This is a genomic window from Paenibacillus sp. BT-177 (genome assembly GCF_025846815.2).
GTDB lineage: Bacteria > Bacillota > Bacilli > Paenibacillales > Paenibacillaceae > Paenibacillus > Paenibacillus polymyxa_C.
Window position 1 is genome coordinate 1 of the sequence record NZ_JAOYTP010000010.1, and the last position, 57,671, is coordinate 57,671.

At 44.8% G+C, this 57,671-nt stretch carries 53 protein-coding genes, 1 rRNA gene and 1 pseudogene; 17 read left to right on the forward strand and 38 right to left on the reverse strand.

Translation table 11 applies throughout. The features are described 5' to 3' along the window. The 6 genes from OIU26_RS21700 to OIU26_RS21725 all read right to left on the reverse strand — a co-directional run. Positions 1-77: ribosomal RNA gene (locus OIU26_RS21700) — 16S ribosomal RNA — on the reverse strand; the annotation flags it as partial. Positions 78-631: 554 nt separating this feature from the next. Further along, entirely contained in the window at positions 632-1,915 is a 1,284-nt protein-coding gene (locus OIU26_RS21705; protein ID WP_264217984.1) for an MFS transporter, read from the reverse strand. Positions 1,916-1,991: 76 nt separating this feature from the next. Continuing rightward, entirely contained in the window at positions 1,992-2,657 is a 666-nt protein-coding gene (locus OIU26_RS21710; protein WP_264217985.1) for a metalloregulator ArsR/SmtB family transcription factor, read from the reverse strand. A 150-nt stretch (positions 2,658-2,807) separates the two neighbouring features. Then, positions 2,808-5,150: a glycoside hydrolase family 2 TIM barrel-domain containing protein gene (locus tag OIU26_RS21715; protein WP_264217986.1), complete on the reverse strand. Its 2,343-nt coding sequence runs from the start codon at positions 5,148-5,150 to the stop codon at positions 2,808-2,810. A gap of 78 nt (positions 5,151-5,228) precedes the next feature. After that, the gene (locus OIU26_RS21720; protein WP_264217987.1) at positions 5,229-6,023 is read right to left on the reverse strand and encodes a Nif3-like dinuclear metal center hexameric protein; all 795 of its coding nucleotides are present in this window, start codon (positions 6,021-6,023) and stop codon (positions 5,229-5,231) included. A 127-nt stretch (positions 6,024-6,150) separates the two neighbouring features. Beyond that, positions 6,151-6,714 carry a 5' nucleotidase, NT5C type gene (locus OIU26_RS21725; RefSeq protein ID WP_025675578.1) on the reverse strand — a complete coding sequence of 188 codons (564 nt, stop codon included), beginning with the start codon at positions 6,712-6,714 and terminating at the stop codon, positions 6,151-6,153. Positions 6,715-7,208: 494 nt separating this feature from the next. Here OIU26_RS21725 and OIU26_RS21730 point away from each other — a divergent pair, with 494 nt between their 5' ends. Next, positions 7,209-8,192 (forward strand): glycoside hydrolase family 5 protein, encoded by a 984-nt coding sequence (locus OIU26_RS21730; protein ID WP_264217988.1) that lies wholly within the window; start codon positions 7,209-7,211, stop codon positions 8,190-8,192. A 111-nt stretch (positions 8,193-8,303) separates the two neighbouring features. Here the strand turns inward: OIU26_RS21730 and OIU26_RS21735 are convergent, their stop codons facing one another. Together OIU26_RS21735 and OIU26_RS21740 are read right to left on the reverse strand one after the other, a co-directional pair. Beyond that, positions 8,304-10,661, reverse strand: a complete 2,358-nt coding sequence (locus OIU26_RS21735) for a beta-galactosidase (RefSeq protein WP_264217989.1) — start codon at positions 10,659-10,661, stop codon at positions 8,304-8,306. 78 nt (positions 10,662-10,739) lie between these two features. Continuing rightward, positions 10,740-12,026: a cellulase-like family protein gene (locus tag OIU26_RS21740; protein WP_264217990.1), complete on the reverse strand. Its 1,287-nt coding sequence runs from the start codon at positions 12,024-12,026 to the stop codon at positions 10,740-10,742. 250 nt (positions 12,027-12,276) lie between these two features. Here OIU26_RS21740 and OIU26_RS21745 point away from each other — a divergent pair, with 250 nt between their 5' ends. Both OIU26_RS21745 and OIU26_RS21750 read left to right on the forward strand, forming a co-directional pair. Continuing rightward, entirely contained in the window at positions 12,277-13,158 is an 882-nt protein-coding gene (locus OIU26_RS21745; protein ID WP_264217991.1) for an AraC family transcriptional regulator, read from the forward strand. An 85-nt stretch (positions 13,159-13,243) separates the two neighbouring features. Further along, the gene (locus OIU26_RS21750) at positions 13,244-14,218 is read left to right on the forward strand and encodes a bile acid:sodium symporter family protein (RefSeq protein ID WP_264217992.1); all 975 of its coding nucleotides are present in this window, start codon (positions 13,244-13,246) and stop codon (positions 14,216-14,218) included. A 68-nt stretch (positions 14,219-14,286) separates the two neighbouring features. Here OIU26_RS21750 and OIU26_RS21755 read toward each other — a convergent pair whose 3' ends face one another. The 11 genes from OIU26_RS21755 to OIU26_RS21805 form a co-directional block, all read right to left on the reverse strand. Next, positions 14,287-14,715, reverse strand: a complete 429-nt coding sequence (locus OIU26_RS21755) for a MarR family winged helix-turn-helix transcriptional regulator (RefSeq protein ID WP_165084278.1) — start codon at positions 14,713-14,715, stop codon at positions 14,287-14,289. A 131-nt stretch (positions 14,716-14,846) separates the two neighbouring features. Further along, positions 14,847-15,581 (reverse strand): SDR family oxidoreductase, encoded by a 735-nt coding sequence (locus tag OIU26_RS21760; RefSeq protein WP_264217993.1) that lies wholly within the window; start codon positions 15,579-15,581, stop codon positions 14,847-14,849. Positions 15,582-16,079: 498 nt separating this feature from the next. After that, positions 16,080-17,417, reverse strand: a complete 1,338-nt coding sequence (locus tag OIU26_RS21765; RefSeq protein ID WP_264217994.1) for a DUF418 domain-containing protein — start codon at positions 17,415-17,417, stop codon at positions 16,080-16,082. A 209-nt stretch (positions 17,418-17,626) separates the two neighbouring features. Beyond that, positions 17,627-20,437 carry a M14 family metallopeptidase gene (locus tag OIU26_RS21770; RefSeq protein WP_264217995.1) on the reverse strand — a complete coding sequence of 937 codons (2,811 nt, stop codon included), beginning with the start codon at positions 20,435-20,437 and terminating at the stop codon, positions 17,627-17,629. Positions 20,438-20,548: 111 nt separating this feature from the next. Continuing rightward, positions 20,549-21,559, reverse strand: coding sequence for an LCP family protein (locus OIU26_RS21775; protein ID WP_264217996.1), 1,011 nt, complete (start codon positions 21,557-21,559; stop codon positions 20,549-20,551). A gap of 46 nt (positions 21,560-21,605) precedes the next feature. Continuing rightward, positions 21,606-22,304 carry an SGNH/GDSL hydrolase family protein gene (locus OIU26_RS21780; protein ID WP_264217997.1) on the reverse strand — a complete coding sequence of 233 codons (699 nt, stop codon included), beginning with the start codon at positions 22,302-22,304 and terminating at the stop codon, positions 21,606-21,608. Positions 22,305-22,331: 27 nt separating this feature from the next. Beyond that, positions 22,332-24,140, reverse strand: a complete 1,809-nt coding sequence (locus tag OIU26_RS21785) for an acyltransferase family protein (protein WP_264217998.1) — start codon at positions 24,138-24,140, stop codon at positions 22,332-22,334. Positions 24,141-24,323: 183 nt separating this feature from the next. Continuing rightward, on the reverse strand, positions 24,324-25,475 hold the full coding sequence (locus OIU26_RS21790; protein ID WP_264217999.1) for a hypothetical protein: 1,152 nt from the start codon (positions 25,473-25,475) through the stop codon (positions 24,324-24,326). Continuing rightward, positions 25,468-26,931, reverse strand: coding sequence for a sensor histidine kinase (locus tag OIU26_RS21795; RefSeq protein WP_264218000.1), 1,464 nt, complete (start codon positions 26,929-26,931; stop codon positions 25,468-25,470). Before OIU26_RS21795 ends, OIU26_RS21790 begins: the two co-directional genes overlap by 8 nt. A gap of 2 nt (positions 26,932-26,933) precedes the next feature. Next, on the reverse strand, positions 26,934-27,632 hold the full coding sequence (locus tag OIU26_RS21800) for a response regulator transcription factor (protein WP_264218001.1): 699 nt from the start codon (positions 27,630-27,632) through the stop codon (positions 26,934-26,936). Between the two features lie 258 nt (positions 27,633-27,890). After that, positions 27,891-28,406 (reverse strand): ring-cleaving dioxygenase, encoded by a 516-nt coding sequence (locus OIU26_RS21805; RefSeq protein ID WP_264218002.1) that lies wholly within the window; start codon positions 28,404-28,406, stop codon positions 27,891-27,893. 386 nt (positions 28,407-28,792) lie between these two features. Between OIU26_RS21805 and OIU26_RS21810 the strand changes: the two genes are divergently transcribed. After that, positions 28,793-29,395, forward strand: a complete 603-nt coding sequence (locus OIU26_RS21810; RefSeq protein ID WP_064964318.1) for a lysozyme — start codon at positions 28,793-28,795, stop codon at positions 29,393-29,395. A 167-nt stretch (positions 29,396-29,562) separates the two neighbouring features. On the opposite strand, the gene OIU26_RS21815 is transcribed toward OIU26_RS21810, so the two are convergent. After that, a complete protein-coding gene (locus tag OIU26_RS21815; protein ID WP_264218003.1) occupies positions 29,563-30,162 on the reverse strand; it encodes a hypothetical protein in 600 nt (199 codons plus the stop codon). Between the two features lie 523 nt (positions 30,163-30,685). On the opposite strand from OIU26_RS21815, the gene OIU26_RS21820 reads away from it, so the two are divergent. Beyond that, entirely contained in the window at positions 30,686-30,853 is a 168-nt protein-coding gene (locus OIU26_RS21820; RefSeq protein ID WP_264218004.1) for a hypothetical protein, read from the forward strand. A gap of 388 nt (positions 30,854-31,241) precedes the next feature. On the opposite strand, the gene OIU26_RS21825 is transcribed toward OIU26_RS21820, so the two are convergent. The 4 genes and pseudogenes from OIU26_RS21825 to OIU26_RS21840 form a co-directional block, all read right to left on the reverse strand. Then, complete coding sequence (locus tag OIU26_RS21825; RefSeq protein WP_264218005.1) at positions 31,242-31,667, reverse strand: MaoC family dehydratase; 426 nt, start codon at positions 31,665-31,667, stop codon at positions 31,242-31,244. A gap of 74 nt (positions 31,668-31,741) precedes the next feature. After that, entirely contained in the window at positions 31,742-32,089 is a 348-nt protein-coding gene (locus OIU26_RS21830; RefSeq protein ID WP_129548661.1) for an MmcQ/YjbR family DNA-binding protein, read from the reverse strand. 47 nt (positions 32,090-32,136) lie between these two features. After that, positions 32,137-33,282, reverse strand: a pseudogene (locus OIU26_RS21835) (replication-associated recombination protein A); the annotation flags it as partial. Between the two features lie 174 nt (positions 33,283-33,456). Next, positions 33,457-34,479, reverse strand: coding sequence for an MBL fold metallo-hydrolase (locus OIU26_RS21840; RefSeq protein WP_264218007.1), 1,023 nt, complete (start codon positions 34,477-34,479; stop codon positions 33,457-33,459). A gap of 165 nt (positions 34,480-34,644) precedes the next feature. Between OIU26_RS21840 and OIU26_RS21845 the strand changes: the two genes are divergently transcribed. Together OIU26_RS21845 and OIU26_RS21850 are read left to right on the forward strand one after the other, a co-directional pair. Continuing rightward, positions 34,645-35,655, forward strand: coding sequence for a fumarylacetoacetate hydrolase family protein (locus tag OIU26_RS21845; protein WP_264218008.1), 1,011 nt, complete (start codon positions 34,645-34,647; stop codon positions 35,653-35,655). A gap of 93 nt (positions 35,656-35,748) precedes the next feature. Continuing rightward, positions 35,749-36,330: a TetR/AcrR family transcriptional regulator gene (locus OIU26_RS21850; RefSeq protein ID WP_264218009.1), complete on the forward strand. Its 582-nt coding sequence runs from the start codon at positions 35,749-35,751 to the stop codon at positions 36,328-36,330. A gap of 346 nt (positions 36,331-36,676) precedes the next feature. Here the strand turns inward: OIU26_RS21850 and OIU26_RS21855 are convergent, their stop codons facing one another. The 5 genes from OIU26_RS21855 to OIU26_RS21875 are packed head-to-tail and all read right to left on the reverse strand — an operon-like array spanning position 36,677 to position 41,022. Continuing rightward, positions 36,677-37,996, reverse strand: coding sequence for an ABC transporter permease (locus OIU26_RS21855; protein WP_264218010.1), 1,320 nt, complete (start codon positions 37,994-37,996; stop codon positions 36,677-36,679). Continuing rightward, positions 37,989-38,891 carry an ABC transporter ATP-binding protein gene (locus tag OIU26_RS21860; RefSeq protein WP_025675799.1) on the reverse strand — a complete coding sequence of 301 codons (903 nt, stop codon included), beginning with the start codon at positions 38,889-38,891 and terminating at the stop codon, positions 37,989-37,991. Before OIU26_RS21860 ends, OIU26_RS21855 begins: the two co-directional genes overlap by 8 nt. After that, positions 38,888-39,853, reverse strand: a complete 966-nt coding sequence (locus tag OIU26_RS21865; protein ID WP_013369245.1) for an ABC transporter ATP-binding protein — start codon at positions 39,851-39,853, stop codon at positions 38,888-38,890. Before OIU26_RS21865 ends, OIU26_RS21860 begins: the two co-directional genes overlap by 4 nt. Positions 39,854-39,858: 5 nt before the next feature. Then, complete coding sequence (locus OIU26_RS21870) at positions 39,859-40,260, reverse strand: GntR family transcriptional regulator (protein WP_264218011.1); 402 nt, start codon at positions 40,258-40,260, stop codon at positions 39,859-39,861. A 42-nt stretch (positions 40,261-40,302) separates the two neighbouring features. Then, positions 40,303-41,022 carry a hypothetical protein gene (locus tag OIU26_RS21875; RefSeq protein ID WP_025675800.1) on the reverse strand — a complete coding sequence of 240 codons (720 nt, stop codon included), beginning with the start codon at positions 41,020-41,022 and terminating at the stop codon, positions 40,303-40,305. A gap of 237 nt (positions 41,023-41,259) precedes the next feature. Between OIU26_RS21875 and OIU26_RS21880 the strand changes: the two genes are divergently transcribed. Together OIU26_RS21880 and OIU26_RS21885 are read left to right on the forward strand one after the other, a co-directional pair. Further along, positions 41,260-41,487, forward strand: a complete 228-nt coding sequence (locus OIU26_RS21880) for a DUF1858 domain-containing protein (RefSeq protein WP_025675801.1) — start codon at positions 41,260-41,262, stop codon at positions 41,485-41,487. 14 nt (positions 41,488-41,501) lie between these two features. Next, the gene (locus tag OIU26_RS21885) at positions 41,502-42,761 is read left to right on the forward strand and encodes a DUF438 domain-containing protein (RefSeq protein ID WP_264218012.1); all 1,260 of its coding nucleotides are present in this window, start codon (positions 41,502-41,504) and stop codon (positions 42,759-42,761) included. Here the strand turns inward: OIU26_RS21885 and OIU26_RS21890 are convergent. The 3 genes from OIU26_RS21890 to OIU26_RS21900 form a co-directional block, all read right to left on the reverse strand. Continuing rightward, positions 42,750-43,262, reverse strand: coding sequence for a GNAT family N-acetyltransferase (locus tag OIU26_RS21890; RefSeq protein WP_264218078.1), 513 nt, complete (start codon positions 43,260-43,262; stop codon positions 42,750-42,752). The two genes, OIU26_RS21885 and OIU26_RS21890, sit on opposite strands and share 12 nt — an antisense overlap. 183 nt (positions 43,263-43,445) lie before the next feature. Next, on the reverse strand, positions 43,446-44,228 hold the full coding sequence (map, locus tag OIU26_RS21895; RefSeq protein ID WP_013369239.1) for a type I methionyl aminopeptidase: 783 nt from the start codon (positions 44,226-44,228) through the stop codon (positions 43,446-43,448). Positions 44,229-44,330: 102 nt separating this feature from the next. Beyond that, positions 44,331-44,519: a hypothetical protein gene (locus tag OIU26_RS21900; protein WP_007428354.1), complete on the reverse strand. Its 189-nt coding sequence runs from the start codon at positions 44,517-44,519 to the stop codon at positions 44,331-44,333. A gap of 363 nt (positions 44,520-44,882) precedes the next feature. On the opposite strand from OIU26_RS21900, the gene OIU26_RS21905 reads away from it, so the two are divergent. The 5 genes from OIU26_RS21905 (at position 44,883) to OIU26_RS21925 (ending at position 49,053) form a co-directional block, all read left to right on the forward strand. Then, positions 44,883-45,920, forward strand: a complete 1,038-nt coding sequence (locus tag OIU26_RS21905; RefSeq protein WP_264218013.1) for a serine hydrolase domain-containing protein — start codon at positions 44,883-44,885, stop codon at positions 45,918-45,920. Between the two features lie 43 nt (positions 45,921-45,963). Next, a complete protein-coding gene (locus tag OIU26_RS21910; protein ID WP_264218014.1) occupies positions 45,964-47,115 on the forward strand; it encodes an MGDG synthase family glycosyltransferase in 1,152 nt (383 codons plus the stop codon). Positions 47,116-47,145: 30 nt separating this feature from the next. Further along, positions 47,146-47,427, forward strand: coding sequence for a hypothetical protein (locus tag OIU26_RS21915; protein ID WP_019686045.1), 282 nt, complete (start codon positions 47,146-47,148; stop codon positions 47,425-47,427). Positions 47,428-47,886: 459 nt separating this feature from the next. Next, positions 47,887-48,570 carry an MOSC domain-containing protein gene (locus OIU26_RS21920; RefSeq protein ID WP_264218015.1) on the forward strand — a complete coding sequence of 228 codons (684 nt, stop codon included), beginning with the start codon at positions 47,887-47,889 and terminating at the stop codon, positions 48,568-48,570. A gap of 144 nt (positions 48,571-48,714) precedes the next feature. Beyond that, positions 48,715-49,053 (forward strand): DUF4870 domain-containing protein, encoded by a 339-nt coding sequence (locus OIU26_RS21925; protein ID WP_040102217.1) that lies wholly within the window; start codon positions 48,715-48,717, stop codon positions 49,051-49,053. Between the two features lie 84 nt (positions 49,054-49,137). Here the strand turns inward: OIU26_RS21925 and OIU26_RS21930 are convergent, their stop codons facing one another. Both OIU26_RS21930 and OIU26_RS21935 read right to left on the reverse strand, forming a co-directional pair. Further along, complete coding sequence (locus tag OIU26_RS21930) at positions 49,138-50,067, reverse strand: sigma-70 family RNA polymerase sigma factor (protein WP_264218016.1); 930 nt, start codon at positions 50,065-50,067, stop codon at positions 49,138-49,140. A gap of 18 nt (positions 50,068-50,085) precedes the next feature. Beyond that, positions 50,086-50,529: a carboxymuconolactone decarboxylase family protein gene (locus tag OIU26_RS21935; protein WP_016819535.1), complete on the reverse strand. Its 444-nt coding sequence runs from the start codon at positions 50,527-50,529 to the stop codon at positions 50,086-50,088. A 151-nt stretch (positions 50,530-50,680) separates the two neighbouring features. Between OIU26_RS21935 and mscL the strand changes: the two genes are divergently transcribed. Beyond that, positions 50,681-51,175 carry a large conductance mechanosensitive channel protein MscL gene (gene mscL, locus OIU26_RS21940; protein ID WP_013369231.1) on the forward strand — a complete coding sequence of 165 codons (495 nt, stop codon included), beginning with the start codon at positions 50,681-50,683 and terminating at the stop codon, positions 51,173-51,175. A gap of 84 nt (positions 51,176-51,259) precedes the next feature. Here the strand turns inward: mscL and OIU26_RS21945 are convergent, their stop codons facing one another. Both OIU26_RS21945 and OIU26_RS21950 read right to left on the reverse strand, forming a co-directional pair. Continuing rightward, positions 51,260-51,961 carry a histidine phosphatase family protein gene (locus OIU26_RS21945; protein WP_264218017.1) on the reverse strand — a complete coding sequence of 234 codons (702 nt, stop codon included), beginning with the start codon at positions 51,959-51,961 and terminating at the stop codon, positions 51,260-51,262. Between the two features lie 72 nt (positions 51,962-52,033). Beyond that, the gene (locus OIU26_RS21950; protein WP_013308601.1) at positions 52,034-52,327 is read right to left on the reverse strand and encodes a hypothetical protein; all 294 of its coding nucleotides are present in this window, start codon (positions 52,325-52,327) and stop codon (positions 52,034-52,036) included. Between the two features lie 172 nt (positions 52,328-52,499). On the opposite strand from OIU26_RS21950, the gene OIU26_RS21955 reads away from it, so the two are divergent. Next, positions 52,500-53,132 (forward strand): NUDIX hydrolase, encoded by a 633-nt coding sequence (locus OIU26_RS21955; RefSeq protein ID WP_025677106.1) that lies wholly within the window; start codon positions 52,500-52,502, stop codon positions 53,130-53,132. Between the two features lie 8 nt (positions 53,133-53,140). Here OIU26_RS21955 and OIU26_RS21960 read toward each other — a convergent pair whose 3' ends face one another. Continuing rightward, positions 53,141-53,929, reverse strand: a complete 789-nt coding sequence (locus OIU26_RS21960) for a TrmB family transcriptional regulator (RefSeq protein WP_264218079.1) — start codon at positions 53,927-53,929, stop codon at positions 53,141-53,143. 65 nt (positions 53,930-53,994) lie between these two features. Beyond that, positions 53,995-54,840 carry a zinc ribbon domain-containing protein gene (locus OIU26_RS21965; protein WP_264218018.1) on the reverse strand — a complete coding sequence of 282 codons (846 nt, stop codon included), beginning with the start codon at positions 54,838-54,840 and terminating at the stop codon, positions 53,995-53,997. A 312-nt stretch (positions 54,841-55,152) separates the two neighbouring features. On the opposite strand from OIU26_RS21965, the gene OIU26_RS21970 reads away from it, so the two are divergent. Continuing rightward, positions 55,153-57,585 (forward strand): UvrD-helicase domain-containing protein, encoded by a 2,433-nt coding sequence (locus OIU26_RS21970; protein ID WP_264218019.1) that lies wholly within the window; start codon positions 55,153-55,155, stop codon positions 57,583-57,585. The last annotated feature ends 86 nt before the right edge of the window (positions 57,586-57,671 follow it).

Sequence of the window (57,671 nt, forward strand, 5' to 3'; positions counted from 1 at the left end):
AAATAACCCCGCTCGACTTGCATGTATTAGGCACGCCGCCAGCGTTCGTCCTGAGCCAGGATCAAACTCTCCATTAAAGACCAATCGAAGTTGGTTTATAGAAAGAGCGATTAGCTCATTTTGAAACTGACGAGATAAACTATCTCATTGTTGATTTTGCGAACAAAATCAATTTACTCACTCGTTGTTCAGTTTTCAAAGATCAAATTCTTTTTCACTGCGTTTTTCAGCAGCTATAAGATCATATCATGTTCATTTCAAAAATGCAAGGGTTATTTTTTTCTGAAGATCATTTCACCTTGTGGTTTCTCTTTCGAAACGGCTGTTTTGTTGTCAGCTCAAATAATATACCATTTAGCTTTGCTAATTACCACAGGTAAATTATACAATTAATTATATATAAAGATAGCATTTCGGTTTATACATATTGTGTTTTTGGGCATCAAGATAGATCGCCAGACCCGACCTAGTTTTGGTTGATGCTAAGAGCGATGAAATCGTTTAGTTTCAGGATAAGGACCGGTGCAAATTATGAAATTAGGACTCCTCTATTCGGTTTCATGCAAGCTCCTTCCCCCTGACAGTTAGATAAACACACAAAAAAACGACCATATGGTCGTTTTTTTCTAGTCTATGCTCTCTTTGGACGCATCCATAACATAATAGGAAGTAACGCCAGCGCCAGAATTCCTCCCGCATAAGAAAGTATGGAATAGCTTGAATTTGCTACAATCATCCCGGACAGTGCTCCTCCCGAGGCTCCTGCCAAAGCAATAAGTACGTCCACGGATCCCTGTACCTTAGCTTGATTAGATGTTGTCGTCGAATCTACGATTAAAGCGGTTCCGCTAATCAGTCCAAAATTCCACCCTATCCCTAAAAGAGAAAGCGCCACAATAAGCATAACCATGGAATCAGTGGGAGCCAACGCAGCTACTACCCCAGCGAGAAGTAACGTTACAGCCGAAGCCAGCGCCATCGCTATACGACCAATCTTATCGACAAGAATACCTGTAATCAGAGACGGAAGATACATAGCGCCAATATGAAAACCGATGACTAATCCTACTTCGCCAAGTCCATGTCCATGGTGCTTCATATGTACGGGAGTCATCGTCATAATGGCAACCATGACAATTTGAGTTATTATCATAATTAAAGCTCCAAGAGTAATTCCTTTTTTGCCATCACGAGTAGCTTCAAGATCAGAAGACGACTGGCTTCCTTGTGCCGCCTGATTCGCAACCGCTTTGGCTACCAATAAAGGATCTGGATGAAGAAGTAGCAATAATATTATGCCTGCTAGTATATAGGCTACAGCCGCTAAAAGAAAAGGTCCAGCTAAACTGGGAACTCCAATGGATAATGCAAACTCTCCCGTAACGTTAACTAAGTTGGGACCGGCTACCGCTCCGATCGTTGTAAAGACCATAGCCATACTCGCAGCTGTTGCTCTCTGCTTTGAATTCGCGAGATCTGTACCGGCATAACGAGCCTGCAGGTTTGTAGCCGTTCCCGATCCATAAATAAGAAGGGAGACCAAAAGCAGGGTAATACTATTCATAAGAGCTGCAACAACGACACCGATCGCCCCAACTCCCCCTGCAATAAAACCGAGTCCCAATCCCATCCGTCGGCCAAATCTTTGGGAAAACCGACCAACGAGGAGCGCTGCAACAGCTGATCCAAGTGTAAATAGTGCTGTAGGAATCCCCGTGAACTTATCCGTACCCAGCATATCTTGCGCCAATAACGCACCCACGGTTACTCCGGCAGCCAGTCCGGCGCCTCCAAAAATTTGAGAGAAAATAACGGTGATAAGCGTACGACGATACAGTTTTCTTTGCTTATCTGAAGATTCCACATAGGAATTGATAAGCGCTTGCTTCTTCTGCGAAGCATTCGTCAAATTCATTAAGGCTAACATCCTCCCCTGATTCCCTTCAAAACAGTTATCTGTTTTTCATCAAAAAGTGACAAGCATTCAATCTTCATGAGCCTGTCACTTCGTTAAGAATAAAGTCGTTCCAATCGTGAACACTCTTATCCAAGTGTCTAGCTTCGAAACCATGAGCTTGCAACAATTCAATAGCTCTAACCGCCATTAAGCAATACGGGCCTCTGCAATAAGCCACAATCTTCGAGTCGGCTGGCAACAAGGATAACTGCTCCGCTAATTCTTCAATTGGAACGGAAACAGCTCCCGGTATATGGGCAGTTTCATATTCATCTCGCGGCCGTACATCAAGAAGTGTGACTTCCCCTTTTTCCATCCGCATTGCCAATTCTTCCATTGTGACTCCTTCAACATCTGAGAATTGGCCCAAAAATTGCTCCTTAATGTGCTGAACTTCAATTAACTGCTTTTCAGACAGGTCATACAGTGAATTTAAAAAGTGCAAAACAGATGAATCAGAAAGTTCATAATACACAAAGTTTCCCTGTTTTTTGGATTGAACCAACTTAGCCTGATATAGGGTTTGTAGATGCTGAGAAACATTGGCAACGGACATCGAAGTCATTTTAGATACAACTTCAACTGATTTGGGCCCTTGTATGAGAATATCAAGAATTTCCAACCTTTTCGGGCTGGACAAGCATTTTCCGATCCGTGCGTATTCGGTGAAAAGCCCATCTTTGAACTCTCGTTCGTTCACTATCAAACACCCCATTCATTAAACTATTCAATTAACTCCTTTAATAATGAAATTATAATTCTTCCTTTTTTTCATGTCAATTCTGAAATACATTCAGTTTTCACGCAAAAAAAGCCAGCTGCATGAGCTGGCAAATATCCATTTTCACCTTTAAACCACTTTCAGACTGACTTCTCCCTGTAATTCCCCATCTGCTGAGGCTTGAAGCAACAGCTCACCAGCCACATCCCCGGATTGTACAATCACAAGACACCTTCCTCTGTGTGTTCGTCTCTCTTTCCCCTTGTAGGGTTCATCACTGGTGAGATCTCCATTGTCTATTCCAAGGATACGACCATCACCATGCAGTTCAAAGATCAAATCAACATCCTGGTTGGGTACAACAATCCCATGTTGATCTATAACGGTTACTTCCACATGAGATATTTCATGCCCATCAGCAGGGAGAATCGCCCGATCAGCCTCCAATTTTAGTGCATAAGGAAGCCCAGCGGTGGTCAGTTCATGCTCACAAACTTGCTGATTCCCATTACGGCCTATAGCTCGGATTTCGCCTAGTGTATAGGGAAGCTCCCATAGGATTAAATGATTAGGGTAATGAGTCAACTTTCTCTCACCGTATGATTCCTCGTTCACGATCAATTCTACGCTCTCACAATTGGTAAAGGTAACTAACCGTATCAGTTTTCCTGCGTATTCAGGAAATGTCCAGTGATCTTCCATAGTCGGCGATTTCCAGTGCATTGTCCATGTGGGATTATATTCCAATTTCATACGATCGTTAAATACGGCTATGTGCACAACTGGCTGATCAGACCATAGACTTTGTTGGAGATAAGATACAGGTTTGCGGAACCCACATGTGTCGATCAGTCCGGAGGACCATCCTTTAGAGGGGTGGCTTGTTTCTCCCAAATAGTCTATTCCACTCCAAACAAATTGACCGATCACATAATCATGATTAGCGACATCAAACCAGGGATTCAGGGGCAAATAACCTTTTACCCGGTTATCTTTACCCCGATAATACGGGAATGTCTCTGTTCCAAGGATAAGTGTATCCGGCATGGCTGCTCTATAGTGCTCATACCACTGCTCCTGATAGTTCAGCCCTAGCACATCCACTCGTTGTGCCAGCAGCTTGGTATGCTCCACCTTGGCCTCAATCGGACCATCACGCAAGCTGATTGGTGTATTATGCGGCTCAAGCGCACAGGTAACAGGCCGGGTTGGGTCTTTTTTATGGCAAAAGGCAACGAGTTGCTCCAGCATGTTTAGCATGGACGGTTGACCTTGGTTCTCCACTTCATTACCAACGCTCCACATAAAAACACTAGGATGATTCCTGTCTCTAACAAGCATGGCCTCCAGATCCTTTTCCCACCATTCATCATATAGATGCTCATAGGAAAGAGATTTCCATTTATCAAAAGCCTCATCAACCACCAAAAAACCCATCTGATCACATAAGTCTAATAGTTCGGGCGCCATAGGATTATGAGCAAAACGGATTGAGTTACAGCCCATTTCCTTCAGCTTCTCCAGCCTTCTCTTCATTGCTGTATCATGATAAGCAGCCCCCAGGCAGCCTAAATCATGGTGAATGCACACTCCCTTCAGCTTCAAGCTGCTTCCATTCAACAATAATCCTTTTTGAGAATCGAGGATCACTTTTCTTATACCAAAAGGGGTACGATAACGATCCACCTCAGTATTGTCGCAATAGATCGTCGTTTGGGCTTCATAGAGCACTGGATGGTCCGGTGACCATAATTCCGGCTCTAAAACTCGTGTTTTCTGCTCAATTTCCTCTGATTCTAAGCCTGCAAGGGTTACTCGGTTTTCAATTTTCTCTTTTAGTTGTCCCTGTGAATCCAATATTTCAGTCATAATCGTACACTCTACGGCATGCGCATAATGATTACTTACCTGGATTCTGGCACTCACCTTGGCTTCATCTGGTGAAATTTCAGGTGTGGTAATATAAGTGCCCCATTCGGTTATGTGAAGATAATCCGTATAAATCAGCCAGACATTACGATAAATACCTGCCCCTGAATACCATCTGTCAGGTGGAAGAAGCGTATTGTCCACTTTGACGGCAATTACGTTCTCCTCATCCCACCGAATATATGGAGTCAAATCATACTGAAAGCTAACATATCCATAGGGCCGCTTGCCCACAAAATGCCCATTGAGCCAAACCTCACTATTACTGTGAATGCCATCGAATTGTATGTATACGCGCTGTTTTGGAGAGGAGGGCTTCACATTAAAATGCTTTCTGTACCACCCGACGGACCACCTGGGCAAATAAGCTTGATTGCCGCCATACGGCATATGTGGATCAAACGATTTTTCAATACTCCAATCATGAGGGAGATGAAGGTCCCGCCAATGCTCATCCTTATAATCTGTCTTCTCAGCACCTGTGTAGTTGCCCTCTACGAATTTCCAATCTGTTCTGAACGGCATAATCACTCTGCTTCCCATTATCTTGCCTCCATTTCATAAAGTAGATGAACGGATATAAACAACAGTGCGGGATGATCATCATAGGTATGGTCTCGCTTACAATATTTCAAACACGGGGCGATCCTCAACAAAGTAGACGGGGAGCGTTGGAAATTGGAGGGAAAGTGTATCAGCAAGATACTTCATACCAGGCGCTTCACTCTCAGCATGTCCCAGCATGATAAGTGCTTTATTTTGCCCTTGATAGACAGCGTCTTTCACATATTCCGGTGTTTCCCATTCGGGCCCTTCACCAGCAATGATCAGGTCTACATTTTCATGTAGAAGTAATGGTATGGCTAGTTCACCACCTCCCCTATATCCGACTAAGATTCCCACTCGTTCACACGACATGGATACCTCGCCAGCTACTCGTACATAACGAATATGAAGTTTGGCTTTCATATATTCAGCGATCTCCTTAACTTCCATAGCCGGAATAGCCAAAATGGCGGAAGAGGGCTGCTGTTTCACAACGTAAGGATGCCAATCAAGCGCCTGAAGAAGTCCAACCATGACTCCATCTGGCTGATAACGGTGTATGGTGTCATGAAAACGATAAATCCCTACGCCTGAGTCGGCGACCAGGCGAGATTTGTGCAAATAGACAGGATCATGTAGTAAACATTCCTGGATACCGTGATGGCTATAATACATACCTTCATGCGTAATAATAAAATTCGCGCCAAGCGAAATAGCTTGTTCTATTACATATTGTGATGCGCAGAAAGCGGTTACAATTCCTTGAATCTCAGTATCCCTAAGCTCTGGGTTAAGCAGATCTACGGTCGTATTGGGTATGTCTATTCCCTTTGTCAGATGAATCACCATCTGCCCCATAGTCATGAACATACATGTATCCCTCCCCATGAAAAATATGTATCAATTGTACCATTTTATTCTATCATGGGGCCTATTATTTCTAGCAAAATAGCCAGCTCCAAGGGAGCTAGCTGTTTTTGCGAATGCATCTATTTTTTTATTTCAGAACTCCCAAAATGGAGTCGATTCGTTCTTTTGCTCCTCGCCAAGATGCCATGACCGGGAATGCATATTGCTCTCTTGCTCTCAAATTCCATGGATGAGGAATACAAAGCACCTTCTTCCCGTCCTCCAGCGCAGGCACTAGATTATGGGGACCATCATCAATCAGGAGATCATAGTTAATCAGATTCTTTCGTTTACATGGGAAAAAGTTCTCCATCGGAATGAATGGCATATGCCTTTGAAGCCAATTCCATTTCTCCACGACGGTTTTTGGTTCTGCCGCTGTCACAATAATGACATCAAAAGCATTGCAAAGCTTCTCCATTTCTTCTACAACATACTCGTCATACAGCTCAAGTTCCTCAAACAAACCCGGTCGTCCATAAAATACATCATGTGTGCTTTTGGGATGACGTAGATGATCGGTGTTCCAATCTAACATGTCTTCATAATGAAGCGGATGAGTGGGAAATTCACTATTGTTATGGTATATAGCCCGTTTGACGAGATGACAGATCGTATCGTCCATATCGACTGCTATGATTGGTTTTCTCATCATCTGCCCCTATCTATTCTAGTAAAAGTATTACGAGAATATCATACAACAATTTAATACCGGGGTGAAGCTTGGCATGGGCTATACTATCGGTTCCTCAGATGACTCCTGATAGCTAACCAAACATATTGTTAGGTTGATTTATATTTAACAAAGCAATCATAAAAATTAGTTAGGTTTTATTTTAATATTTTTAGCTAACTTACCAACGTAAAAAATCAAGAAAACACATCACAATAGAGAGAAAATCCATCATAAAACCTTTAAAATCACACTTTAATAAGAATTCCATACAGATATACTCCAAAAACAAAAATAAATTAAAAAAATCAATTGAATAACAAATTCACAAATGATAGAATAACGAAAAATAACTTCTTCAAAAATGAAAGCGCTTTATATTGTGTTTAGCTTACTGCTATTTACATACTTACATACCTACTCCACCTCTATATAGCAGGAAGTTGAATAATATATTTTAGGGAGGAATATAAGTGAACGCATTGTTAAGAAAAGCATTATTGTCTGGACTCGCTGGTCTGCTTATCATGATTGGTTTGGGGGGATTCTTCTCCAAGGCGCAAGCTGCTTCAGGATTTTATGTAAGCGGTACCAAGCTGTATGACTCTACAGGCAAGCCGTTCGTTATGAGAGGCGTCAATCATGCTCACACTTGGTACAAAAACGATCTTTATACTGCTATCCCAGCAATTGCTAAAACAGGTGCTAATACAGTCCGAATTGTCCTTTCTAACGGAAACCAGTACACCAAGGATGACATAAATTCCGTAAAAAATATTATCTCCCTAGTCACAAGTTATAAAATGATTTCTGTACTTGAGGTTCATGACGCTACGGGTAAAGACGACTATGCGTCTTTGGATGCGGCTGTGAATTACTGGATTAGTATAAAAGATGCTCTGATCGGCAAGGAAGATCGGGTTATCGTGAACATTGCGAACGAATGGTATGGCTCTTGGAATGGAGGCGGTTGGGCAGATGGGTATAAGCAAGCGATTCCCAAGCTGAGAAACGCAGGCATCAAAAATACGCTCATCGTCGATTGTGCTGGATGGGGACAATTTCCTCAGTCTATCAATGACTTTGGTAAATCTGTGTTTGCAGCTGATTCTTTGAAAAATACCGTTTTCTCCATTCATATGTATGAATTTGCTGGCAAAGATGTTCAAACTGTTCGAACCAATATTGATAACGTTCTAAATCAAGGACTCCCTCTGATTATTGGTGAATTTGGCGGTTACCACCAGGGAGCAGACGTCGACGAGACAGAAATCATGAGATACGGACAATCCAAAGGAATAGGCTGGTTAGCCTGGTCTTGGTACGGCAATAGCTCCAATCTTTCTTATCTTGATCTTGTAACAGGACCTAATGGCAATCTGACCGATTGGGGCCGCACTGTGGTAGAGGGAGCGAACGGGATCAAAGAAACATCGAAAAAAGCCGGTATCTTCTAAAAAGACAATAAGAATATAAAAAGGCTCATGGTTGAACGACCATGAGCTATTTATTTTTAATACTTTGTACTAAAGTATTCGCTGAGCGCTTCTGATCTTGCACTCCCTGATTTACATGGTGATTTTAATTTCATACACAGGTACGATGCTGACCGTGCCAATATCCGCGATTCGTTCCTCCGTTGTCTCTTTCCAGCCAGCCATGGTTGTATTGCTGTTTACAACCCTGCCCTTTCGAATTGGAGAAACATATACGTACATCCCTCGCTCGATGAGCCGATGTTCAAATGATTTTAAACCTATTTCCCAGGTCGTATGGTTGCAGAAATTATCGTGAATGAGTTCGCCATCAATAAATGCATAACCGATATCTCCCGTATAATTGATACGCAGCAGAGCCTCTTTGATCCCATCAAGGGCATTTGTTTCAAAATCAAGGACGAATTTATCATGATTCACCCTTTTCAGAGAGAAGTGTATTTCTTTCTTTGGAACTCTTAACTGATACGTTGTAAATAATTCACTTTCTGTTGTTGCAAGCAACTCTCCACCGGATATGGATGTGATTGAGTCGTCAAAATCCGGGAATACACTGAGTGTTACAGTCTCCTGATCTGTTGATTCCAGTCTTATCTCTGCTCCAGATACAAGTAAATTGGCACTTGTCAGGATAACTCTGTCTCGACCTTGCAGGTTGACCTTCCAAAACTCCAAGCTTTGTTCATCAGTCATCGTGTAGATGGCGACTTTTTGGCCACTTTCAGATACCAGGCGAATGACACTCTCTTCCTCTTCAGCAACCTGAATGATCGTATTCCCATCCAATTGTTCTATCGAACCTTTGTCGATTGTGGCACGGATGATATCTTTTGATTCCAATGCATACGTGCCTTTCATCCCGTCCGGTACAAAGAAAAAATAATATATTTCTCCATCCTCTTCTAGCCTTGTTATCAGCTGGGCTGTTGCATATTTGAGCTTTATTCCATCCAAATTGAGGTTAAAAGGCAAAATAGCGAAGCTATCCCGTCCTAATGTCAGTTCACCTTGACTAGGGATTACAATCGTTTCCTCAGGCAGCTCAATGCTTACATTGAAATTGCACAGGTCGTAATTTTCAACATGGTCCTGAAAATTATTTAGAAACAGGTACCCCGCCCCGGCACTGGAGCGAATCGCATATCGTAAGGTATCCACATCATAAGGGTCCATTGGGGACGTGTCCTCTGGCAGAATAGTCTTCGTCAGAGAGAATTGCTTTTGAAACGTTGAAAGAAAATAATGCTGTAGCTTTGTTCTTCGGTATGACTCCCTTATTTGACCGAATTCTCCAATCATGGCATTGAAATCATAGGATATTTTAGGTGTAGCCATATCGTTTGTGAACGGGTTAACCTTACCTCGCGGATTGGAACCCCCATGATACATATAGTATCCGATCAGGTTACAGCCTTCTGCAACCTTCATGACAGTCATCGCTGGAACACTGCGATAGGGAAAGGCAAACCGGTATTTATAAAACTGAACCATACCGCCACCCATTTCGCAGCAAGCGTACGGATAGTCTTCCGGGGCGTATAGGGGCTCAAAATTGTAGCTTTTCGGAATCTTGTTATTATGCTTGTCTCGGAAAATGTATTCCGGTGTCGCAGGATGCTCATCCTTCCCCTTCAACCGTTCCTGTTCATAATAGATCCACGGCCAGTAGGCATATCCGCCCCATAAGGGCAGCATATCAGGAACAGGCGTTGTCGCTCCTCCCCATCCTGTGCATGTATAGATTGGAGTATCAATCCCCGCTTCCAGAGCTATTTCTTTAAGTTTTAACATATGCGAATTACCGTCACTCCCAGAGTTTAACCACATATCATTAATTCCTACAGTCAATCCCCACTGAGCAGAGGAATGATGATGCTCGTTTTCAATTTGGGTGCCGATGATCGGCCCACCCTCCTTATATAACAACCCTTGAACCTGAATACCGATTTCGTTATACATTCTTCTCGTATAAAACAAATATCCCTCATCATTAGAACGAACCTCAAATGGGCGGCCAAATAGCCAATCCGGTATACCGCCGTTTCGGATTTCGCCATGATTGAAGGGTCCGATTCGGATAATGACATAGAGCTGATGTTTGCCACATAACTCAATAAAATAGCGGAGGTTTTTGTTCGCACTCCAATTAAAAATACCTTCGACTTCTTCATGTAAATTCCAAAAAACATAAGTCGCAATGATATTGACGCCACCCATTTTTATTTTAATAATTTCGTCCTCCCAATAGCGTTCATCATAGCGTGCATAATGGAATTCACCACAAATCCCGAAAAAAGGCTCTCCATCCTTCTCCATAAAATAGTTGGTGAAGCCGATTTGTTCTCCCCTTGGATTGATGCCGCCAAGTCTGAGTTGACCTTTCACAATATGCTTATGATCATCTTGGACCGTAATTCGATAGTTTCTCATAAAGTTCACTCCCCTCAATCGTTCATATTGAATGACACCAGCTATCTCAGAGACAATAGATTGTCTAGGAAGGAACCTCTAATCTGAATTTAGGATAAATTGGTTCCACTTGCGCTGCCAAGCTATATCATTCCAGAATGGATGATGCGGAGCACAGTTGGAGCAGAGGGTCATTCCCCAGAACCCTAGTGCCATTCCTTTTCGCAATACATATTCGGCTATATATTTACCAACTGGACCTTCTTCAAATTGGGCATACAGCGGCGTATAGCCTACATAACCTTCTCCTATGACAATTGGAATACCGGAATGACGGGTCCATTCATGAATCTCTTCCAATCGGGAGTCGGCCTTCTGCAACATGGCCATTTTATGATCCCCGTACCGATCGTACATAAATAAATCCCATTGATCCGGATCTACCCAGTCGTGCAAATAAATAAGCCTCATGCCAACGGGGTTGCCTTCCATCCGCCAATTCTGCTCTGGAGGCAGAATCCATTCTGCAAATGGAGGGGCTTCTTCCCTCAATAGGGATTTGACGAAGGGATTAGGGAACGGAGCCAGCTGATCATCAAGCCCTGCCGCTTCCATAAGCTCATTCAGCACCCCTTTAATATAAAGATGAAAATGGGCCACCTGCATATTGCGTGCCACGTAAGCTTTGGGGTAGGCTTCATTTAACGTATAGCTGGCTGTCATCATCATATCTGGATGGCATTGGCGAAGATATTCAATCGCTTCTTCTACATAAGGCTGCATTGCTTCAACAAGCGCTGGTATGTTCGTTTCCGCTATGCCCTCAGACGTTCCGACAGCGTTTAACTGCCCAAATTCCACTTCGTTATGCAACTCTGTATAGACAATCTGATCCCTATAGCCTTCTGCTGTAACAAAACGAATCAACTGATCCATTGATTTGGCAATGGCCATGAATCTTTCCTTAGGAGGGATCGCAGCTAATTCATCTCTAAGCTCAGTATGAGCTAGGAAGGTCGGACTCTGCTGATATTCCCAAGAGGATAATATAATGTAACAGTTGTGTGCCTTTGCCTGTCTAAACAGCTCGAGCAAATGAGCATGCCCATCCAACACTGCGCCGCCCCGACAGTTATACCAGCGCGTACGCTGGCCCACTTTCCCAAGGCTCGCAAACTCCAAGGAGCCAGGACGTTTGCCATCCGCCGTAAACAACATGAAGGGCATGGCGCATATTCGGATCGTATTGTAGCCTCTTTCGACTGCTTCCTGAAAACGAGCTTCCAGATCGCTGTAGGGCTCCCCCTCCTGGGTCATGGTATACCAAGAGAAGTCCCACATCGTGATCGTCAATTTACGCGGTACATTTCTCATCAGATTACTCATGTGAACTCCCCTCCCAGCCCCAGTCCATAGGGTTCAATGCTCCTTAATCCCCAAGCCTTCCGCAGCCCTTCTATAGCCTGTTCAATCTGTCCAGTTCCCTTCATGCTCCATTCATCACTCCCTCATAGTCACTCTTATACAAAAGCTTACAAGTAAGCGATATTACATACAATTGACAATCCACTGTTTATGATGGACTATATACGTATTTCATCATTAGAGCCGCCTACGGCTGGGAGATAAATAATTTATGAATAAGAAATCCGATGAATTTGAGCGTAAAAAGGTATATGTCCTTCCACCCTATATGCTGAATAAATTAAAAACAAATCCGCTTACAAAAAATTTATATATTACGGATATAGGCTGCTTCAGCCATGCCCGCCATCATTTTCGCGAAAGAACACACGGCTGTGACTCTCATATATTCATTTACTGTGCGAGTGGAAAAGGCTGGGTGCGAACCGAGGATAACCTAACCATTGTCCTGAAAGAGCGAAGCTTTGCTTACATTCCCAGGGACATGCCGCATACTTATGGGGCTGACGATGAAGATCCATGGACAATTTACTGGTTTCATCTTCAAGGGGATCAAATGGATGATTTTATGGCGTTGTTTGAGCCGTTTAAAATGTATATTTCAATGGCCGCCAGTGATGAAATCAAACTGCTGGAGCTATTTCATCAGTGTTACGACCTTTTACTGAACAAATCATACTCCATGATACATTTAGTTCAAGTGTCGCAAACCATCCGTTATCTGCTAAGTTTTGTTGTATCTGTTGCATCTCGCAAGGAAGACAGCACATACCAGAGCCATGTCGATAAGGCCACACGTTATATGGGCGAACAATTGGAATCTACCGTTTCACTTGATGAGCTTAGCCGTCATGTTCAGGTATCCAAGCAGCATTTAAACTTGATATTCAAGCAATCAACCGGCTACTCTCCTGTCGATTACTATTTAAGAATGAAAATTCAGAGGGCCAGTCAGCTCTTGGATTTAACGAATGCTTCTATTAAAGAAATTAGCATACAACTTGGTTTTAGGGACCCTTATTACTTCTCCAGGCTATTCAAAAAAATAATGGGCTGCTCTCCTCTGGATTACCGACATAATTTAAAGGGCTAATTCATAGATGATCTTCCCCCTACACGGATCATTTACGGATCAAAGAGCAAGGTCTATACTTAAGTTCAAAAAAAGGAAGTTTTGTATGCTCCTAACGTTAAATCGAAGACTAAATGCAGCTATGCCGCTAATTACACCCACCAGCATTCTAATCGGCGTCCTCATCGGTACGCCGTTGTCCCAATATACCGAGCTTTCTCCCTGGCTGTTTGCATTCATGACCTTCGCGGGCAGTATCGGTATGGGGTTCAAGGATTTTATCCATGTGATCAAGCATCCTGGTCCGCTGATTGCCTGTCTGTTTATTCTTCACCTAGCCATGCCGCTTCTCGCCATGATGCTTGGGCATCTGGCTTTCAGTGATGATCCTTATACGATTACTGGACTGATTCTTGGTGCAGCTATCCCTACCGGCATTTCCAGCTTTGTGTGGGTCAGTATCTACAAAGGCAATACAGCGCTGACATTGGCGATCATTCTTATTGATACAATTTTGGCCCCGTTCGCCGTACCCGGCATCATGTCTCTGTTGATCGGAGCGAATGTGCAGCTTGATACCTGGGCGATGATGCAGAGCCTGTTCTGGATGATTGTCGTTCCTTCACTAGTTGGCATGGTGTTGAACGAATGGACCAAAGGAAAGATTAAGCAGGTGTGGGGACCTCGGCTGGGCCCGTTCTCCAAGCTCGCCATGGCTCTTGTCGTCATGATTAACGGATCTGTTATCGCACCTTATCTGGTCGATTTTAATCTCAAGCTTGTCGGAGTATGCCTCTCCATCATTATCCTTGCCTCCACTGGATATGCGATTGGTTATCTCATATCAGGGCTAATGCGGTGGAATAATGCAGACCGTACGGCGCTTGTCTTTAACGGCGGCATGCGCAATATTAGTGCGGGGGCCGTGCTTGCCATCACCTACTTCCCGGCTCCGGTAGCGCTGCCCGTTGTGCTCGGAATGATTTTCCAGCAGTCCACGGCATCTCTGGTCGGATTTTTGCTGAGTCGCCGCGACCGCGCCAACGCTAAGAATAAGCGCAGTCCGGTCTCTGCTTCTTAAAATCGAAGCGGTTCTAATTATCAATAAAAAAGCCGCCAATATGGCGGCTTCTTTATGATTACCTGTAATCAATCCTCACTCATTACCTTATTTAGTTTTTCATAAACAGACAATAAGGACTCTCTTTCTTCTTCGGTTAGGTTTTCAAACAGTTTTCTTCTAAGCTTTCGTCCTTCTTCCTGCGCTTTATTTAGCATTTCGTCACCAGCATCAGTTATTTGCAGGTACACAATCCGCCGGTCCTCCTCATCCGCCACTCGGACAATCAACCCTTTTTTCACAAGCTTTCCAGATAGATGGGTTAATGTCGGAGGAGTTAGCCCCAATAATCTGGCCAGATCAGAAGGGCGATACTTCCCGTAATTATTTAGATACGAAAGAATAAGAATATGTGATATTCCTAGATTCTCATTAAACATTTTATTCCATCTAATTAATAGGTTGTTGGTAACTTGGTCCATAGCATGAATCAACGTAAATATATTTTGTTCTTTCATTAACACTCTTTAACCTGCTTTCTCAAATAAAATAATAACCCCCTATATTGTATAGGGGGCTTGTATAAAAGTCATTCTTTACTGAAAGAAGGTCAGGCATATATCCTTTTCCAGTAAAGTAAATCCTAATTTTATTGGGCAGAAAAACCACCGTCAATAACAAGCTCCGATCCCGTAATGTATGAAGACTCGTCCGAAGCCAAAAACAAGGCAGCGTTAGCTACATCATCAGGTCGACCAAGCCGCTGCAACGGAGTCGCTTGAATTAAGTGGGTCAGCATTTCCCTGGATGTGCTGAGCGCTTCAGTCATTGGTGTCTCGATAATGCCCGGAAAAAGCGTATTTACACGGACTCCAACCCGGCCGAACGTTGTTGCCGCAGCCTTCGACAAAGCACGTACAGCACCTTTTGAAGCGGAATAATGATTAAATCCCTGTCCGATTTGAGCGGTGTAAGAAGAAATATTAATAATAGAGCCACTCTTTTGGGCAGCCATATACGGAGCTACATGCTTAATACCTGCAAACGGACCATATCCGTTAATCGTCATCAGTTTATGCCAGTCATCTTGGTCGATATCCTGATATCCTTTTTCAGAAGTTATTCCTGCATTGTTAACCAGAATGTCAATTTTACCGAATTTAATGTTCACTTCTGCGGAAAGAGCCTTCCAATCCTCGTCAGAAGAAACATCCAGTTTCATTCCGTACACATTCGTTTTCTTACTAGCCCGTTCTAGAGCTTGATCATTGATGTCTGCAGCAATAACTACAGCCCCCTGCTCACTGAAGAGGTCGACCATCCGTTCTCCTATCCCTGATCCTCCGCCTGCGATAATAGCAACTTTACCTGCCAGTCTATTCATGTTGATATCTCCTTTTAATCATTATTAATCTGCTTAAATCCTATATATTTAGAGACATTATTTAGATATCTAAATATTAGATATCTAAATAATGTTCCTTTTGTAGTCAACATACAACTGCTGCTTTATCCCAGCTGTATGGTTAGCAGAGGAATGCTGGGCTATGTAGAGTGGAGTAATATTATCTCTACTGGATAATAAAAAGCACCAGAGATTTCTCCGGTGCTCCTGCTTCTAAAGTATTTACCAACTCACGGCTCTTCGCTGTTCCTCAATGTTTTCTTAGGTACTCCGTCCAGTCCATATTCCTCATCATATCTGTGAGTAACTATTATAACTGATACAATCATCTTTACAATGATTTTAAATGTCCCCGGTAATATTGAATTAGTGGTAGATTTTCTCTCTCCATACTTTCCATTGGTGTATTAAAATCATTAGGAACGAAGATAATGCCTTTCAACATATTGTTCTTTATCTGGTATGCTTTTGATCAGTCTACTTTGCTGTTTGTGAGACTGGCTGGGTAGGGCTGAACAATCGATCAAAGCGGCGCATCAATCCTTCAAGCGGACCGACAGGAAGCTTAGCAAACAACAATCCCAGCAGCAGTGTTGTCACTGCGATCATTACGTCGCCGAACGGAACTCCCTCTAGGCTGTGCCCAATCTTTGTCAAATCTAGAATCCAAACCACTACAAATTGAATGGCATACATGGTCAGAGCCACACGGCCGACTGCTGCGAAAGGCATTAATACAGCGGAAGCCTTTTTCGATACGAGGCACGCAACTCCCATTACCAGAAATGAAATCCCTAATCCTATCATCGTCTGGAATGTCGAAGCGGTGTGTGGAGCCGTTCCCAAAAGGAGCTGCCACATCGGTGTCTCCGTATTAAGAGGCCAAATTGCGTACTCATCCGTCGGTTGTACAGGAACAACTCCTTGCACACTTATCAGCCATTGTTCAAAGTGAAGATTCCAATTCGGAAGTATAAAAGCGGCCAGTGCTTTACCAATAACAAGCATAACGATACCACTGCCTGCGAGTAAGAGAGCTGTGCGTAATCTGGTGAGATCAAAGCGGCCAATGGCCATACCGGCAACAAACGCAGGAGTCAAGGCGAGAGCAGACATCGGACCTCCCGCGATATCACTAAGAAGATAAGCTTTCGAGAAAATGCTTGATCCAAGAATCATTAGCGGTGGGGCTGTCACGAGCAAAACTGCTGCTGTTGTAACAATGGTGCGGGTCGAACGGCGAAATAACATTAGGGCCAACACAAACATAGCTGCATAGGCAGGCAGAATGATGCCATATGAAGTGTTCAGCATAATTAGCAAATACCCGATAATATCAACAAATACGGCGCGTGCCAGCATTCGCGCACGGAAACCGGCCGTATCCGCTCCCCGTTCCATCATGCGCTGTGCCATAATGGAATAAGATATACCCCCGCACAATACGAATAATAGTGTCGTGTTTCCGGAAACAATCGCAGAAACGTTTGGGTTCGATCCGAAGTGCTGCAAATACATTCCCAGCACCGCCATTCCTCGTACTGCATCAAGTGCTACAAGACGCCCGGTGCCCCGCCTTCTTTTCGACTCTTCTACAGAGCTTCGAGAAGGAATATCGGTTTGTGTAACGTCGTAGGATGAATTGGATATACCTGCTGTATCTACTTCTTTTTCATCTAATTCATTAGCAACCGTCTTTTCATTTACTTGATTTTCATTCAATTGGCTATTTACGGAAAAGGCTCGTATTTTGATATTGGCCTCTTCCTCATACTCTCTGACGGATCTGCTTATCAGTTTGATACTGCTTAGCAACTTGCATTCCTCCTTGAAAATCCTGGACTCGTATTTTCCATCACCCCGCATGTACAGGATGATGTTACGCTATAGTCCAATATATCCTGCAGATGTCGCTAAAGTTTGATCAAGTTGTAAACAAAATGTCACAGTAGGCGAAACCGTTTTATCGCGAAAACAGCCTTATTCACAGTTGATCACTGGAATAAGGCTGTTTGCAAAATTACTTAGGATTTGCTGGGAACAGCATTAAAAATGGAATTGGCCAGCAAACGGAATTGTTGCTGCGAATGAGCGCCATTGGTTAGATCGTTAGAGAAAACAGTAATATTCTTTTTGTTTTCCTTATAGGTGAAGGCCATAATCTTTCCTCTTGCAGCATCGTGACCTGGCCACCAGCCCGCTTTGAAGAAGTTTTCTTTATTACTAATGGTTGCAAGAATTTTTGCAGCTTTAGGTAGTTTCGTAATGTAAGAACCTGTAACGGTGTAGAAGTATTCTTCGTTATCGTAAGGGGCTGTAATCACATGATCCTGTTTGACATTCGCTAGGAAGACCCCTTCGTATCTTTCCCATGTCGGTCCAGCAAACGCAAATTGAGGAATCCAGTTTTTCACGTTACCCATCCCCATATTTCCATAAGCAATGTATGGTTTCCCTTTCTCGACAAGTTTATCGGAATCGAATGTATTCACCAACACATCGGCATGCTGCTGATCATCGGTCACTTTAAAACCGAGATTTTTGAGCACATAAGCCGATTCGCCGAGAGCGGCTACCGTAGAAGGTTTAAGAACTTTACCAACGGGTTTGTTATTGCCGAATGCCGTGACATCAAGAGCGTATTTCGAGGCCAGCGGGTTCAGATCATCATAGGCGACTGCAAAGTCACCCGCTTCATATCCTGTTCCGCTTTTGGATAGCATCGTAACCACTTTGCCGGATTTAAGCAATTCATTAACCGTTTTGATGGCATCGTTATTGGTGTTTCGGATTAAGACATAGGCAGAATCATTCGGCATTGGTGTGGCCGGAATCGATACGGAAGTCACCGGAGAAGTTTTGCCCGCAAACACTCCGGCTTCTCTAACCACATCACATTCAAATCCTCGCAGGACAGGGAAATCCTGCACAATCTCGCCAGCTACGGAAGCATAATCTGAGACGTTAATACCATCATATAAAACCATGTTTGCAATGCCGTGTTTGGCCTGGTGCATATTTATGATAAATGAACCCGCGGGGTAGGTCTTGCCAGCAGTACTTACAGCCTCTGTCGAGCGTTCAACCGTTACTCCATTGCGGATAAGATACTCAATCATCCGATAGGCTTCCAGCGGATTTTTTTGAAGACTTTTATCGGTCGGCAAAACGTAATACTCAGGAAAAAAATTCTCATTACCGTGACGGGGGCGACCAATGACTTGATTTTTTGCATTGACTAGATACCGATCTACGGCATGATCATCGATATTATTAACTCCACGTTCATATACTTTTAACTGATTCAAAAATAACTTTTCTTTCTTTTGCATAACATAATCGGTTGCTGCAGCGACACTATAATACAATGCTTTGGTCGACTCTTCATTCGATTCAGGTGTTTCCAGCGTATGGCCCATTGCACCATGGTGCATGGCGAAGACGGCCGTGTAGGCTGGAGACGCATCATCCCACCCCGAGGCAGTTCCCTTGGAAACATATTTAGGATTTTCGACCGTTTTACGATGTTCTTCATAAGGAATATGGTAGTAATCATACTTTGTGTTTGCTATGCCTGCTTCACCCATGACTTTTGCCTGTTCTACCATGTTATCCATAAGCAGATCGTATTCAACATTCGGATCGTGAGGCGGTGTGGTAGGCTCAATCAGAAAATTCTTATCAAACCCATGCAGATCCAGGAAAGAAATCGGCGACCACTTGGCGATTTGCTCTGTGATGCTGCGTGTTTCAGGCTGAGTTTGATAAGAATTATCCCGATTCAAGTCAAAGTATTCAGCATTCGCACGTTCGGTATGAACCCTTCCATCTGGATTTTCCGTATACAGGAACAGGAAAAACACATGTTCAAGCGCATCATCCATATTCAGAGTTACCGTACCCGATTTTCCATTGGACGACGTGGTCTTGTACGTAACATTTTTATCGAGAGCCATGGTCTTAAAATAATTGATAATCGCATCAAAGCCCGGCGCTTCATTGGGATGAATATTGTTGATCCAGATGGGCACTTGATAATCTCCGAATGCACCGGATTGGATATCGTCCTCCAGCTTTGCAGGATGATTCAGCATGGCAGGATGAGTTACATTCTGATATTTGTCAATCGTTGCTTGATCTTTGGCAACCACAGTCATAAAAATATCTCGGCCTTCAACGGATTTGCCGATTGACAACGTTTTAATGTACCTGTTGTTTTTTTGAGCTGCCTGTGCCGTAATCGCATCAATCTCCGGCTTCAGTTCATCATAGGTACGGAAGCTGTCGTAAGGGACCAATTTAATGGGGGCTTGGGCAACAGTTTTGCCGTTGACTGCTGCAGCCAGTTCATAGGTTCCCATCAATGAGGCGTACAGTGGACGCTGCAGACTCGGCTCGGCAAGATTCTCCGTACCGTAAGTAAGACCGAAATTGATATTGGCAGTGACTTCTCCGTTTTCTGCTTTGACCTGAGTAACGGTGATAAAGGGGGCGCCATTGTAATCGTGATCCTTGTACGATTTCCATTCCGATAATGGCTTGCCACCATAGGCCCAGCTTATTTTCTTTATATCGGTACCCTTCGGAAGCTTAAATCTAGCTTTAATGGTTCTTTTCTTCGTCATGGATGCCACATGGCTATCCAATTTTAATGTCGGGGTATTTTTAACCTGTGTTGAAATTGTTTTTGTTGGTTCACTCTTATCGTTCAACAACATGCTTTTTGCACGTTGCGCAGCATCAGCCATAGCCATGTGCGGAGCAGTGCTCTCCAGAAGCATGGCGGCGGATATAGTTAATGCCAAGCAGAACCTTACTATTGGTTTTGTACCCATTCTTTTTTCCCCCTATAGATAACCGGAAGATCATGTTATGCTCTTCTTTATTTACCAAGAGCACTTACAGACTACTATCCGGCAAATTATGATTTTATTTATTGTTCAATCCTATTCAAATTCTGTTTTCTGCTTCTGCCCCGAAGAATTGTCTGTAATCGAATTTGAGGCGTCGGAATTTATGATACTTTGCACAAATTGCTTCAAATCCGTTCGACTTTTTACATCCAGAACAGCCGCTTTGCCAACATAAGTTTCTTTTAATAGCTTCATTGGCGGTATTTGTTCATTTCCGTTTAATGTACTTTGATACCCTACTGAAGCCAAATTCCACATATCGGAGACTGACAAATTGGTATCGATATACGGACTGATTTCCTCTAGAATAGAAGGGAGCTTCATAATGGAAGTCGTTGTTTTCACCTTCTCGGCTAATGCCGTAATAAATTGGCGCTGTCTTTCTGTTCTAGAATAATCGGACATGGCATCATGACGAAAACGGACATATTGAAGCGCCGTTTTGCCGTTGAAATGCTGCTGTCCCTGCTTTAAATTAATATCGTACTCATGCAGATCGGCCTTGCTTTCATAGTACATATCCTTTTCGACATAAAAATCGAGTCCGCCTACAGAGTCCACGAGTTTAATAAACCCCTGGAAATCGGTATATACATAAAAATGAACAGGCACCCCCAGCAATTCGCTGACTGCTTTCATCGCCGTATCCGGCCCATGCGTAACAGCGGTGTTGATTCGGTTTTTGCCGTATCCGGGAATATCCGTATAGGTGTCACGCAAAATCGAAAACACATGGATATGCTTATCGGTAGGATTCAACGAAACGACCATCATGCTGTCGGATCTGGGTACCTCGCCCTTGGCGCTTCCACGGGCATCCACACCCATCAGCAAAATATTGACAGGCTCGGTTCCCTCCCATTCTGGAGTTTCCAGAGCTTCGGTATTATCGGTGCTTACATTAATGAACGGGGAGTTTGCCGGAGCCTTATTAAATCCTTCCAGCCCTTTGTAAATCGAAAAGAAATAATAAAAGATAAAGCTTACAGCAGCGACCACAAGTAACAATGTTACAATCAATATCCTCTTTTTCCTCTGTGTCATATCATTCTTCCTTTCCAGATGATGAACGCGCCTGTCCCTTCTGTATTTAAGATTTTTGCAAGGCTGCTACGAGGAGTGAAGTGTAATATCGGCTACCATCTGGTTTTAAATGGACGCCATCTTTATAAAAGTATTCATCTTTGCCTACACTGGCTGAATACCAGTCCATCACGCTGACGTTGCTAAACTCATCGGCGACCTGTGCAATCGTGTCATTCACCGTGTTTTGCCATCCTTTCGGAACCCGGGTGGTGACCAAGATTACCTGTCTGGCTCCAGAAAGGGATTGCAGTACGTCGTGCAGTTGGTCTTTGCTAAACGGACCGTTGGTGCCGAGTTCGATAATGACCTGGTCTCCCAGTTTGCCTTGGGCGGCCAATTCATTAATGACTTTTACAGCTTGAGACATCTGCCGGCCAACCTTGCCGTCTACCGTCATATTCGGAAGCTGCTCTTTTAAATAAGGCTCAATTCCGACCGTAACCGAATCTCCAATCATCGTGACGCCCTCGCCGTTTAAGGACACGGAGGGTTGAGCTTGTTCTCCGCTGGTACTGGAAGCCCCAGGCTTTTGTGCAGCAGGCTGCATCGCATCAAGATTGTATAGAGGAGAATCCTTGCCGTGTGGTTCGTTATCACCTGAATTTTGCTTTGCGTGCATATGGAGACCTATGGCACCTATGACGATAAGGAGAATCATAAAACCCCATAATGCCCTCACTATCCCGACATTTTTTTTGTTCATACCTGGTTCATCCTTTCCTTTAACATGCTAGTAGGTTTTATCCTGTTTGATAGCATCAATCAAAAACGAGGCATAATACTGAGCTCCTTCCGGTTTCAGATGAACACCATCGCCATAAAACAGATCGTTGCGGTTTTCGCTGGCCGAATACCAGTCGATAAGCCGGACATTTTGGAATTCACCAGCAATTTCACGCAGATTGTCATTTACGGTATCCTGCCACCCTCTCGGTACTCTGGTCGTTATCAGATAAATTTGCCGAGAATCCTGTAGTGAAGTCAGCAAGGACTTCAGTTGACTCTGGTTAAACACGCCGTTGGTGCCGAGTTCAATAATAATTTTATTGCCAAGCTTGCCCTGTGCCTGCAGGTCATCAAGCACATTCCCAGCCTGTGACATTTGCCGACCCACCTTGCCGTCAATGGTCATACCGGGGAGCTGCTTTTCCAGAAACGGGGCAGCATCCAAAATGACGGAATCTCCGATCGCCGTGACCCCCTCTCCTTCTGCGGAATGGCCTGTACTTTCAGCAGAAGGATTTTCATCAGAATGGCCGAATTGCAGCTCTTCCGTCTGGACGGGTTCCTGGCTTACAGCTGCTGTCGCATCAGGTACAGGCTCGGGATCTGGTGAATCCGTCCTCCATAATGCCAGAATCAGAACGATGGCGATAACAATTACGACAAGGCCTGACTGGCTGCCAGCGCCTGACCTGCGGAGGGATTTTAGGCCGGTCCAAAAAGTCCCGCGGCGGATGGGCTCTTCGATGTATCTGTAGGAAAGACCCGCCATTATGAAACTGACCGTTACCTGCAGAGCAATGCGCATATAGCTGGCATCTTCGGTACTTACCGCGGGACTTGATAAAATAATGACCGGATAATGCCATATATACAGACTGTAAGATCGCTTACCGATCCAGCTTAGAGGCCGGCAGCCGAGCAATCGTTCCAATCGATTGGCCGGATGAACCAGTACAGCAATAACAACCGCAGTAATGAGTGATAAATAAAGAAAACCGCCGCGATATAGCGAATCATCAAACTGGTTGGTCTGACCGATCAGGATAAACAGCATTACAATGCCCAGCACGCCAGTCATATCCAGCATGATCCGGGCCGAAAAAGATACATTGCCGCTCAGTCTCCAGCTGGGCCAGATTACCGCCAGAGCCGCTCCGATCAAAATGGCAGACGCCCGTGTGTCCGTCCCGTAATACACCCTGCTCGGATCTGTTCCGGGTTCGTATATAACGGCCATTGCTATAGCGGATACGACAGCGCAACCCAGAATGTATAACATCAATCTGCCTCGTCGCGGTGCAAGGCACAGACCGATTAGCAGAACAAGCGGCCAGATGACGTAAAACTGTTCCTCAATGGAAAGCGACCAGAGGTGCCCGATTGGAGAAGGCGGGCCAAAGCTCTCAAAATATGAAACATGATGAAAAATGAGATACCAGTTGTTTACGTAAAAAAGCGAGGATACAAAATGGCCTTCTAATGCCTGCAGTCTGGAAAAATCGGTAATTATAAGCCACAATGCCACTGCAGTCAGCATAAAGATCATTGCCGGCAGTAGTCTGCGCGTTCGTCTTATCCAGAACCGCACAATGGAAAAACCGTTGCGTGTCCTCCATTCATAAAGGATCTGATCCGTAATCAGATATCCTGACAGGACGAAGAAAATCTCCACCCCCAGCAGCCCACCCTCTGCCCATCTGAAATGAAGATGATAAGCAATAACAGCAAGCACGGAGATGGCCCTTAGCCCATCCAGACCGGTCATATAACGTTTTATGGGTTGATTCAGATGCAGATTCCGGTTTCCATTCACTATGGTCCATTCCTTGTCCTTATAGGTTAATGATCTTGCTTCATTTACTATAGAAAAAAGATGTCGCGAAAGTTTGATCAACATGTAAACAAATTGTCACAACGGTTGCAAAAAGAAAAACCTTATTCCGGCTGACAACCGAAATAAGGTTTTTGACATATACAAATAGGGCGAGCACCATCGCTATTTCAATTCAATGATCAATGACTCCTCGCTAGGAGAATCTGTTGGTGCAGTCTGCGAGGAATCCAACTGTTTTTGTCCTTGAAGCAGTACACTTTTATTGTTCGGATTCCAGTACATATGCGTCGGCACAATTCCGCGATACACCGGTTCGTTGTACAGTATATTTCTTCCTTGCACCTTGCCTACGTAAGTGACATTTTGATCATACACCGTGTATGCGATATTTTTCCTGTCAGGCGAGAATTCAAAATCAAACACTTTTTCCAGAATGACGGAGAGTTCGCCGTTTCGCTGATCATATTCGTACAATGAACTATCCGTTCCGAGAAACACAAACTGGTCGTTATTCATCCAGGCTACTGAATCTCCACCAATCTGACGCTCGTATTGAAATTCAATATTCTTCCCGGAAACTTTCCCCATGGTTAGCACCTTTTTCAGACCTTCTTTTGTACGAAATAACTGCAGCAGTACGCTGCGGCCATCATTAGCAATGTTAACACTCAAAAGCGAGTCTTCTTTTATGATGCCTTTTAACTGATATTTTCCAGAAGTTTGAGACCCCATATCGTAGATGTACAGGCTATCAGCTTCATTATCAAGCGGGTTTTCTACCAGGTAGCCGATATACGAACTGTTGGCCGACCAGGAAACATATTGTACATAAGACTCGTTCCTGGTGCTGATCCTGGCTATATCCTTTTCCTTGCCATCCTGCAAGGAAATAAGCTTTAAGGTTGTCTCCGAGGAAGAAGGAGAAACTTCGCAAATATATTTCCCATCGGGAGAAAGTATAGTATTGGAAGTTACCTTGCCGATTCCGGGTATGGCCTTGCTCTGCTCATACGGATAAGTTAAACGTTCCAGCGTGCCTCGCTTCAGTATGGTCATGGCTCCAAACGATGCGATGACGGCATCTCCAGACGACCAGCCCAGCAGCTGACCCGTATTCGCAAAACGATCCGGAAGCCGATATATTTTTTGGACCTGAAACGGACGAGAGCTTTGATCGGTACTGGAAACCTCATTGCTGTCAGAGAGGACGATGGTCTCTGTTTTTGGTTCGGAACCGCATGCAGGCAGCAGTAATACCACGAGAGATACGACCAGCAGCATTACAAAATATTTATATTTATTGCCATTATTCATTCTCCGTTCCCCACGTTTCCAGAGCTTTAAATTCCACCGTAACAATGGTTTCATTATGCTCGTTTGTAATCAAGATGGAACCCGCAAATTCTTCAACGATGGATTTCACAATGCTGAGTCCCAATCCTACACTGCCTTCTTCCGCGCGGTCGGAATGAGCAGGATAAAATGGCTGTAACAGGCGCGACAGATGTCCTGCCTCAATCGGATCGCTTGGATTGCTAAAGATCAAGCGAATCTTTTCTTCTGCCCGCACCGCTTTTACCGATACTGCCGAAAACGGCAAACTGTATTTTATCGCATTATCAATCAAATTGATGAACAGCTGTCTGATTCTGTCCCCATCGGCCAACATGATCAATTCCTCACTCATCTCATATTCAATGGTCTTTTTATAGCGCTGTGCCCGGATCGTCATCGATTCACATACATCCCGCAGGATCAGCCCGATATCTACCCGCTCAAGCTCATTGATCATGATATTTTTGCGTGAAACTTCCAGCAGTTTTAGCACCATCGCATGCAGGCGCCTACTCTCCTCGATAATATGATTCATTCCTTTATCAAAAAAAACACGATCTTTCTCACCGTTCATTCTGATCAGCTCTGCATATCCCAGAATGGAGGTTAACGGCGTTTTCAGTTCGTGAGTAATATTGTCAAAAAAGCGCTTTTCCTGCTGGTGAAGCTCTTTCAAATGGTCCCGGTCCTTCTCAATAATATGAATCTGTCTACTAATTTGATCAATCATATCGTTAAAATTCTCAGCCAATCGGCCAATTTCATCCCTGCGTTTAAAATGAAGGCGGATATCCAAATTCCCGTTTTTTACCTCAGTGGATGCTTGCGTCAGTCTGGTCAGCGGGATGGTAATATGCCTGGAAAGAATATAGGAAAACAGAAAGGCTGCCGCAAAAATCGCCAGGGCAATATAGAGGGTAATCTGCCGAATCTGTCCGGTTTGTTCGTAAAGTGAGCTGAAATCTTTGTAAAAACGCAGGATGCCCACCTTTGAACCGTCTATAACAACCGGATAGGAGAAAAGGACAGTCGTCTTATTACGATCATAAGTAATGCTATACGCTGTATTACCACCAATCGCCTGCTGCAGATCGCTTTGCATTTGCTGCTGAAATATGGAGCTGTCTGGGGCATAAAGCAATTTGCCTTCCACCGTATACACGCCAATACTGCTGTCCGTGGTATGGTTCAGATTAGTTGCTATCTCCCTCGCAATTTCTCCAAAATACAGCTCATTGCTGCTGAAATGATTAATCAGGAAAGCCTGACGTACATACACATTGCTGTTATTTTTCAGCCCGACCAGTTCGGAGGTAACCAGATTCTGATTGCTTGTCCTGATAAATTCCTTGACTGTCTGATTAAGCACGACAAAAGAAAACGAAAAAATCAGAAAAAAACCGATCAGAAATTTGATGCTGATTTTGCGTATCATGCTTATCCACCCATTTTTTTAAATTTGTATCCGATTCCGAAGACGGTAGTAATGCATTCGGTGGCGTCCAGTTTTTTGCGGAGTCTCTGGATATGCGTATCAACCGTACGGGTATCTCCGGCAAAATGATAACCCCATACCAGATCAAGCAGTTCGGAACGTGTAAAGGTTTTGCCCTGATGTTTAACCAGCATCATAAGCAGGTCGAATTCCTTGGGGGTCAATTCAACGGGACGGCCTTCTTTTTGGACAAGCCGTTCTTCTTCGATCACTTCAATATTTTCAAACCGAATGACGGCTTTCGTGACTTCTTCCCTGTCCGGGCTGCTCGCCTGCTCCACTCTACGCAAAATGGTTCGAATGCGCGCAACAACTTCGCGCAGATCAAAAGGCTTGGTAATATAATCATCGGCACCGAATTCAAGGCCTAGAATTTTATCGGTAATATCCGATTTGGCCGTAATCATGCAGATCGGTATGTTATAGTCCATAGTCACCTTTTTGCAAATGTCTAGACCGCTCTGGTCAGGCAGCATCCAATCCAGCAGTAGCAAATCGGGCTGAAACGACTGCAGCTCCTGCATTCCCGCTGCTCCGCTGGCCGCTGTGCGTGTCTGGAACCCCTCCATAGAAAGCCCGTACGAAAGCAAGTCGGCAATCGGGGCATCATCTTCGATAATAAGAATCTTTGCTTTATTCATCGTAATCCTCATCTCTTTTTTTGGTACGGCAGGTTTATGACATTGTCCATTATATTAATCATTCAGGGGAAAACAAGCAAATGTATATTGTAAATCCTCATACCCGCTATCAGCATATAGCCCCACCTTTTCTGTTATAAGAAGCCGTACCATGAGCGTTTTTCGATAAAAACTTAAGCAACCATAGTCGATAAACAAACTAAGGTTGCTTATAGGAAGTTCATCCCAGTTCCAGCTGTTATTGGCCTATTCGAATGGTCAATCATGAATAACGAAATCTTCGTCTAATGTGAAAGTGATGTGTCCGATGTTTTCGATCCATACCTCTACTGGATAAGATACGGCCTCTTTTCCGTTTGAAAAAAACCACTCTCTTCCTTTATGCACAATGATGAATAGACCATGCTCATCCCCTATGGGAGCAAAGTTTTCAGATGACTCTTCAAAGTTCGGTATCCCCAGTTCATTTAACTTTTTCACTGCATTTGGAACGTTTTTCGAAACGATACCGATCTCACTCATCCCTATCAAATCCTTCATCGAAAATGGATAATCCTTTTGGTTTTTCATATTATGCCTAGCAATGAATTCTACGATATTTCCTGACGGGTTCTCAAAATAGAATGAATGAGAATTCCAGAAATCGAAAAACACTTCATCTTCGTGATCCTCTTCAATAAGACTGATTTGAGAAGATACCCTTTTTTTCGCTTCTGTAAATTTATTCTCTGGAATGTTGATGGCTATATGATAATAAGGCTTACCATACTGCACTTAGAATCGATCATCCGCCTTTTTGAAGACCACTTGCGTATAGCCCATATAAACCGTAAATTCATTATCATCGCAATTAAATAATCCAATTTGGAGTAAAATACCTTCGTATCTTCGAATTCATTTATCCACAGAACAACTTGTTAAATTTCATTTTCATTCCTCCTATAGATTAACAGGAACTCTAAGTCAAAATGATTGAGGTTATACAAACTTTTGATATTAGTGAATTGAAATAAAATTTGGAGAGTGGTTGTAAAAAAGAGACTCATTTTTCTTTATATATGTGAAGGCAATGCGGCATTGCAGAAAACTTGGGAATGGTGCTCTGTCTATGATTCCTCCTTATTGTTCTTCTACTAATATTAATTTCAGGAGTGATTATTATGGCAAATTTCTCCTTAGGCACAGATGGAGCAAACCTTATCAAAAAACATGAGGGATTTTCCTTGAAATTTTATGGAGATCCTTATGGGTATCCAACAGTTGGATGGGGACATTTGATAACAAAGTCTAAAGTATATACTAAGAATACAACAGGTAATCCAAATGATTCTCTTCTCTCTCAAGTACAAGCTGATGCTCTATCAAAATCTTTAAATTTAGGTTATACTTCACCAATTTCTCAGTCTAAAGCAAATACTTTTTTTTCTAATGATACTGCAAGTGCTGTAGCGGCAGTAAATAACTTGGTACTTCCTAGCGGTCATAAATTTTCACAATCTCAGTTTGATGCACTTGTTTCGCTCACTTTTAATGCAGGTCCTGGGGTGCTAAAAACCAATGATGTAAAAGCTATGCTTGCCAATGCGCATATATATCCAACTTTTGTTGGTCCACTTTCACAAAGTCAAATTGATACTTGTTCAAAATTAGTCAGCAAAGCATTTTCATATGATAGAAATTTACAAAAAAGAAGAAATGAAGAAGCAACTTTATTTTGTAAAGGAAGGAAGTATACTCACAAATATCCAGTATATACACTATAGTTTAATCGTTATACGACATAAACAAGAAAGGTCAGCCTAAAGGCTGACCTTTCTTGTTTAAAAAATTATATTCACAGGCATTTTCAGAATCGCTTATAGGATATACTTACCTTCCTGGATATTTTCTATTTTATTAGCACAGAACTTATTACATAACCTTAATTCATTTAATCAGTAATTTTTTTAAGTTCAAAAATAGTTGCCTCTGATAACAAGATAAGCCTATCGTTATTAACAACAAAAAAACTTACACTTACAGGTATGCTAAGTTTTGTAGAAGGGTCACTTATATCTATTGCTTTTACTACATCATTTATATTTAAGTCTGGGATATCTATTTTATATAATCTATAAAAAGAGTCAGAGTTATGGCATGTCGCTGTAATCTCATATAATGGATTTTTTAATTCATATTGATAATTACTATAGTTTTTAAGTCCTTTTGATGAAAAAAAGTCTTTTTTGATTATAATTTCGTCTCCAATAAATTTTTGCCCTGTTGGATATTCAGAAGCATCATTATATGAATTTGCAAATCCTAAAAGCTTCTCAACTTTCCAATTTCCATAGAAATATTTTTCAGTTTCACTATCCAGACTTATACGTTCTACAGTACAATATTCGGATGTGTTTTTTGGAATAATAGACTCTTCCGTTTCAGGTTTAGGCTCACTAGAAGTATTTGGATTTGATGTCGTGTCAACATTTCCACAAGCTGATGCTAGCATCAACATTATCATAATACAAGCCAATAATGTTTTTTTCATATCTCACACTCCTACTATAAAGTTATGTTTTCGCATGTTTACTCGCTTGCTAACTGAATTAATCCCCGTATGGATTAAAATCTCCTATTCCATCGTTTTTATATCACCATGTGCTAAAAGCTACTACCATACAGCGAGTAATCCTTCACTGCTGTATAACAAATGGGGTGATACTTTTTCTTTATTTTCCGATGCCTTTATCAGTTTTGCCTCAGTATTTTGTTCCGGTTGAGTTGTTACTTGTTTACTGGGAGGCTCGCTCGCACCTCGCGTAACCATTGTAGGCTTATCTGACCCACATCCTGAAAGCAAAACTCATCTACCTAGCAGAAATTATATCAGAGCAATTGAAGCGATGAATGACATAAAATTAACATTATTTATGAATAAGGTTAACTTTATGTTATCTAAATCACAAACAACAATACGCCCAAATTGAACCTACCCAAGTCATTTTTTTGTTGGAAAATTTCAGGAAATCATCCTGTCGTTATACCTCCGGACACTGATTGTCAAGACGCTCATGTATACCACAATCGGGGTAAGCGAACTCATCAATATTCGGCTGACGGACATTGATTTTCATTGCTGCCAAATTCGCATTAATAACGGAAAGGACTGCAAGGATCGCATTGTTCCATTTTCCCGCAGTCATTTAAAGAAGTACTGGCCATGTATGTTGACGCGATGAAGAAAAAACAGGCAATGTATCTATTTGAGTCATCGTGGAAGAAGAAATATACGGATCGAGGTATTTGGAAAATTTTAGCCAAGTATTCGGAAGAAGCCAGTCTTACATAAAACCTTACGCCATATAAACTACGCCACTTCCTACTAACCTGGCTGAAAAAGAAGAGAATTGACGACGCACTCATACAACCGTACTCCGGCCATGAAAGCCGCAAGTCATTAGAAATGTATTCAAAGCTCGCCATTACCGAAACACAAAACGAGTACAACGAGGTTATCAACAAATTTCCATTCTAACCCATACGCTTGCACTTAGTGACAGCGACGCTGGTATTACCCCAATACGTAAATTAGGGATATCCCGTCAATTTCATTTATTTAACGATACGTTATTTTTTTATTATTACAGAAAGATCCCCTTCAAAAATTTTTTGAGTCGTATGATTAAAAGTGGATAAATTCACAGTTACAATTCCTGTATTCTTTCGGTTATCTTCTAGATTAATGACTTCAACAACTACATGTAACTCATCATTAGGGTATACAGGTTTCATAAATCGGATATTATCCATAGCAGTACCAGCCACTACATCTTCACCGTATAAACCACACTCTACCCATAGTTTAAATGTTAGAGCTAATGTTTGGATTCCTGAAGCAATAATTCCTCCAAACATGCCTTCCTGAGTTTTCTTCTCATCCAAATGCATGTACTGAGGGTCAAATTCAGATGCGAATTCTATAATTTTTTCTTTGGTTACTTTTATAGAATCAGTCTCGAACCGCTGCCCTACAAAGAATTCATTAAACTTCATATTACACCTCTCTAAACGGATACTTTTACATAATGACTTCCGCAAAATTTAATTATCAATAAGAAATTTATTCTCTAGCTAGTATGTTTTTTGGAGCTTTTTGGCTTGGTCAATTCGAAGCTATGATGCACCATATCGTGAACTTCATCTTCTGGTAGATTACCATCTAATATTACTGTATTCCAATGTTCCTTGTTCATGTGATAACCAGGCTTTACCTCTTCAAACGCTTTTCGCAAAAAATCAGCATGATCAGGGTTGCATTTTAGGTTGACGCAAAGATGCTCATCATGATTGTATATCAAGGCAAAAATTTTTTTGTTCCCTTGATGTCTCATCGCAGTCCATCCGTCTCCAAAAGGGTGATCTTCATATGAACTTGGATATGATAAGCAATGCTCAATAATTTCTTCTATTGTCATGACGAATTACCTCGATTTCTATTGGATCTTCTATGCATTAAACGCAATTAGGTTTCTTTGTGGCTTGCATACCATGCTGAAATCTCTTCCATCCGTTGTTTAAACTTCATTTCAGATCCTTGTATAGTGGGGTGGTAATATTCCCATCCGATGAGAGAATCTGGCATGGTCTGCATCATTGATATTTTTCTTGTGTATCATGGGCATATTTATAACCTTTCCCGTAATTCAGTTCTTTCATCAACTTAGTCGGAGCATTTCGTAAATGCAAGGGACAGGTTCATTTACGGAATGCAGGGCGTCTTTTTTTTGGCAGCTCTATAGGCCAAATAAGCTGCGTTGGACTTCGGGGCCAAGGTGAGATAAATGACAGCTTGGGTTAGATGTGCATCGCACTCTGGTATACCAATAAACTGACAAGCCTGGAAGACAGCTACTGATATCTCCAAAGCTCGGTTATCTGCTAAACCAATGTCTTCACTTGCAAATCTGACCAATCTTCGGGCAATAAATAATGGATCTTCTCCGGACTCCAACATGCGCGATAACCAGTAAATTGCAGCATTAACATCACTATTTCTCATCGCCTTATGCAAAGCAGATATGATGTTATAATGTTCCTCACCATTTTTGTCATATAACAATGACTTGCGATTTAACATTTGTACTAAATCGTTTTTATTCACTACAATGGCTCCATCTGATTTTTTCCTGTGTAATACAGCCATTTCTAGTGTGTTTAAAGCTATTCTGGCATCTCCATCGCAATATTCAGCAATCGCTGATAGAACGCCTTCTTCGATCTCGATTGATTGATTATTAAACCCTTTTGGGTTCGCTAATGCTTTCTGTAATAGCTCTAAAATATCTGCATGATTGAGCGGATGAAGCACAAACACTTTACTACGAGAAAGCAAGGCTGAATTTACTTCAAACGATGGATTTTCGGTTGTTGCTCCAATCAATATAATGCTTCCTTTTTCCACATAAGGCAGAAAGGCATCCTGCTGTGCTTTGTTAAAACGATGAATTTCATCAATAAATAAAAGTGTTTTCTCACCTAATTGCCTGTTTCCTTCAGCTTCTTTCATGACACTACGAATATCTTTGATACCGCTAGTCACAGCGCTAAAATCAATAAATTTAGATTGCGTTTGATTGGCGATTATTTTAGCTAACGTTGTCTTTCCCACCTGTTTGGAGATTTGAGCTGCGAAAGTTAAGTTAGTCATAAGTCCATCTCCATTTTTCTTTATAATCGGTTCTAAACGGCGATTTTAATTCCGTGGAACAATAAAAAAACGGCCGCTGTTCGCATCGTTTGCGACAAGGCCGTTTTTTGTTTTTCGTACGCTAGCTTCAACTTGCTATTCTTGCCAAACACTCATAGGGTCCCATGGCTTGATCTGATCGCCATATTTTCCGGCCAAAAAAGCTTTCATGTCTTCCAGCTTAGCAGGCACCTCGTTCCAAATTGGAAGGGGTGGTAACCCTCGTTTGCTTTTCAATAGGATATCCACTGTAACATACAACCGTTCTGGCTGAATCCAATGAAGGAAGCGGGAAATATCAATTTGCTTGGTCAGGGACAAGGTATCAATTTCGTCATTGTAATGCTTGTTAAACTCGCTAATCAGGTTCAGGAGGTAGTCTCTTTGCTCCTTCACGAAGTCCAGGCCGCAGATGGCGCCATGTCCTGGAACAACGATTTCGGGTTTAATTTCATCAATAATGCGATCAAGCACTTTAACCCAATTGAGGGTTCCCTCTTCGCTGTATGCCGTACAACCGTTAAACACGACATCGCCGGCGAACAGCACCTTTTCTTTTGGCATCCACAGCAGCAAGTCACTGTCAGAGTGGGCCGGAGCTACGTTGTAAATCATAACTTCCATATCGCCAAGACGGATGTTGATATCGTCCTTTATCTCAATATTCGGGAGCACCCATTCTACACCTTCCAGGTCGAATCCTTCAAATTCCGCTGCAAAAAACCGCTCGCCCGAAGTCGATTCCGGAGAATTCTTTCCTCTTCTGATGACGCTATCCATCCAGGCGATATTTTCGGTGAGACGCTCTCTGGACGCTTCCTTGTGCATAATAATGCAAGCATCTTCAAACACTTTGTTTCCCCAGGCATGGTCACTGTTATAGTGCGAATTCACCACATAGGCGGGAGAGCCGCCGTTGCTTACTTCCTTAAAAGCCTCCCGCATTTCCCGCGCATGGAACAAATCGAAGAACGTGTCATACACCAGCCCTCCGCCCTTGTTGATGAACCCGACATTGGCCCAACTGATGCCGCGATACGGCGAAATACCGGCAAAGACGCCATTTGCGACTTCAAAAAATTTAACGCGAGGTTTTTGGATAATACGTCCATACTTCATGAAAATTCTCCTTTGCGTATATGTTTTTGGGGTAAAGCACACTGATTATGTCTTTAATATAGAGAATCGAAAACATAAATGCAAGCAAGCACTTGCATGCATTTATGTTATGCAATATGATAGTAACAGAACAACATCAAACAACATGAATGGAGGCGCTGCAACATGAAGCTAGTAACCTTTCAAACCAAGACATCTCAGGAACCTTTGTTTGGGCTTGTAATTAACGAGAAATTTGTCGTGTCTTTTGCCGCAATCATGAAAAAGCAGGGAACATTCGTTGACAGTCTTGAAAGTATGGACAGCTATCTTCATTATTTGCCGGCAAGTTATGATGCCGCTAAGGAATTGATGCAATATGCTGTCGAACTGTCGCATCAATTCAATGAAAATGAAGTCTGCCCGATTGCAGCGGTAAAATTGCTGCCGCCGGTTCCGCATCCGGCTGCGCTTATCGATTTCGGGCTGACGCCAAGACATCTGAGAAATGCTGGCGTAAATCTGCTGCAAAGAGAATACACAGGACCGGAAAGAGAAGAACTTAAACGAAAAATTGCTGAAAAATCCCAGCGAGATCCGAATAAAGTAATTTTCAGTTATTACAAGTGTAACCATAATGCATTAATTGGCGATGGGGATACGATACATTGGCCTTCGTACTCTTCCTACCTGGATATCGAGCCGGAGCTGGCCTTTGTTACAGGGAAGGGGAACTGCATTGCAGGTTATGTTATTTTTAACGACAGTACTGTTCGCGATGTGCAGTGGCCTGATTTCCTGGCGCTGACTGGACCGACGCGCTGCAAAGATTTTGATCGCAGCAAAGGAATAGGACCATTTCTGGCTACGCCGGATGAAATCGGCAACCCGCTGGCACTGGATGTGGATGTACGGATCGGGGAGAGACTGCACTGGAAGGGAAGCACATCCGAGTATTCTGTACCCCCTGCAAAAGTGATGGAGGAGATTCTCAAAGTTTTCACGCCGCTCCCGGGCACGATTATAGGAATGGGGACGATACCGGATTGCTGCGCAATCGAGACCGAACAATGGCTGTTGCCCTCTGACCGAATCCAGATTACATTTGATAAATTAGGCTCGCTCACGCAATTGGTGCCTGATCATGTCAAGATTACTGAACCAAGCCGCTGGGAAAAAAGAAGCGATTTGCCTTAAATAAACGTTTATGAAAATGATGAACCCCGACCCTGCTGCATATGCAAAATCTTGTAGTAGAATAGGTTTAACATATGTAAAAGGAGAAATGCAATGCAAACTTCAGACAGAATCATTGAAGCCGCGACACGGCTCATCAAAAAGAAGGGCTATCGGGGAGTAAGCACCAAAGCCATTGCAACGGAAGCTAAAGTCAATGAATCTACGATTTTCCGGCAATTTGGAAGCAAGCAAGGCATATTGGAAGCCATCATTGAAAGACATTCGGATTTCCCGCAATTTGAGAAGCTGTTAAAAGAGGATGCGACCGATAATCCGGAAGTAGATCTGCTGAATGTAAGTCAGCAGTACCGTTTGTTTTTCCATAAAAATGCGGACATCATTTTGATTGGCATCCGTGACAAAGGAATGCTTCCCGAATTGGACAGAGTGCTGGCCGATCCGCCGGTGAAGCTGCACTCCTTGCTGGTTGAATATTTTGAACGCCTGCAGAAGAAAAAAGTTATAGCCAGACAGGATGAGCGTCTTGCCGCCATGACTTTCCTCTCGATGTGCTACGGATTTCAGATGAGCGAGCTGATTCACCGGCAATATCAGTCCCAACTCGTCACCGAGGAAGAGTTCTACAAGCACAGTGTCTCATTGTTTGTTAAAGGAATCTTGTCTCAGTCATAAGCTTTATTGATTTATTTAATGATAAGTCTAACTTCTCCTCTCAAAACATCACCAATTATTAATCATCACCATATAAAGTAGAAAAGCCTTGATCCATCGGTACTTCTGATGAATCAAGGCCCCCACTTTGTCTCAAACATATATTGAAAAAAATCTCATTTATTAATTACATTTGTCTCAACTATAATGGTTACTCACAAAATTACTCTAAGAAGCTAAAAACTAGTCCAATCACTGTTTACTGATGCATAAATATTCATTTCTTACTAATTATGAAAAAAATCTCATTAATTCTGAAAACATTCTCATTAATTATGACACCACACACACATGTATTGCCAAAAATTTAAATCTTATAAGCTTTCATCGCTTTTCTTAGCTCTTTGAATGAAGGTCGTTTCCCGTACATTAAGACACCCGTACGATAGATCTTGGCGGCCAACCAACCGAACAACAAAATGGAAACAACCAGAATGGCAAGTGACAGCCAGATTTCCAGGAAGCTCGCCCGCTCCAGACCAATCCGCAACAGCATAACGGTAGGAGAAAAGAATGGAATGTACCCAGCCACCTTAACGAAAATCGTATCAGGTGCGGCGATATTGAAGATACCGATATAGAAGGCTGCCAGTGACAGCACGGTAATTGGCATAATGGCCTGCCCCAACTCCTCGGTACGGCTAACAATGGAGCCCACCGCAGCGAACAGTACTGCATATAGAAAGTAGCCAAGGATGTAAAATATGAGACCATATCCTAGCACCGCGATATTCAGTTGCGACAGATCCAGCCCGGCAGAGCTAAGGATCACATTATTATGTGGCAGCATAAGATTGGCACACACAACGGCTGCAAAAACAGCAATTTGCAGCAGACCAACCAGGAAGATGCCGATAATTTTCCCAAACATTTGGGTCAACGGCGAAACACTTGTGATGAGAATCTCCATGATCCGTGAGCTTTTTTCCGATGTTACTTCTGCAGCAATCATATTCCCCGTCATCATGGAAGAGGTGAAGAATAATATCATCAATACATAGACCAAACCATAGTTAATCATGGAGGTTTCTTTTTCCTCTGTCCCTACAGCTCCCCCTGGTTCAGATGGACTGTCTACTTCTCTGCTATCTACTATTACAGGTGTACTGATTTCACGAATTTGATCACTGGTCAACGATTTATTGCCCATAATAGCCTTGACCTTTGCTTCCTGAAGTCCCGTTTGCACCAATGTGATTACAGCCGGAGATGGCTCTTTTTCTACAGAGACGTACTCCACTTTGGGAAATGTGTCTTCCTTGGCGGCTGGCTCCGTGAACTGCACATAACCTTGCAGCTTCCCATTTTTCAAGGCTTGCTGCATTGCTGGCGCTTGTACGCTGTCATAACGTACCCAGATGGCTGCCGGGTTGGACTGCTCCTTGGTAAACTGCTCCAGCTGATTCGCCACTTCTGTCTGGTTCCCGGCAATCAGCCCCAAGCGTTGATGCTCAGCTGCCGTTGTACCGGAACCTCCGGCCCCTTCTCCTTTAAACAAAGAAATCAAATATGGCAGATTCATGCCAACCGTAATAAGCAAAGCCAGTACCAGTGTCGTAATGATAAAAGATTTGGTCCTCGCCTTCTGACGAAACGTAAAACCGATCACCGTACCTAGTCTATTCATGGGAATCCCCCACCTCTCTTATGAAAATTTCGTTGAGCGTAGGTTCCTTGATCTCAAAATGCTCCACATCCGTTTGCCCCAACGCTGTTTGCAAAATTAACTTCGCCGCATCCGGCTGCTCAATATGCAGCATCCAGCCACGATCCATATTCTCTATGCTGCGTACGCCTGGCAGCTGTTCCAGCCCGCTCACTTCCCCCGTAGTGATGAGACGAACTTTTTCACGTGGATAGCGGCCTTTAATCTCTTGCACACTTCCTTGCACCACAGTATTTGAGCGATGCAAAATCGTAATATGTCGGCACAGTTCCTCCACATGCTCCATACGGTGGGTTGAGAATAAAATCGCAGCCCCATCATCCCGTAATTCCTTCACCGTATCCTTAAGCAATTCGACGTTCACCGGGTCTAGTCCACTGAAGGCCTCATCCAAAATGAGCAGCGTTGGGCGATGCACAACCGCGGCAATAAAACCCATTTTTTGCTGATTTCCCTTGGATAGCTCCTCAATCCGCTTGTCATAATATTCCGGCACTCCAAAGCGTTCCAACCAGTAGCGTAGACTTTTGTCTGCCTCCTTGGCCGACATTCCGCGCAGCCTGCCCAAATAGTTAATTTGCTCGCTCACCTTCACCTTGGGGTACAACCCACGCTCTTCGGGCAAATAGCCCATTGTCCGCTGAAGCTCCTTGCTGTAGGGCTTGCCCTCATATTGGATGCTTCCCCCGTCAGGGTAAATCAGACCGAGCACCATGCGCATCGTTGTCGTTTTGCCTGCTCCATTGCCTCCCAGCAGTCCGTAAATCTCGCCGCCGTTCACATTCAGCGATATTCCATTTACCGCCGTATGGTTCCCATATTGCTTCACGACCTTTTCCAATTGCAGCATACTCATGATTGTTTTACCCCTTCCTTCTCCATAAATGTCTCTGCATTCGCAGATATTTGTCCTGCAGACCAATATACTAAAATATCATCCAGTTCCAGACGCCGCACACGGATGGGGCGAATCCCCGCTTGTTCCAATATAGCACTGGCCTCCCCGGCTGCCAGCGTTATAATTCGCTGTAAATTCCCATCACTCTCCGTCTCTACAACTCCCGGAAGCTCCGATGCCTCCTCTGGTGTACCTTCAAACCACATTTCCTTGCCATTTTCGAGCAGATGGTCTTTTTCCAGTTTGCCAAGCAGCCTGCCATCGTGCATCAAGACAATATAATCCGCCAAACGCTTGATCTCGTCCATGATATGGGTAGCAATAATGATCGTCGTTTTGCCGTTCTTCATACAATCCCGCAGTTCATCTAGCATGATTTTCCAGGCAAAAGGATCTAAACCTGATGAAGGCTCATCCAGCAGCAACACACGAGGGTGTGGCGCCAAGGCAGCAGCCAATTCAAATTTCCGACGCTGTCCCTTGGACATACGCGATAATTTCGTATGTGATGGAACCTGAAAGCGGTCCATTAAACGCTGAAAACGTGTTTCATCCCAGCCGGGATACCACAATGCTCGAAAAGCCGCTGCTGCTTCTGCCGTTAATCGATCCTCCTCACGAACCGGCTGCTCCGGTATATACCCAACCCATTGTCGTGTATCTGCCGGCATGCCGTCGGGGTATGCTTGACCGAACCAACGAATCTCACCGGAATCCGGATGAACAAGCTGAGTCAGCAAATGAATCAATGTGCTTTTCCCTGATCCGTTATGTCCAGCCAAAGCGACCACATATCCTGGTTCAACCGTTAAATTAATCGGCCCAATATTCCGGTTACCCCGGGTTTTATAGACCTGGCTCATCTCAATAATTGGTGCTTTCCTCTGTATTTGCGTAGGAACTTCCACATGATTGTTCACAGCTGTCACTCCTTCACCTGGACTTCATACCTTCTTTTCACCATTTCTGCAAAAAGCTCCAATAATTCCTGCTCTGTCATCTGTACAGCGATGCCTGTGGCAATCGCCGTTTCCAATGCCTCGGTCACCGCTTTAAGGCGGTAACCTGAGCGCATATCATCCTCGACCAGAGCGACAAAGGTGCCCGTTCCCTGCCGGGTACGTAGCAAGCCTTCGTTCTCCAAATCCTGATAGACCCGCCGGACGGTGATTACACTACAACGAAGCGTCCCCGCAAACTCACGAATGGAGGGAAGCAGCGTTCCCGCTGCAACTTGTCCGGTTACAATGAGTGAACGAAGCTGCTTTTCAATCTGCGCATACAGCGGTTCCGCGCTATTCTCATCAATTTGCACTGGAATATTCACCTGCTTTCCCCCCCCTTTTTTGTTATTTTTGTACACATACTACTAAGTTAAGTTCCGTTTCATGAGTTTACGCTGTGTCACCCGATAGGACACTGACATAGCCAGAACTCCTGCTAACAATGCTCCCCACATCACCGGGGACAACAGCAACCATTCCTTACTGTAAGAAGCCGTTATCGATACCAGATTGGCCCCACATACTCGAGCTATAATCGTAACCATCCCGCACATTAGCATGATCACAATAGATAGCCAGAAGTACTCTTTTCCTCTTTTCAAAAATTCCAAGTGAATATAAATGGCTTGAATGAGCATTCCGTAGCCTATCCAGGTCAGAGCAAACGATACAAAGAAACCTGTGCTGGCATATACCCGAAGCGTACCTGACAACGTAAACAAAAGAGCAAAAAATATCACACTATTCGCAACAAACGCCAACACCGCCTGTTGAATTCGACTCATAATTACCGCTTTCATCGGTATAGGCAAGGTGCGGAAAAAGGCTAGCATGTGCGTATAAGAATCTTCCTGCAAATATTTGAACGCTCGACGGTTATAAATGAACCCCAAAAACGGAATCAACGTCAGCATGATGAAATCAGCTACTGGACTCAAGGCTGCATGCTCACCCCATTGCACACTTACTGCAAAACTCATGGTAAATCCCAAATACGCAATAAACAGCAACGTCCATAGTGCTGCATATGGATTCTTGCGAAAATCCTGACGGGTAATCATCCATGCTTGCTTCATGATCGTCATTTTCTTATCCTGATCCCTTCTGCACTGCCTGTGAATAACGACCTCGTTCGCTCTTCATTTCGAAGGTGTTACGACAGTATTCAGTGTTATTACTGTATATATCCTTATACACAGTATATAAACCAAGATTTACAGTTGTCAACCACCTGAACAATATTGTGCGTACAATCACAATAGCTCGTTTGGACCTATGCTACTCTGTAAATGAAAAACGTTCTCAATCGAGGGGATGAACAAATGGATAAAATACTGCATTGGGATGAGTCCATATTTAACCTTGTTAATCGTCATCCTGAAGTGAAGGACATTATGGTAGAACTAGGTTTTCACGATATTGCCAAGCCCGGTATGCTCCAAACCGCAGGACGTTTTATGACACTGTCCAAGGGAATTGCATTGAAGAAAATAGGTATGGAAACTGTGCAGCAGACGTTTATGCAACATGGTTTTACCATTCAAAAATAAAGGGGTTAACGATCATGAGCGAGCTAATTAACAACCGTGAACATACAGCACAGGAATTAACGGAGCGTCAGCGAATACTGAAGGAAATTATTAAAGAACTACATGCTGGGAAAAGCGTGGAGGAAGTCAAAGCGCGTTTTGCAGAGGCTGTTGGTGGAGTAAGTGTGGCAGAAATTTCAGCGATGGAGCATGCCTTAATGACTGAGGAAGGAATTCCGGTGTCGGAAGTCCAACGCCTCTGTTCCGTTCATACGTCGATATTCAAGGGCTCTATTGAGGATATTCACCGTCCTGCAGGACCTGAGGAACAACCGGGACATCCTGTTCACACCTTTAAGCTGGAAAATCGTGAGATCGAACGGCTAGTCAACTTTAAGCTGGCATTGCATGCAGAGCAATTTCAAAAAGAAGACAGTCCCAAGGTTATTTACAAGCTGCTTGAGGATTTAAGTCTGCTGATGGATGTAGACAAACACTATAGCCGCAAAGAAAATCTGGTCTTTCCTTATCTAGAACGTTATGGAATCTTTGGTCCAACCAAAGTAATGTGGGGAGTGGACGACGGCATTCGTGCCGCAATCAAGGATGCGAAGAAGTTGCTCATCGAATATAACGGAGATCGTGAGCAGATCGGGAAGGCGCTTGCCCATATCATGAGCGAAGTGAATGAAATGGTATTCAAGGAAGAAAATATTTTGCTGCCGATGGCACTCAGTAAGCTGACCGAGGATGAATGGCTAAAAATAGCCCGGGAAAGCGAGGAAATCGGTTTCTGCCTGACCGCTCCTGAGCGTGAATGGATACCTGAACGGGCAGAGGAGCCTGTAGAAGCCCTTGAGCAAAAAGAAGACACTTCTGGCACTCCGCAAGGGTTCGTGCGATTTGAGACAGGGATTGTATCTGTACAACAATTGGAACTGCTGTTGAATCATCTGCCTGTGGACCTGACCTTTATCGATGAAAATGATGTTGTTCGCTATTTCTCTCACGGTAAAGAACGGATCTTTGCCCGCACAAAGGCCGTCATTGGTCGTACCGTGCAAAATTGCCATCCGCCGCAAAGCGTGCATGTCGTTGAGAAACTGCTGGAGGATTTTAAGGCCGGCCGCAAGGATGTTGAGGATTTTTGGATTCCAATCAAGGACAAATTTGTCTACATCCGTTATTTTGCCGTTCGGGATAACGAAGGACGCTATCTGGGAACGCTGGAATTCACGCAAAATATCGCTCCTATTCGCGCCTTGGAAGGACAAAAACGTATTCTATCGGAATAGCAGCCAGCCGTAAGCCACCATGTTCAGGTTTTTGCCACCCATATTTATAATATGCTGTTCTACTATAGGCTTGGCCCCCAGTCTTTCATAAAAAGTACACGCTGGATTATCTGCCAGCACCCACACCATAACAGAGTGAATATCCATACTATTAAAATGTTGAAGCAAGCGTAGAAAAAGTCTCTTACCGAGCCCTAAACTATGGTATTCACTCAAAACATAAATAGCCGTGATCTCTCCCCCATACGGGGGATATTCCCCTGACTTTTCCGGACCTCCACTCACAAATCCGATAATTTCCCCTTTTTCATTTTCAGCCACATATACGAGGTGACCGTCTTCAGTAGATAGATTCGCATTCCATAATTCTATTCTTTGCTCATAGGAAAGACGTTCCAGAACCTCGGCAGGCATGATATCTTTGTATGTCGTTCTCCAGCAGTCTACGTGCACCTTGGCGATGTCTTCGGCATCTGATATCATCGCTTCCCTGATCATCATGTGGGTTCCACTCCTAGTTTCCAATATTATGCCTCCTATTATACCGACGATCCGAATCTCGATCTATGATCTATAACAAGAAGCTCATTGTTTGGTGAAGTGGATATGCCATCCTAAAAAACTTACCAAGAGAGTCTTATGCACACGACCCGCACATTGGACTCCCTATGGCACAATACTCTTTTACGAGGTCAAAATATAAGGACCGTTCTTTGTAATCGCAATGGTGTGCTCATATTGAGCGCCCCAACTGCCGTCTGCTGTGCTGATGGTCCAACCATCATCCCCCCAGAGCACCGCGCCTTCGGGTCCGAGGGTAAATACCGGCTCAATGGTAATCACCATCCCTTCGCGCAGTGGCAATCCTGTTCTGGCACGACCGTAGTGGAGAACGTCCGGCGGTTCATGCATTTGGCGGCCGATCCCATGCCCAATCAGAGATTTGACGTTACCGTACCGCCGCCAGCCTGCCGCTTTTCCCACCGCATGCCCGATATCCCCTAATGTCCTGCCGGGGCGGGCAACGTCGATGCCTCGCATTAGCGCCTTATGGGTCTGCCGCAACAGCTTTGCTACTGGCCGGCTGATGTTACCCACTGCGTAGGTCCATCCCCGGTCAGCCAGCCACCCGTCCTTGTTGACCACAATGTCGATGGTCACAATATCCCCGTCATGAAGCACCCGCTCCGAGGGAAAGCCGTGACATACCACCTCATTGACCGAAGCGCAGGTAGCATAAGGGAACCCTTTGTAGCCCTTTTGTTCAGGCGTAGCTCCACGCTTGCTTAGAAATTGCTCCACCCAAGCATCGATTTCAAGCGTTGTGATTCCCGGAAGAATACGACTTTCCAGCGTACGATGGCAATCTGCCAAAATACGTCCGGCCTCCCTCATGTAGCCGATTTCCTCCGGTGTTCGTATCGCTATTTCTATTGGAATCCGCCTCCTTTGAGCATACAAATTCACTAAACCTATCCCATTGTATGCAGGACGGACACAAAAAAACCGTCTCCTCTGTGGATAGACGGTTTATAAAAGTCGTGTTTCTAGTTGTTCGTAAGCGAACCCTTAAGATACTGAAGAATTTATGCGGCCGAGTTCGTTTTCCACCACCATGGTCAACTCTTCCTCATACCCTCCTGTTATCCGGTATTTTCGCACATATTCCTTTACAAATTTTTTGGGATCCTTAGGCCGGAAAATTCGAGTCATTTCCCGCAGACTTTCCTTAACTTCATTATGACCTTTCGTTGCCATGTAACTCCCTCCCAAAACGTTGAAAATAAGTGCTCCGTTGAAGAGAATGCCGAAAAGTATTGATGTCCTTATGCAGTGAAGTAGTATGTCTAGTGCAGCTTAGGTCGGGAATGCCTTATGCGAGGCATGTACCTGACACTATTATTAACCGATTTTCTTTTGGCTGAATCACTACCCCATTATACCATATTCAGATACAGCTTTCAGCTTTCCAGTAAATTTACATTGATTTTACCTATCTTTTACGCTTCATATCATTTGGAGTTCTCAATTAGCTGCTGCATAGAGGTATACCTTATTTATCGGCTTTTGGAGCGTATGTGTTTGGGGTAAAATAAATAAACATAACAAGGGGGGAAAAGGATGAGCCGTTATGCTCCACTGTTCACTGCACCTGTTGCCCGTCTATCTGCGCTGAACCTCGGAACTTGTGAAGAGGAAGACATCGATGCCTCCCTACTTGATCAGGCAGACCACGAAATCCGAGCCAAATTTCCGAAAATGCATAGCTTTCTGCTGCTTCGCCACGGCAAGCTGATCTGGGAACGCTATTACAACGGTCATGAAGCAAGCTCCCTGAACGATTTGCGTTCCGCAACCAAAAGCTTCACTTCCACGCTCGTCGGCATTGCTATGGCACGTGGGGATATGCCCGGACCAGAGACCGCTGTGCATAAGTTGTTGCCTGAGTATTTACCCAAGCGGAAGGAAACACTGCTAGAACGGATTACAATTCGTCATCTGTTGACTATGACGTCAGGCTTGTATTGGCAGACGGGCAAAAAGCTCGGCGAAGCCTTTATCCACCGTTTTCATCGCAGCAAAAGCTGGCCGTCCTTTGCCCTACGCTTACCTGTACAGGAGGATCAAATCGGCGTATTCCAATATCGCAGTGTGGATTCACATCTGTTGTCCGTTCTGCTCACTCGTTGCTGTGGGATTGACGCCTATACGTATGCTCTCCAGCATTTATTCGAACCGTTAGGGTTCGGGAGAAGTGGTTGGGCACAAGATCCAGAGGGCTACACCATGGGCCACATCGGACTGTATCTGACGTCGCGAGACATGGCTAAATTCGGCGATTGCTGCCTTCATCAAGGCATCTGGAATGGCAGAGAATTGATTCCAGCCGATTGGCTGCATGAGGCGACGCAGCGACAGATTGAAGGCTATCCGGAATTCGGAGATTACGGATTCCAATGGTGGACTGGACGACTCCACGGCATTGATTATGCGTGTGCACACGGACATGGAGGACAGCAAATTTATCTGATACCGGAAGCGAATGCAGTCGTGGTATTTACAGCAGACAGCAAGGTGAGCCGTTGGAAAAACCCACGAACACTGCTAGAGCGTTTCGTTTTGCCAGCCGTATCCTCCCTCAACTTGGAACGTTCCTAAAATGAGCTACATGTGCTTATTGAATATAGGGGGCTAAACAATCATGGAAGTCTCAGCACCGAAAATTCTAATATTATACGCCAGCTACGGGGAAGGCCATGTGCAGGCCGCCCGGGCAATCATGGATAGTCTGCGAAGACTCGGACACTGCGAGGTACAACTACTCGACCTGATGGCTGAATCACATCCCTGGTTGAATGGGCTGACCAAATTTGTATATATGCAAAGCTTCAAAACCATTCCACAGCTTTACGGCTGGGTCTATAACATCACGCGCGGTATGCAAGCTAAATCGGCCTTTGGCCATGTGTTGCATTCATTCGGAATGCGTCAACTTGCTCTCACACTGAAAAAAGAGTTGCCGGATCTCGTAATCCATACGTTCCCGCAGCTCGCTCTCCCGGCGTTACGCCGCAAAATGGGAATGAATTTGCCTATTGTCAACGTGGTTACAGACTTTGACCTGCATGGGCGCTGGCTGCATCCCGATATTGATCGCTACTATGTAGCCACTGAGGATCTTCAGCAGGAAGCCGCACAGCGAGGAATACCTATCGAACGTATTGCCGCGACCGGGATTCCGATTCACGCTTCTTTTTATAACCTATCTGTCAACGAAGTCCCTGATCAGCAACAGGTAATCCCACCGTTACAAACTGAGACGACCACGTTGCTCATTATGGCAGGTGCATATGGTGTGTTATCCGGCATACTGGATATCTGTCGTCATTTAAGCCGACTTCCGCAGCTACGACTGCTGATCGTCTGCGGACGCAACCAGCAGCTAAAAGCAGAATTGGATGCGCTGTATGCGGACCACCCCGACATCTACACCTACGGATTCGTGGACTACGTCCCGGCACTTATGCGAGCAAGCAATCTGGTGATTACAAAGCCCGGTGGTATCACACTCTCGGAAAGCATCGCATCGGGTTTACCTATCCTGGTGTTCAAACCCGTACCCGGGCAGGAGCTAAATAATGCTCTGTATCTGCAGCAAAAAGGAGCTGCCCGCATTGCTCGCACAACAGAGGAACTGATTCAACATTGTCTGGATCTGATCTCCACCCCCTCTCTTGCTAAGGAAATGAAGCAGGCGATTGAGTTACTTCGCAAACCTCATCCCGCAGACCAAATTGCCGAGGATATTTTACTGCAGCTTGTGGATAAAAGAACCTCTGTCTGGACAAATTAACGAAGAATAAGCCAGACGGAGGGGATACCAATGGAACACAAAGGAAAGGATTTACTCCCACTAACGGGTGAAAAGGTAGAAGTGGATGGTATTTATGTGGATGAGGATGGACATGAGCAACATTTGCACAGAGGCCAGCACTTTCCAGCTGATGTTGTTTTGGGTACTTCCGAGTGGAAAATGACCGAATATGCCTTTGATAACCATCACGAAGGACGTACCGATGAACGACTTATCCCCAAAGAGGATGACAAGAATAAAATGGGTAAAATCACACACCCACGCCGCCATTTGAAAACTGGTGACCGATAATTACGGAAGCATATCCACAATTACACCCAATATGTTGATAGTTTGTGGACAAACTGTGTGCAAAGTATGAATTATCGTAATATTATCTACAGATTGTGCACAATTTGTGTATAAATCATGTTACTTCTGTGGATAAACATTAATATGCGGTGGATAAAGTGTATACAACATGTGCAAAACATGTGCATAACCGTTTAAAAGGCTGAACGAATTCTTTTCGTTCAGCCTTTTTCGTATTTTTATACACATTCTCTAATTCATATTTTTAACGAGATCGGGTATGTTCGAACGAGAACATCGCTCCCGGAACGATGAGTTGCCCAAAAAGGACTCTATCCCATTAACGGAGACTAATCAAAAATTCGCAAATAGCGCATAGAGGAGTGTAAAATGGAAACGGGGACGAACAGAGTCAAAAGAAGGAATTACCGAAATGTAAAAAGAGTAGGGGTGATCCGAATGGCATCTATTAAAATCCTTTCACTTAATGTCGGCATGCCCAAGCAGATCCAGTTTAATCAGAAGGACGTTTCTACGGGGATATTCAAGTCGGCCACAGATGAATATTTGTATTTATCTTATCTAAACTTCGAAGGGGATGGGCAGGGCGATCTAGTTCATCACGGGGGTAAAGAGAAAGCTGTATGCGTCTATCCCTACGAGCACTATCCGTTCTGGGAAAATGAATTGCGGAGGCCGCTCGATTACGGCGCGTTCGGGGAAAATTTAACGATAAAGGGTTTGCTAGAATCCGACGTTTGCATTGGAGACGTCTTTAAGCTTGGCAAAGCTATCGTTCAAGTTAGCCAGCCGAGACAGCCTTGCTACAAGTTGTCCATCAAGTACAGCGTACCGGACATGCCATTGAAGGTACAGCAAACAGGCTACACGGGATTCTACTTCCGCGTTCTGGAAGAGGGAGTTGCCTCTAAAGCCGACGGACTATCCCTCCTTCATCGCCATCCGAAAGCAATTACGGTTTCATTTGCCAATCGAATTATGCATCAAGAGAAGGATCATATCGAGGGTATTAAACAAATTCTCGAAGTGGAAGAATTGTCCGTAAACTGGAGAAATACGTTTCTAAAACGTTTGGCGGGAACCGAAACGGATTCTCGGGAAAGACTATCAGGCAATTCGTAAGGTGGAAGTGGTTCAATGAGTTAGTATGTTTTGTGTAGAGTCAACTTTTTTACCGAGATCGGGCATATCCTTCAATCCTATCCTCATAGCTTGTATAGTACGGAGACTTAGCTTGAATCTTTTATAAAGGAGGATATGCCTGACATGTCAGTCTATAAGTCTTCCACAGGATTGGATGAAAATATAGCAGCTGTCCTGTGCTATTTGTTCGCCTTTATTGGCGCGCTGGCCTTTGTCATGCTGGAAAAGAAAAGCCGATTCGTATTATTTCACGCACTGCAATCCATACTTCTTTTTGTAGCCCTCATGATCGGACATGTGCTGGTCGGATTCATTCCACTACTCGGTCCTTTCCTCGCTTCCCTGCTAACGCTGGCAAGCCTTGCCTTGTGGATTATCTTGTTAATTCGTGCGGGACAAGGAAAGTGGCTCAAGCTTCCCTGGATAGGCGATCTGGCTCTTCATCAAGCTCGGCAGTTATGAAAACAGCAAAAAACCTTGATCCTAAGCAAGGAATCAAGGTTTTTTATGTTTGGGCAGTTCATTTTTTTACGCTAGCTTCTTCTGTCATATATGGATGTGTCCCAGCTTATCTGGATTAACCATTAAATAAAAATTCTGAATATGCTCCCCGTCCGCTGTCAGTATGAGGCATAAGGTTTCTCTCACTTCACCGTCTTTCAGAAATGCCAGCTGAACCTCACCATTAATGACGGTGTGGACCACATCTCTTTCTCGTAAAACGGTTAATACCCGACGAGAGGTCAACAGGGCGAGAACGCCTTTGCGTACAACCATCGGCCTCATCACTGTATGCACATTACCTCCACCATCTGACACGAATATAGGTTGTTCAGCCAGTAGTTCCAGCATAGCAGTCACATCGTAGGCGAGAAAAGCGGTTGTAAAACGCTCCAGCAGTTTTACCCGGGAAGAGTTATTTATATTAGGACTGGTTGGAGCTTCAGGAGCAGATTCTCCGGAAGATAGAATACGACGGGAACGACTGAACAACTGCCGACAGTTGCTCTCGGTCTTGCCCAGTAATTCTGCAATTTCTTTATAATCATATTGAAAAGCTTCTCTCAGCACAAAAACAGCTCGCTCTATCGGTTTTAGCTGCTCCAGCAGAACCAGAAATGCGTAAGAAATCATATCTTTACGTTCCAGCCAATCGGCAGGGAGATCTGCACTCTCACCCAGCGGCTCCGGCAACCATTCTCCTACATATGTCTCTCTTTGCTTACGCGCAGAATTCAGTAGATTCAGACACCGATTCATCGTCATTTTGGCTACATAGGCTTTGGGATTCTGTATATCATTCAGGGGCTTATTCTCCAGCTCAACAAAACAGTCTTGAACGACATCCTCGGCATCCGTAACCGTTCCAAGCATGCGATAAGCAATGGCAAAAGAATATTTGCGATATTTCTGATACAGCTCCTCCAGACTTACATCCACCGATTCTTGTTCAATCCCTTGTTCTTTGCCAGTCAAAGTGTAGCCCCCTGTTCATTAAAGACTGCCTGGATACATCCCGGTCGCTATGGCAATCCGGTTCCAACTGTTGATCACATTAATTGCGGTAATCAAATCTACATACTCTTCCTCTGTAAAATGTTCTCTGACTCGATTATACAAGTCTGTGGGTACCCCTTGCTCTGAAATATGAGTGACCGCTTCAGCTAATTCAAGCATAGCACGTTCTTTTTCTGTGAACAAAGGAACCTCCCGCCATAAAGCAAGCTGCAAGATGTGATCGGCATAATCCCCTAGTTTTAGCAAATCCTTTGCATGCATATCAAGACAATAGGAACAGCCATTGATTTGGGATACTCTAATTTTCAGCAGTTCGTACAATACTTTGTCTGTAAAACGACCGGAAATATACTTTTCCATCTCCATCATTGCCTTGAATGTACTAGGACTCACTGCTCTGTGGTTAAATCTTAAACTCACGATACATCGCCTCCATTATTGGTTTACATACAGAAGACAAATGAACATGTGATTTTGTGACAAAGTGCAATACATCAATTTGGAATTGCCCTCAATTGACATAGCATGTATTATAGATAAATGATTTTATGCAAAGAAGGTGTGCACTCACATGAGCGGAAAAGGTTTTATTAAAGAATTTAAAGAATTCGCTGTACGGGGTAACGTGATTGACCTCGCGGTCGGCGTTATCATTGGTGGAGCGTTTGGCAAGATTGTCACTTCTGTGGTAAACGATATTATTATGCCTCCGATTGGTAAACTTCTGGGCGGTATGAATTTTCCAGACTTATATGTAGCTTTACAAGCTGCCGACCCTCTAAATGCTGACGGTACACGCAAGACTTTGGCACAAGCCAAAGAAGCAGGGATTGCGGTCCTTGCCTATGGTCAGTTTATTAATGTCCTGCTAGATTTCCTCATCGTGGCCTTCTGTGTGTTCATGCTGGTCAAAGGGATTAACATGCTGAAGCGCAAAGAGGAAGAAAAACCTCCTCAGGAAAAAACAATCAAGGAGTGCCCACATTGCCTGTCCGAAATCCCTATAGCTGCTACCCGCTGTGCACATTGCACTTCCAAGCTAGAGGGATTCGTTGAAGCACGCTGACTCGAACTACATTCCTATGAATAAAACAAACGGCTTAAGACAGTGTATCGTCTTAAGCCGTTTTTAGCATGGCTCTAAAAATCATTAATTGAAGTTGGTGATAATACCCCGAGGTCTGACTGGCAAACCTTCTGCGTACAGATGGGAGACATCACCGAAGCCAATGCAACGGGGAACTGCCCATTCCTTGGAGCGTTCATCAAACAAGATGGTAGTTACGGAGCTAGGCGGCATCCAAAAACCGGACCAGACCAAAGCCAACGGTAGTTCCAACAGATGTGCAAGCCAGGTTAGCCCGAAGCCGCCATGACAAAATACAGCTACCCTGTCTTCCGTGTGCTTCAGAATTCGGTACCTGCCCTCCACCCGCTCAAAGCCTTGCCGCTTCAAAAATTCATCAGAATGAACTTTCAGTCGCTCGAAGGTTTCAGGACTTTGCGTCCCCTGATAATAGGAAATTTCCTTCCAAGAATCATGGGTCGGCAGAGGCGACCCGGAACGAATCACTTCACCAGGCAAATCCCAATGGGAAAGACGACCGTATGGAGTATCCTCCAGTTTTAGAGCCAGCTCCTGCGTCCAGTCCTCCACTTCATAAGTCATACCGAGAGAGTCGGCGGTGTACCGCATCGTATCCAAGGCCCGTCCCAAAGGAGAGACGTAAATACGGTCCAGTCCGTGACTGGACAGCCGTTTGGCCAATGCCTTGGCTTCCAAATGACCCTCTGGCGTGATGGTGTTGTTAGGATAATCGGGGTCTGCATGTCGGATAATATACAATCTCATTATTTGTTCTCCGTTCCTATGAATGGCGACAGGATCGCTTTATCTCATTCCAACAGTGAGTTTTCCTAATTTTTAATGCTTATTCAGCAAGGTTTCCAAAATCGCGCGCAAATCCCTGTCTTCCTGATAAACTTCCTCACCTGTATCCAGCTCAATTACCCGGATATATGTATAGTTCGCTCTGGCATCGACGGGTTTAAAAATCAATTCCTCCGGATTGTCTGGACGCACATCATAGCCCATATTCTTGAACATATCTGTTATTTGATCAATCCCCGGCTTGCCTCCGCTTTCCAGCATAATCAGCCCACGCAGTTCCTTGGGCTCCTCTGGATGCATAACTCGGAAATGTACAATACATTCCATGTAAAATCGCTCCTTTCAATCATAAAGCTATGTTATGGCGCAAATCCCCATGTTCCCAGCATACCCCAAAAGCTACTCCGCATTCCACATCGTCCATCATATCGTCAGAACGGAAAACACGTTATACTGTAAAGTAGACTTTGATTTTCTGCATATGATAGGAGGAATCACGATGACTAGCGAGCTTCTGGATATCTACGACGATGAAGACACCCCCCTCGGCACAGCCTCCCGACAGGAAGCACATGCCAAGGGCTACTGGCATCATACCTTTCACTGCTGGCTGGCACGAGACACCTCGACAGGCCGCCGCTTGCTATTCCAACAGCGTCAGGATACAAAGGACACCTTTCCCGGATGCTACGATATTACAGCCGCCGGGCATTTGACTTCAGGCGAAGATATGTCCCAGGCGGCTCGCGAGCTGGAGGAAGAACTAGGCATTTATGTTCCCTTTACCTCCTTAACACCACTGATGACCGTTCGGTATGAAAGTAAAGGTACCGCACAGGGCACCTCTTTTTGGGATCGGGAGGTCAGCTCGGTGTTTGGACTGCTGTCCAACCAGCCCCTGGAAGCCTATTGTCTCCAGCAGGAAGAAGTAGCCGGACTGTACGAAGCAGACCTTGACCAAGCACTAGCCCTGTTTGAAGGCCATATTCCATTTATCGAAGCCCAAGGTATTACGTCGGGGCCGAACCCGGAAAAAACTCGCCGCCTGATTACACCGGATCAATTCGTGCCTCATCAAGCGGGCTATATTACATCTGTATGCCGGGCCCTGATGGAACTTCCCTCCCAGTAATCCTTATACTATTCTCCAGCTGACATATATTTGCCGATAATGCCTTCATATCGCCAGCCATATCGGGTCGACAGCTCGCTGCCCATATCATGCTCCAGCTCATACAGAATAAGATCCTGGGCAAAATGATCAAGCAGCAAACCTGTCATCACCGGATGCTCGGTAATAAGCGCCTGTGTCGGACAATTCTCTCCCCGCATACCCAGCATGCACCAACGCCGATCAATAACAAAGGAAAACTTACGCCCTGACGGTTCCTGTCCGTCTGTACCAGACGCACGCGGTAGCCACGGTCCCAACATACTTTCTCCGTTGTCGCAGGACCATAGCAGACGCACACCCCGACTCTCGGCTTTTTTCAACGCTTCCCGCAGCAGTTCGGCTTCCTCGCGCCACAAATTCAGCACAATCTCATGCTCTGCCCGTTCCAGCTCGCGTGTCAGGCTTTCCAGCACCTTCCGGTCACCTTCCACGTTGTAGAAGGTCGGCTTGGCTGGTTCTGTTTGTGGCATCTCCTTCTCCACCGCCAGCAGGGACTCCCGCATCTGCCCTTCGATCATTCGGGTCAGCTCACCCGGCGGCAGCATGCTGTAGCGTACAGGCTCTCCCGCACTCGCTCTGAGATATCCCTGCCCGGCCAAACGCTGCAAAGCTGCGTACACGTTGGAACGCGATGCCCCTAGACGCTTAGCCACTTCATAGCCGGAAGCCGCATTTTGTCTCGAAAGCTCGACCATCACTTTGGCTTCCATCTCCGTAAAACCCAGATTCCGCAGATGTTGCAGCAAACGCTCCATATGTTCTGTTCCCCCTATGCTGCCCGGCGTTATGTCTGTGCCCTGCGGTAGCCTGTTCGGCTGCGTCAAATCTGTTCAGCTCCACAGCGCGGGCACCATTTGGAGCCTTTAGGTAGTTCCGCTGTGCAGATTTGGCATTTTACATTTTCACGTATTTGTGTAGACGTCATTGTTGGCTTCTCACCCAAGGAATTATTGGCCTTCCAATATCGAATGCGCTCGTCCAGCTCCTCCTGACGCTCGCGCTCACGTTCCAGTTCTTCAAGACGACGGTGTTCTTTCTCCAATTCCTCCTGACGACGGCGCTCCCACTCTTCATCGAACGCTGCTTTTTCTTCTGGAGTAAAATCAGATACCGTGTAATTGCGATCTAATCCCGTTGAATCATGCGTTTCATGCTGCTCATCCTGTTCATGCCGATCGATGACTTCATCTTCTGCATACTCCATGTAAGCAGGCGCAGCATCCTTCACTGCCTCTGACTTGCGCAGATCAAAAGAATAGGCGTCTGCCGGCACTTCCTCCCGCACAGCCGCTACTTGCTTGGAGGCTGTCTGCCTTTCATTCAGCTTGCGTCCGCATTTGGGACAAAAGTTCGCATCCAGCGGCACAACTGCACCACAGGTACATAAATGGGCGTTTTTCAATTCTGCAATTCTACTGCGCAGCTCATCAATTTCATCCTGAAGCTCATCACAAGCAGTAGACAACTGTGTCATCTCGGTTTCAGCCACTGACATATCGGATGCCCGGTAGCCTTCGTAAAAGATTTGACCCATTCGTAAGAAATGAACATCCATTTCCTGCTGAATCGTTGTAATTTGCGAATTAATCTTACTAATCTCGACAGCATGCTGCGCCTTTTCTGTTGCGCGATTAGCGCCTTCCTTTATACGTTGAATCAGCTTCATCTTCATTTCCTCCCCATATCCAGCCGGATTTCACTGTACCGTCCGTATATCCCAAAGTTTTTTTCTGTTGGCAAGCCTCGAACTCCTGTATAATGGAATGCGGTCCTATCGCCTGTTTGAGGCTATAGGCATTGGCGTCAGCCTATTAACGTTCTGACGCTCCTGCTCTAGATCCGCATGAATTCAGCATCATTTTTAGTCCATTCGCCTTGTTCTTATCATCAACTAAAGCTGACTAGAACTCTATCATACCAAAAACTACCCCCATTTGTGAAAATGGAAGATTTTAAGAACGAAAGGGGTTTCAGGATCATGAACCCAAATCCTGCATTTTACCCCCGACCCATCGGGGTTCCTTATTCAACGACGATCCCTCAGGCACGTCGAGCTTCTATGGATACCAGTATAACGCTGGTGCCCGACACCGACCAAGACGCGACTTTTTTCCGTGCTATAGAGAACGCGGGCATTCATCTGAACCGCCCGCAAATTCAGGCCGTACGCCACGGTAAAGGCCCGCTTCTGACCCTGGCAGGGGCTGGCTGCGGCAAAACCACGGTGCTGGCAGCCCGTGCAGGCTACCTTATGGCGATGCGGGATGTCCCTGCATCGTCCATCCTGCTGGTGACCTTCACCAGCAAAGCAGCTGCCGAAATGAAGCTGCGCATCGCGGGATTACCCGGTGTGCGACCCGCCGCTGCACGCGCAGTACAGGCGCGTACCTTCCACTCATTCGCTTTGGCGATGCTGCGTCATCGCGGCGTACAAGACGAAGTGTTCGGTGAAACGCAGGCCCAGCATACCGTTATGAAAATGATGCTACGCCAGCTTGGACTGAGTGAGGCTTTCCAGCCGGAAAGCCTGCTGTCCGCACTCTCCGCCTGGAAAGCGGAAGGCCGTAGCGCAGACGAGCTGCCGGAAACCATGCGCGAGGAAGCGGATGCCAAGCGTGCCATGCTCGCCTATGAAGCGTGGAAACAGGAACGCAATAAGATGGATTTTGACGATATTCTGCTGCGTGCCTCCGTTCTCCTGCGTGACCCGGATGTGCTTCAGCCGCTTCAACGGCGTTTTTCCTATATCATGGTCGATGAATTCCAGGATACGAATGCCCTGCAATACGAAATGGTGCAACGATTGGCTGCGAGGCATCGCAATCTGATGGTCGTCGGAGATGATGACCAGACGATCTATACCTTTAATGGAGCCCGCCAGGAATCCATTCTGGAGTTTGACAAGGTCTATAAAGATGCAAAGGTCATCACCCTTGATATTAATTATCGCAGTGATGCGCGCATTTTGGGGCTGGGTTCCAACATCGTCGCTAAAAATGTTCATCGACGTTCCAAACGTCTTGCGGCTGCCGGGCGTGAGGGCTTGCCGCCACAGTTTGCCACCCCATCTGGACCTGAGGAAGAGGCGGGACATATTGTTACTCATCTGCTCGGGCAGGTAGAAGAAGGTCGACTTCGCTACCGGGATATCGCTATTTTGCACCGGACAGCCAGCGGAAGCCGATCTATTTTTGAGCAATTGATTATGCGGGATGTCCCATTTATTCAGTACGGAGCGGGAGCCGTATTTTACGATCAATCTCTGATTCGTCCCTTAATGGACCACTTGCGTCTGTCGCTGAATCCCCGGCGAATGGAATCCATTCCAAGCACCCTTGGACCGCTGTATGTCTCCCGTGAGGCCGGAATGGAATGGATTATGCGTGAAGAGAAGCAGCAGGCTAAAAAATACCCGTTAATCCACCTCAGTCGCTGGGATCGACTGCGTGATTTTCAGCGTGAACAAGTGAAAGAACGCATTCGGTTGATTCGCAGTCTCACTACAATGAAACCTGCCTATGCCATTCAAGAAATGCGGCGCGTCTTTTATGATAAATATTTGGAAAGCGGAGATACGGGCGCATGGACACATTATAAGGAAACGATGCAAGAAAGTCTGGAGGAGCTTGAAACGGCAGCCAAGCGCTTTGACACGGTAGAGGCATTCGTCAACTTTGCGGACGAGCTTTCAGAGCGCCACCGCCAGATGGAATCTCTGCGCAGAGAGGAAGACAGCGATGCTGTTCGGCTCATGACGATCCACCGTGCCAAGGGACTGGAGTTCCCTTGCGTATATTGGATCGGAGCAAGTGAAGGCATCCTTCCGCATAGCTCGGCTCTACACAGCGAGCTGCCAGAGGATCGTCGGGCAGGCGCCGCCCCCGCAACGGCTGTGGATAACGATGCTGCGCTGGAGGAAGAGCGCCGCCTCGCTTACGTGGCCGTCACCCGGGCGAAGGAGCTGCTGTACATCACCTCCCCCGCCTCCAATCACGGCAAGCCTGCTGCCGTGTCGCGTTTTCTGCTGGAAGCCTATGGGGTCACCCCTGAAGTCTCCAAGCCAGAAACGCGCCGCAGTAGCTTCGGCCAACCGAAGGGTACTTCGGGGTATGGCAGCCGGGCTGGCGGTGGTTCGCCAATGTCTGACACGGCAACCCGTGTGAGCAGCAGGCCGGGACTAGCCCCAGCAACCCCTACAGCACGTACGGCTTCGGCGGCGGCTAGGTCACAGACAGAGCCACGCGTCGATGTGCCTGTGTGGAAATGCACGGACGCCGCCTGCAAGGCGTGGATGCGGCGCGACACAGTAGGTGGACGCCGCACAACTACGGCTAGTGCAGGCACGCCACCGGTGTGTCCGCTTTGCTCCTCCCCGATGACGGAGGGTACGCGCAACATCCCGGCCAGATAAGTGCGAGGCGTGTATAGCCGCTATGGAGCTGTACTCCCACTGCATTCGTCATTTCCAGTCCGGCTTGTGCAGACCTGTAATGAATC

What these genes read in the sequence shown, in the direction of transcription:
- OIU26_RS21705 (WP_264217984.1), bottom strand. Translation starts at nt 1,915, where the DNA reads ATGAATTTGACGAATGCTTCGCAGAAGAAGCAAGCGCTTATCAATTCC.
- OIU26_RS21715 (WP_264217986.1), bottom strand. Translation starts at nt 5,150, where the DNA reads ATGGGAAGCAGAGTGATTATGCCGTTCAGAACAGATTGGAAATTCGTA.
- OIU26_RS21720 (WP_264217987.1), bottom strand. Translation starts at nt 6,023, where the DNA reads ATGTTCATGACTATGGGGCAGATGGTGATTCATCTGACAAAGGGAATA.
- OIU26_RS21725 (WP_025675578.1), bottom strand. Translation starts at nt 6,714, where the DNA reads ATGAGAAAACCAATCATAGCAGTCGATATGGACGATACGATCTGTCAT.
- OIU26_RS21735 (WP_264217989.1), bottom strand. Translation starts at nt 10,661, where the DNA reads ATGAGAAACTATCGAATTACGGTCCAAGATGATCATAAGCATATTGTG.
- OIU26_RS21740 (WP_264217990.1), bottom strand. Translation starts at nt 12,026, where the DNA reads ATGAGTAATCTGATGAGAAATGTACCGCGTAAATTGACGATCACGATG.
- OIU26_RS21745 (WP_264217991.1), top strand. Translation starts at nt 12,277, where the DNA reads ATGAATAAGAAATCCGATGAATTTGAGCGTAAAAAGGTATATGTCCTT.
- OIU26_RS21750 (WP_264217992.1), top strand. Translation starts at nt 13,244, where the DNA reads ATGCTCCTAACGTTAAATCGAAGACTAAATGCAGCTATGCCGCTAATT.
- OIU26_RS21755 (WP_165084278.1), bottom strand. Translation starts at nt 14,715, where the DNA reads ATGAAAGAACAAAATATATTTACGTTGATTCATGCTATGGACCAAGTT.
- OIU26_RS21760 (WP_264217993.1), bottom strand. Translation starts at nt 15,581, where the DNA reads ATGAATAGACTGGCAGGTAAAGTTGCTATTATCGCAGGCGGAGGATCA.
- OIU26_RS21770 (WP_264217995.1), bottom strand. Translation starts at nt 20,437, where the DNA reads ATGGGTACAAAACCAATAGTAAGGTTCTGCTTGGCATTAACTATATCC.
- OIU26_RS21775 (WP_264217996.1), bottom strand. Translation starts at nt 21,559, where the DNA reads ATGACACAGAGGAAAAAGAGGATATTGATTGTAACATTGTTACTTGTG.
- OIU26_RS21780 (WP_264217997.1), bottom strand. Translation starts at nt 22,304, where the DNA reads ATGAACAAAAAAAATGTCGGGATAGTGAGGGCATTATGGGGTTTTATG.
- OIU26_RS21790 (WP_264217999.1), bottom strand. Translation starts at nt 25,475, where the DNA reads ATGAATAATGGCAATAAATATAAATATTTTGTAATGCTGCTGGTCGTA.
- OIU26_RS21795 (WP_264218000.1), bottom strand. Translation starts at nt 26,931, where the DNA reads ATGATACGCAAAATCAGCATCAAATTTCTGATCGGTTTTTTTCTGATT.
- OIU26_RS21800 (WP_264218001.1), bottom strand. Translation starts at nt 27,632, where the DNA reads ATGAATAAAGCAAAGATTCTTATTATCGAAGATGATGCCCCGATTGCC.
- OIU26_RS21810 (WP_064964318.1), top strand. Translation starts at nt 28,793, where the DNA reads ATGGCAAATTTCTCCTTAGGCACAGATGGAGCAAACCTTATCAAAAAA.
- OIU26_RS21815 (WP_264218003.1), bottom strand. Translation starts at nt 30,162, where the DNA reads ATGAAAAAAACATTATTGGCTTGTATTATGATAATGTTGATGCTAGCA.
- OIU26_RS21820 (WP_264218004.1), top strand. Translation starts at nt 30,686, where the DNA reads ATGTATACCACAATCGGGGTAAGCGAACTCATCAATATTCGGCTGACG.
- OIU26_RS21825 (WP_264218005.1), bottom strand. Translation starts at nt 31,667, where the DNA reads ATGAAGTTTAATGAATTCTTTGTAGGGCAGCGGTTCGAGACTGATTCT.
- OIU26_RS21830 (WP_129548661.1), bottom strand. Translation starts at nt 32,089, where the DNA reads ATGACAATAGAAGAAATTATTGAGCATTGCTTATCATATCCAAGTTCA.
- OIU26_RS21840 (WP_264218007.1), bottom strand. Translation starts at nt 34,479, where the DNA reads ATGAAGTATGGACGTATTATCCAAAAACCTCGCGTTAAATTTTTTGAA.
- OIU26_RS21845 (WP_264218008.1), top strand. Translation starts at nt 34,645, where the DNA reads ATGAAGCTAGTAACCTTTCAAACCAAGACATCTCAGGAACCTTTGTTT.
- OIU26_RS21850 (WP_264218009.1), top strand. Translation starts at nt 35,749, where the DNA reads ATGCAAACTTCAGACAGAATCATTGAAGCCGCGACACGGCTCATCAAA.
- OIU26_RS21855 (WP_264218010.1), bottom strand. Translation starts at nt 37,996, where the DNA reads ATGAATAGACTAGGTACGGTGATCGGTTTTACGTTTCGTCAGAAGGCG.
- OIU26_RS21860 (WP_025675799.1), bottom strand. Translation starts at nt 38,891, where the DNA reads ATGAGTATGCTGCAATTGGAAAAGGTCGTGAAGCAATATGGGAACCAT.
- OIU26_RS21875 (WP_025675800.1), bottom strand. Translation starts at nt 41,022, where the DNA reads ATGACGATCATGAAGCAAGCATGGATGATTACCCGTCAGGATTTTCGC.
- OIU26_RS21880 (WP_025675801.1), top strand. Translation starts at nt 41,260, where the DNA reads ATGGATAAAATACTGCATTGGGATGAGTCCATATTTAACCTTGTTAAT.
- OIU26_RS21885 (WP_264218012.1), top strand. Translation starts at nt 41,502, where the DNA reads ATGAGCGAGCTAATTAACAACCGTGAACATACAGCACAGGAATTAACG.
- OIU26_RS21890 (WP_264218078.1), bottom strand. Translation starts at nt 43,262, where the DNA reads ATGATGATCAGGGAAGCGATGATATCAGATGCCGAAGACATCGCCAAG.
- OIU26_RS21900 (WP_007428354.1), bottom strand. Translation starts at nt 44,519, where the DNA reads ATGGCAACGAAAGGTCATAATGAAGTTAAGGAAAGTCTGCGGGAAATG.
- OIU26_RS21905 (WP_264218013.1), top strand. Translation starts at nt 44,883, where the DNA reads ATGAGCCGTTATGCTCCACTGTTCACTGCACCTGTTGCCCGTCTATCT.
- OIU26_RS21910 (WP_264218014.1), top strand. Translation starts at nt 45,964, where the DNA reads ATGGAAGTCTCAGCACCGAAAATTCTAATATTATACGCCAGCTACGGG.
- OIU26_RS21915 (WP_019686045.1), top strand. Translation starts at nt 47,146, where the DNA reads ATGGAACACAAAGGAAAGGATTTACTCCCACTAACGGGTGAAAAGGTA.
- OIU26_RS21920 (WP_264218015.1), top strand. Translation starts at nt 47,887, where the DNA reads ATGGCATCTATTAAAATCCTTTCACTTAATGTCGGCATGCCCAAGCAG.
- OIU26_RS21925 (WP_040102217.1), top strand. Translation starts at nt 48,715, where the DNA reads ATGTCAGTCTATAAGTCTTCCACAGGATTGGATGAAAATATAGCAGCT.
- mscL (WP_013369231.1), top strand. Translation starts at nt 50,681, where the DNA reads ATGAGCGGAAAAGGTTTTATTAAAGAATTTAAAGAATTCGCTGTACGG.
- OIU26_RS21945 (WP_264218017.1), bottom strand. Translation starts at nt 51,961, where the DNA reads ATGAGATTGTATATTATCCGACATGCAGACCCCGATTATCCTAACAAC.
- OIU26_RS21950 (WP_013308601.1), bottom strand. Translation starts at nt 52,327, where the DNA reads ATGGAATGTATTGTACATTTCCGAGTTATGCATCCAGAGGAGCCCAAG.
- OIU26_RS21955 (WP_025677106.1), top strand. Translation starts at nt 52,500, where the DNA reads ATGACTAGCGAGCTTCTGGATATCTACGACGATGAAGACACCCCCCTC.
- OIU26_RS21960 (WP_264218079.1), bottom strand. Translation starts at nt 53,929, where the DNA reads ATGGAGCGTTTGCTGCAACATCTGCGGAATCTGGGTTTTACGGAGATG.
- OIU26_RS21965 (WP_264218018.1), bottom strand. Translation starts at nt 54,840, where the DNA reads ATGAAGCTGATTCAACGTATAAAGGAAGGCGCTAATCGCGCAACAGAA.
- OIU26_RS21970 (WP_264218019.1), top strand. Translation starts at nt 55,153, where the DNA reads ATGAACCCAAATCCTGCATTTTACCCCCGACCCATCGGGGTTCCTTAT.